The organism is Nitrospira sp. (assembly GCA_016715825.1).
In the GTDB taxonomy this organism is placed as follows: Bacteria; Nitrospirota; Nitrospiria; order Nitrospirales; family Nitrospiraceae; genus Nitrospira_D.
This window is the reverse complement of the sequence record JADJXO010000005.1, coordinates 1-57,671: the sequence shown is the minus strand read 5'-3', so window position 1 is coordinate 57,671 and position 57,671 is coordinate 1. Positions and strand designations below refer to the sequence as shown.

The window sequence follows — 57,671 nt, the reverse complement described above, 5'->3', positions numbered from 1 at the left end:
CCGCAGCATGTCAGGCTTGAGCGATGGCACAGTGCATGTGGACATGATACGCCAGATTTGTTCTCATTAACAACAAACTTCTCTCCCCAGATGCTTAGTTCTTGCTCACTATGATGCGGAACATAAGTTAAATATAATATTATTTATACTACATTAGTATAACTATACTAAGTCTCTCCCCACTTGTGTACAGCCTCTCCTACCTCAAGGGAATAGTTTTAAGAGCTGACCTTCCTCATAACTACCACCGCGCCACTCGCTTCCTGCGTCTCCTGTCTGGGCAACCACATGGAGCATAGGGCCGCTCATGTGGCTTGAGGACTTTCAAATTAACACGGACCAGATGAAAGGAAGGACGGACCACTATGCAAAAGGATCGATTGGCGACGCTCACAATGGACATTGTTGTAAACCATCCGGCGAAATACACAGCACTCGACGCCGTCTGTTCAAGACTGAGTCCCTGGGCACGCTCCGAGTGGGACCAAGCACGCAAAGGTGTGTCCATAACAAAACGAGCGGCACGGCTCGGTCACTCAATTCGCGAGCAACGTCGCTGCGACGAAAGTCTCATCGAACACATCTTCGCTGCTCTTGATGGACGGTCCGGTGTAGTGCTCGATGCAACCTATTGCTTCATGACACAGCGGATGCTTGATCGGAAGACGGGACGCCGCCTCCCTTCTGATGAAGTGCGGCGGTTTGCGTCACAACCCATCGCAAGTCTGTTGCTCAGCACTCGCGCGCAGCAGGATCTGAAACAGCGAGGAGTCGACACGATCGGCGACCTTCTCCCCCATGCCTATGAATGGTTATCACCAAAGCGGTTAGCACCAGGCAAACCGGTGATGAACGTGCGGCGTTCTGTCCGACGTTGCCTACGAATCCTTGGCTTGGAGATCGTCTTTCCTGAGATCAGACATGGGGAGATCTATTGCCCCTGCTGTGCGCACACTGAAACGGATGTCATGAAGATTGTGGCGTTGGTGGGTGTGTGATCTAGAAGAAAGGCTATGATCCAAGGAATCATGGCCCTTGAACGAAAAAACGAATTAGAGTCATACCATGCGTTGCATCCGGGTGGGCCGGAAGGCGCGCCCGGCTGGAGAAAGTTCGAACCCAGCGACGCCTTTAGATACCGAAAATTTATTTAAAACGCTAGAGGAATGGAACCACCATCTTAATGCCCAGGCCTCCCTTTCCCAGACACCCTATGCATGAGCGGTATAAAGGACTTACAGGCGGGTCCGCCGCTGTCCGGGGTGTTCCAGATGGGTGCAAGACCAGGCCGATCACAGCCCAATTCAGACAAACGACCCCCGCCATTCTCCCTCCGTCTCACCTTCGAGGAGCGGGCAAGGCTGGAACGAGACGCCGGAGACATGCCGCTTGGAGCCTATATCCGATCCAGGCTGTTCGATGAACCTGCCCCTCACCGGGCTGCAAGGAGAGCCAAGCGCCCTGTTAAGGATCATCAGGCACTCGCCAGCGTCCTAGCAGAACTCGGTAAAAGCCGGATCGCCAATAACCTGAACCAACTCGCCAAGGCCGCGAACAGCGGCTCCCTCCCTCTCACGCTGGAGACCGAGAAATCGTTGCAGGAAGCCTGTGCCGGGGTTCAATGGCTGCGGATGGCCCTCATGCAAGCGCTCGGCTTACATCCATGATCCTAAAAGGCAACCAACGCGGTGGTGGAAAGCAGCCCGCGGCTCACCTGATGAAGGTAGAGGATAACGAGCATGTCCATATCCATGAGCTGCGTGGTTTCATGTCCGACAATTTACATTCTGCGTTGCATGAAGCCTATGCGGTCAGCCGTGGTACACGCGCGACGCAATTCCTGTTTTCGTTGAGCCTGAATCCGCCGCCAAACGAGAAAGTCTCGGTCGATGAGTTTGAGGCGGCTATAACAACCATCGAACAGAAACTTGGCCTCGATAACCAACCCCGAGCCATCGTGTTCCATGAAAAGTAAGGCCGACGACACGCGCATGTCGTGTGGTCCAGGATCGATTGCGAGGAGATGAAGGCCATCAATCTCCCCTTCTACAAAATAAAGCTGCGCGATGTGTCGCGCGAGTTGTTCTACGAACATGGCTGGAAGATGCCGCAAGGTCTGCTGGATGGTAATAACCGGGACCCGCTGAATTATTCCCTGCGCGAATGGCAGCAAGCGAAACGCCAGGGCGAAGACCCCAAAGCACTTCAATCGATGTTTCACAACTGCTGGGCGGTATCGGATAACCGGTCATCGTTCGAGCAAGCCTTGCAGCATTATGGCCTGCATCTGGCCAAAGGGGATCGGCGCGGTTATGTGGCCATCGATTATCGCGGAGAAGTGTATTCCTTATCCCGTTGGCTAAAAGTCAAAACCAAAGCGCTACAAGAACGCCTAGGCCCTGCGGAAGTCCTTCCCGGCACTCATGAGATCAAAGCGAGGATTGCCGAGCGCATGACCGACAGATTGAAGACCTATATCCAGGAGAATCAAATCTGTCTAAAAAAACAGATTCAACCCTTCATCCAAAAGAAGCGTAGCCTGCAGCATCAGCATCAAAACGAGCGAAGCCAGTTACAGCAGAAGCAGGAAAATCGTTGGCAACAAGAATCCCTTGAACGTTCGCAAAAATTACCGAAGGGCTTCAAGGGGATTTGGTTTCGGATAACCGGGAAGTACTCAAAAATCCGGGAACATAATGAACGCGAAACGGAAAACTGCCGTGTTCGAGACAAAGGCGAAATGCAATCGCTTATTGATCAACAGCTTACTCATCGTCAAAGGCTGCAACAGCAAATTCAGCCAGTGATAGAAGATCATAAACAGAAAGTTCATGAGCTCAGGAAAGAGATCGCCAAGTACGTAGAGATGGGTGGAACACCTCCCAAATCGCCTCATGAAACATTTACGCCACGTCAAAAGCATCGCGATATCGATTACACACCAGAACTCTAGCGTGCAACTTCTAGATGTAACAGTAATCGGTGCCGGCCCGGCAGGTTTATCAACTGCCTATGAGCTGAAAAAAGCAGGGCTAATACCATTAGTATTGGAACGTACGCCTGCTGTTGGGGATGTCTGGCGTAATCATTACGATGGTTTGCGCCTGAACACGGGTCGTTTCTTTTCAGCTCTGCCAGGCAGTGTATTTCCACGATCTGCTGGGGCATGGCCTGCGCGTGATGAGGTCGTGCGTCTGCTTGAAACCTTTCCTGCTCAAGGTGATTTCATTGTGCAAACCGGGATCGATATCGAGAAAGTCAACTATGACCATGATCGTGATATCTGGTTGGCTACAAGCAGCAACGGGAATCAATTTAAATCCCGTGCTGTTGTCATGGCAATCGGAACTTGCCGTATTCCGAAGATTCCTGAATGGGAAGGAAGAGAAACTTTTCCAGGGAAAATAATTCATTCTTCAACATTCAAACGTGCACAAGATTACGTGGGAAAACGCGTGCTCGTGATCGGTAGCGGTAATTCTGCAGCTGAAATCGCCTGCAGACTGACTGAATATGCAAACTCAGTAACGATGTCGATTAGAACACCACCGTACATTTTGCCCAAAAGCATTTGTGGTATCCCGTTTGTAGGCTGGGGAATATGGCTGAAACATTTACCCAATAATTTGATAGATATGTTGCTGAGCCTTGTGCAACGCAGAATGATAGGCGATTTGACAGCATATGGTCTTCCATTTCCATCCATGCCTCTCACCGAACAATATGCAACCAATAATGTAGTACCGATTTTGTATGGTCCTTTCGCTGGTAATGTTCGCAGTGCCCGAATCAAGATCGTTGGTCCGATACAGAAAATATCGGGTCGGGCCGTACATGTGTTACGTGCTGTCGGAGTCACGCGGAACGATGATAATGCAATGATAACCTTGGAACCTGAAGTCATCGTTGCTGGAACCGGTTTCCGTACCGGGATTCCTGAGCTGGTTCAGATACCAAACATTACTGACGAGAAAGGCAGACCGGAAATTTCTGGGGATCAGGGATTTGATGGAGCACCTCGTCTTTATTTTATTGGACAAATCAATCCACTCAGTGGCCAGTTACGGGAAATTCGTATTGAAGCTGGCAAAATCGCCAAAAGAATCAGGAGACAACTTGGAACGAAATAGAGTACATGTATTTTTATTTCAATAGCCTAGCTGAAGACCAAGGATCATCTAAATATGAAGACCAATATCGGTATGTCGGATTAGCTTAACGATAATGCCCAGGAAAATATCAGTAGAGCAAAAACTACTGCGGACGGCCCGTCGTTTGTTCTGCCAGGTAGGTATTCATGCAACAGGGATTGCTAGGATTATTGAAGAATCCGGTGTATCCCGGCGCAGTCTCTATACCCACTATGGTTCGAAAGAGAACTTACTCAAGGCTGTATTTGAGGAGGAAGCAGGTATATGGTATCGCTGGTTCAACTCCGATCTGCCGGCTATGGAATGCTCATCGGTCGACCGTGTTCTGGCACTGTTTGATTTGATGCGAGTCTGGTTCGATAGTGATGGTTTTTATGGCTGTGTGTTTATTAATGCTGTGGCAGAACATGAAAAGAGCAATAGCTGGATACAGGAAGTCGCCAACCATCACAGAGAGAAAATTAGCGCCAAGCTTCAGGCAATGGTGGCGGAAAGTGGTGTAAGGGACCCGGGGATGGTAACGAAGAAACTGAATCTGCTGATCGACGGGGCTATCGTGACGGCAATGATTACCGGTAGTAGCAAAATAGCACGTATAGGCCAGCTAGCTGCTCAGGATATTTTACAAAAAACACAATAAATCTGTATTGCCGAGGTGCTCTGGTAATAGTGTAAATCGTCTTGAGCTGGACGCCATGCTACTACGCCTATTAATAGCGCCTACTGATGAATTCCAAGCCTTAATCGATTCCAGACATCCAGAATCGATTCTGACAGCAACCGTTTAAGTTGGACATTCTCTGATTCCAGTTTTTTCAAGCGCTTCATCGAGCATTCCCATCCCGCTAGACTTCGCTCAAGATGATGGAAAAAGGTGGTCGGCCCCCGGATTTTTGAACCACATTAACGGAGAGTTTCCGGCATAATTCAGCCCCTTGAGGGGGGGCAGGTCACTCATCCACCGAGTACTTGCTAGGAACGTGGACTATGCCGTTTTTCGAATGCGTTTGAGATGCCATCGCTCTCCCCCTCCACGCCAATGATCCGTAGCTGGCTAGCGCACATCGGGTCTCGGGTCACGAATAAAACCGTTCCGGTTCGGCATCTGCACCTTTGGGAGCGTTTGTGCGTCGATCACCGCCTCTTCCGCGATGATCTGATTCTGAAACAGAAGCCAGGCAATCACCGAGTAGACTTCATCCGGCGTGAGAGACTGTGGTGCGGGAAAGGGCATAGCCCTATAGATGTAGTCATATAAGGTCGTCGCATAGGGCCAGTAACTGCCGATGGTCTTGATCGGCTGGGGAGTCGCAAGCGTGTTCTGACCGCCGACCAGCTTATCTTTCGGCCCCTCCACTCCGGTCGGACCATGACAGGCTGCGCATTTAGCGGCGAACACCTGAGATCCCTGCTTCACCGTTCCTTTTCCCGGAGGCAATCCTTCCCCTGTGGGAGACACATCAATATTCCACGCTCGGATGTCTTCTTCGGTCGCCAAACGGCCGATCCCCTGCGTGCCCACATCCTCAGCGGACCAACCGGGAATCATGTAACCGAGAACAAGGGCCACGAGGCCCAGGCTAAGCCCGAGGCGCTTATGCATAGATATTCCGAACCAATCCATCGCGCTCTACCTTCCAGCTTTGAATCGCGTTGTAGTGATAGAACGAATTGGTTCCGCGCACCTTCACGAGATCCTGTCGTGATGGTTGGACATACCCCGTCTCATCGACACACCGACTTTGCAAGATCGCCTCTTGGCCGGTCCATCGCCAGGGAAAACGGAATCGGGTGTGACATTTCGGGAGCACCGGCTCCTGGAGCTGAGCAGTTTGCCAAGCTCGTCCGCCATCCACGCTGATCTCGACTTTCGCCACGTGTCCCCGCCCGCTCCAGGCCAGACCGCTGATTTCATGAAAACCGGGATGAATGTGTTGTCGGCCTGACGGATAGGTGATGACCGACTTGGCATCCATCACCAGCGTAAATTGATAGGCCTTCCCATCCGGCATTAGCTCAGTATACTTAGCCGTTTCCCAGCGCGTCATGAACGGCGCGGTTCCCAGTTTCAGCCGGCGGAGCCACTTCACGTTGATGTTGCCTTCGAACCCCGGCAGGAAAAGCCGCAGCGGATATCCCTGCTCAGGCCGTAATGCCTCGCCATTCTGGCCGTAGCAAATCATCGCCTCCTGCAGGACTTCCTCTGTGAGAGGAACGCTGCGATCTAGACCGGCTGCATCGCTGCCTTCCGCCAGCATCCACTGGGCATTACGACGCATGCCGGCCGCCTCGAGGAGGGTCGAGAGTTTGACGCCGGTCCATTCGCTGGTGCTGGTCATTCCGTGAGTGTCCTGGACCGTCACGTCCTGCGCCTCCCGCCATCCACGCCAGGTATTCCCGGAACATTCCAGGAATGCGATCCGTGAGACGGCAGGCAAACGGTGCAGGTCCTCGAGGGTGAAGTTCAACGGCTTGTCCACCAGCCCATGAATCAACAAACGATGGCGGGTTGGATCGATGGCAGGGACGCCGTTATGGTGCCGTTCGAAATGTAGCGAGGACGGTGTCATGATCCCATGGAGGTCTTGAAGCGGTGTCATTGAGTAGAAGTTGTTCGGGGCATTGGCGCCCCATCCGTGAGGTACTCCCAGCCCGGCTCCGCCCAAACGCTGCTGTTTCTCAAAGGGCGATCGTTCACCATAGGGGCGAGGTAATGCCCCAGGTACCCGCATGGGGTCATCCGATGGCATGGGCTCTTCGGCATGCACGGAAGGCATGACAAGACCGGCTGCTGCCAATCCCATGAAACCCGCGCTTTGCCGCAAGAACCTTCGTCGGTTTATTTTCTTTAGACCTTCATTCATAAAAGCTTCCTTTCGGACATCCTTCTTGAAGGGCGCTAGATTTTGGGATCATCCGGTCACAACCGTTGCCTTAGGTCTTTACGCTTTCAGAGCTCGAATTGTGCATCGAGTGATCTACGTACAAAGAGCAACTTTCATGAATAATCGAGCACTATGTAAACCCAGTTACCGCGCTTACTTTATAGCCCTCTTAGTCAGCCGCGGACCACTTGCAGCGCCAGTAGTTATTTTGCCGGACAGCGATGTAACTAGCTTTAGACAACGCGCGTCTGACTGTGATGGAAATGGCAGCATAATTCCCCGATCAGACACAAACAGACAAGCCTGATGAAATTTGCGAAAATTGTTAAAGTTTCAGCTACTTTGTAGCTACGGCTGGCTGGAATCCTCCTGCAACTGTCGGTATTGCTGCTCATAATAACGAGCTTTAACCTGATTGCCTGCTTCTTTGGCTGCCTGGATCGCTTGCAAAATTGCATTGCGGCGATTGGGCGTGAGTTTCAGCGATGCTTCCAGTTCTTCCAATGCGGCTTCTGGTTGTTTCAGCATCAGCAACATTTCGCCGAGCAGTTCCCGTGCCGGAATGATGACACCGGGAGTGACGTTGTCTTTCTCGGTCGCGTTTTCCAGATCAGCTGATGCACGCATCAGTTGCAATGCCTCATCGATCCGATTCTTGGCTGCTGCGATCCAGGCGGCAACGGCCAGGCGCTGGATTTCAATTTGTTCGGCGTAGTAGTCCTGATGCGCTGTCCGATCAAGATCACGTAGTACCTCAAGTCGTTTCAGGTGTTTGTCTGCTTTCGCAATATTACCGGTTCTCGCAGCGCCGATACCTTTGGCAAAATGAGTCAACGCTTCACACCAGCCAAATTGCTGCCATGGAAAATCTGTCGGATAAATCTGGAGGTTTGCAGCTTCCTGCCAGTTACTGCGCTCGACAGCATAGCGTGCCGGAATGGCAGCATAGGCATAGGCTGTAACAGTATTTTGCGGCTGTATGTTATCGGTAGCTAATACCTGTTGCACAATGGCGTGAGCTTTTTCTGTTTCACCCAGCTGCAGGTAAGCGTAAAGCAGATAGTCCACAAAGTGGATACGCTCATTCCAGTAGTCGGCGGATGTGCCATGCTGTCGGTCATGATCCAGCGCAATCTGATAGGCTGCCAGATCGGATTTGATCGCTTCCTGCCACAAACCCAGCCGAATGAAAATGTGGGATGGCATGTGCAGTGCATGCGGTACGGCGGGAGCGATTCTGGCATAAGTTCGTGCGGCATCCAGCCCAAGATGCGCGAGTCCTGGGTAATCAGTATTGTGAATGATGTAGTGAATTACACCGGGATGTTGTGGCTCATTTTTCATGACCTGTTGCAGTAACCGCAGGGCTTGCTTCTGTTTGGTAAAGCTTTTGTCATTGTAGGAAACACCGGAAAGCAGTGATAGTGCATAAAAAACAGTGGCTTCATTATCCGGATACTGTTGGTAGATTCGCTCCATAGCCTGCCGATAGGCTTGTCTCCGGGTGTGGTAGCTATTGTCGTTGTTACTAGCTGGATATAAGGTGGCGATTGCATCCAGGTAAGCCTGTTCCCGGGCGGATTTGATCGTCAGACTTCGTGCCTTTTCGACAGCAGCGCGTCCTCTTTGTGCTTCATCTGGTGTTGGTGTGGTTGCCCATATCTGTTGGTAAAGACTCATTGCAATACCCCAATAACCCATGGCGCAGTCGGGATCGGTAACTGTAACCTGATGAAAAGCTTTTTCCGCTTCGCTATACCAGAATGAATGCAGCATTGCGACTGCCTGATCGAATTGTGCTTGCGCAGCAGGGGTGCAGGAGATCGGGAAATGGACAGATCCCAATTGTTTCTGATCATGTGTCCTCATGTGATGAGAATTGCTATCTGCAAGTGCCAAACTGGTAGGCAGAGAGAAAAGCAGTGCGCAGATATAAATGCGTATTGATCTCATTACCATGTGCCTCCTGGTTATGTCGTTTGATTTCTGAACTGTTTCAGATGATCCATGCGGGACTAAGCCAGAGCGGTCTTCCCTGATTTTTTAATACTTGGCTAGAAAATACAGATTTACTGAGGACACCCGGCTGGCTGTAGTTGAAATTAATCAGGCTGTCAGAAACGATGATCGGACAATGCGCTTCCGCAATCGGGGTATTGATACTGGGAAGTTCCGGAACATCGTTCCACTTTTTGGCCGACTGCCATCCACCTTTCACTTTCTGAACGACATAAAGATCACCTGGCAGCAGATTACCCGGTTCATATCGTGTGAAATAGATGACATTACCATCATCTGAAAAACTGGGTTCCAGCTCCCAGGCTGCTGTATTGATATTGGGTCTTACGGTCGGATCCATATCAGAACCGAGATGAGCCGGTTCCTGCCATACACCATCCACCTTGTGCGCCATCCAGATATCGAAATTGAAGGGAGTGCCGGATGATTCGATACTGCCCTTGCCGGTTGACACGAAAATGGCTGTGTTGCCATCTGCGCTGTAGGTGATTTCTATTTCTGAGCCGGGCAAATTGATCGGTGCTCCCATATCTTTCGATGCAGCCGGTGGCTCAGTCGCTTTACGGCCTTCGGTTCCGTGCATACTCGGCATGGCGTGAGACAGATCACTTGTCAACAATAAAACTGGTAATAATGTGGAACACAATTTCATAACAGAGCTGGCTTTCATTCTGTTTCTCCACTTTCTTAGATAAAAGTAGACCGATCGTTCTCTTTTATATAATGGGAAGGTACACGATGAATTACCAGCATGTCAAGCTGAAACAATTGAGAGGTGATGTAAAACCTTACAGGACTCTCTCCGTAATCCCTTAAGGGAGCTAAGCTGACGAGGTTATAAAACTAATTGAGAAGGCCGGGATGCGGGTTTTCTGTGAGGTGGCATTTCTTATCGCGAGCGTGATGCGAATCTATAACTTGCCGTGATTGCCACTGTTCGTGGCTACCGTTTACTGCCAACAAGCTTATCAATGCTGAGTACCATGCTGACCTGCCCCCTGTGGTTGTACTATTCCCTATGTGGCTAGGCGCACCGTTGGTCGGCCCTCGATTTCTGTACCAAAGTTAAGGAGAGTCTCCAGCGGTGATGACAGGGTCACGGAGCAGATTCTCCGCGGCCCGCTTGGCAAATTCGGCTGGGGTCTGATCCTGGAGTGCCCGGTGTGGGCGACTCTCATTGTATTCCCACCGCCAGGCTTCAATCCGTGCTTGGGCTTCATCAAGCGACTCGAACCAGTGTACGTTGAGACATTCCCGTCGAAACGTCGCATTGAAGGATTCTACATGGGCGTTGTCCGTGGGCTGTCCGGGTCGTGAGCAATCGATGTGCATGTGGTGCTGATAGGCCCAAAGATCGACCAGTTGACTGCAAAATTCGCTGCCATGATCGCAGAAGAGCCGCCTGGGCTTCTCCGGCTAATCGTCAGCGGGAAGGCGCTCAGTTTTAGGGTTTTTCCGAGTATTGGCCAAGTTCTGTATCCGATAGGGTATGAATCGAACGGGGCAGTGGAAATATTTTGAACGGGTGGCGGAAACGCTATCAGGAACAGAATATAAAAACTGCGGTGTTCAACTAAGCTCCGCCCTCGGAAGAGGACGGGGCTTTCTTTTTGTCGCTGACCAAAGGAGGGGCCGATGGCTAAGAATGATCGCTTCGTCGTCAAGCATCATGAGGGCTGAGCGGTGAAAAAAACTAAGGCGGGACGATCAAGCTCCTTTCACTCTACGCAGAAAGAAGCTGAGAAGCGGGCCAAGGAGATTGTTGATAATCTAGGAGGAGGCGAAGTCCGTATTCAAGGTAGAGGTGGCTCTTTCAGGGATTCCGACACGATGGGCCGGGGCAATGATCCCAACCCACCGCGTGATCGTAAACACTGATCGAGGAAAGAAGAACATCCTGCCATTGCCACTATCGCCATGCTGTGCGAATTTCCTCCTGTTTCATATTGGTCATTTGCTATTGGCGGCCTTCTCTTTGCCGGAGGCTAGCAGATTTGGTGGTGGTCCAATCGGCTCGAAATTCCTCAGCAGAGGCACATCATCTTTGCGAACTGACATAATATCGTGATTAAAGGAACCGTAGGGTCCATGACTGCCGACAAATGTTTTCCCATCAGGCGTAAAGGTCCAACACATGTCCTCACCGGCTGTGTTAAGGGTATCACCAAGATTCAACGGCTCCTGCCATGTGCCTTGTGAATTCTGATAAGAAATCCACATATCATGCCCTCCCCGCGAACCCATGTCAGTGCGCGTACTGGTCACGATGAGGCTCTTCCCATCTTTTGACAAACCGGTCCAGTGCATGTGGTCACGGTAAGGGGAATTAATTCGTGGTCCAAGGCTCTCTGGCTTCTGCCATACACCATTCTTCTTTTCGACTTTCCAGATATCACTGTCTTGCGTGACTCCCGGTTGCTGATAGTTGAAGTAAATTAGACTGTCGGAGGCAATAATCGGGCAGTGCTCCTCCCCGGTTGGAGTATTGAGGTGGGGAAGTTCCGGGACATCATTCCAGTTCTTCGCCGGTTGCCAGACACCATTGAGTTTCTGAGTTACATAGAGGTCGCCGGTCGAGAGGTTGCCCGGTTCATATCTCGTGAAATAAATAACATTCCCGTCCTCCGAGAGACTTGGTTCCAACTCCCACGCAGACGTATTGATGTTTGGCCCAACGGTGGGATCAATATTCGATCCCAAATGAACCGGGGCCTGCCAGATCCCGTCCATCTTGTGAGACATCCAAATGTCGAAGCTATAAGGACTTCCTGGTGAGGGAATACTTCCCTGACGCCCAGAGACAAAGATGACGGTATTCCCATCGGCGCTATAAGTCATCTCAACTTCAGCTTCCGATGAGTTGATTGGCTCCCCTACACTTTTTTGAAGTGAGGAGGACATTTGCCCACTTTCTCCATGGGACATCTCCATGCCTGACATCGCATGGGTAAGGCTAGGAGAAAGCAGCACTGTGAGCGCTACCAAACCTAAATAAAAAAGATGTACATTCGTTTTCATGTGACTCCCCATTGTGATATCGCAACTTAAAATGTGGAACACAATTTCATAACAGAGCTGGCTTTCATTCTGTTTCTCCACTTTCTTAGATAAAAGTAGACCGATCGTTCTCTTTTATATAATGGGAAGGTACACGATGAATTACCAGCATGTCAAGCTGAAACAATTGAGAGGTGATGTAAAACCTTACAGGACTCTCTCCGTAATCCCTTAAGGGAGCTAAGCTGACGAGGTTATAAAACTAATTGAGAAGGCCGGGATGCGGGTTTTCTGTGAGGTGGCATTTCTTATCGCGAGCGTGATGCGAATCTATAACTTGCCGTGATTGCCACTGTTCGTGGCTACCGTTTACTGCCAACAAGCTTATCAATGCTGAGTACCATGCTGACCTGTGACGTCCTCCCGAAAAACTGGACCAGCGACAACTGGAAAACTTGGCTACTCTGCAGCCCTTTCACCAAGGAGGGCGCGCGATGAAAAAGAGTCGATTTTCGGAAGAGCAGATTGCCACGACCTTGCGGCAAGTGGATGCGGGGGTCCCGGTTGCGGAGGTGACCCGCGCCTTGGGGGTCAGTGAGCAAACGTACTATCTCTGGCGAAAAAAGTATGGGCAGATGGCGATGGCCGAAATTCGGCGGCTGCGGCAGCTGGAGGAAGAGAATCGGAAATTGAAACAATTGGTGGCCGATTTGACGCTTGATAAAGTCATGCTGCAGGAGGTGCTCATAAAAAAGCTGTAACGCCTGCACGCCAACGGGAACGGGTGCGGCACTTGATTGGCACCTTCCCGATCAGTGAGCGAGCCGCGTGCAGGCTCGTGCGATGCAATCGATCGACCTGGCTCTACCGGGCCCATCGGCGCGAGGATACCGCCCTTCGCCAGCGGTTGCGAGAGTTGGCCCAAGCTCGTCCACGCTTTGGGTATGCCCGGCTCCATGTGTTGCTCCGACGGGAGGGTTGGATAGTGAATAAAAAACGGGTACATCGCATCTATCGCGAAGAAGGGCTGGCCGTACGATTGACTCGGCGGCGGAAGCGAGCCAGCCACTTGCGGGTGGTCCCGCCATCCCCCAGTCAGAAGAATGAGCGGTGGAGTATGGATTTTGTCGCCGACACATTGCTCGATGGGCGGCGGTTTCGTGCCTTGACCGTCGTGGATAACTGGAGTCGCCATAGTCAATTAATTGAGGTGGATTTCACCCTCACGGGAACCAAGGTCGTGATGGCCTTGGAGCGCATCACCAAACGGAGCGGGTACCCTCACATGATCACCGTCGACAACGGCAGTGAATTCGCCTCGAAGGCGCTCGATGCCTGGGCCTATGCCCACGGTGTGAAGCTGGATTTCATTCGGCCCGGCAAACCCGTGGAGAACGCGGTGATTGAGAGTTTCAACGGGCGCTTCCGCGACGAGTGTTTGAACACTCATGTGTTTGTCTCACTGCATGATGCCCGACAGAAGATTGAAGCATGGCGGATCGACTACAATGAGCATCGGCCGCATGGCTCTCTGGGGGATCTCACGCCCCGAGAATTTGCTGAGCAAGCGGTCAAGACCGGGTTGCAGGAGGTACCGAATTTCCAGCTCCCCGCGGTCTAGTTTTTGGGGAGGGGTCAAGCGCCAGCCAGCCTAACGCTCTCCCTGGCCTACTTTTCGGGTTTTGGGTCACCTAGTCACATAGGGAATGGCACAACCACAGGGGGCAGGTCACATTCGCCACTGACAGTGGAGTCATTGGCTGAAAGAAGAGTCATTAACATTCGCGGTCTACGAACATCCTTAGATGTAATACTTAAAAGGCAGGGGCGGGAGCTCTCCCAATGGACCAGCCGTCAGTATCTCGCCGACTGAATCAGCAAATTTGAGGGTGACCGGCTCACCATCTGCAAAGATGCAGGCATTGTAATTTAGTTTCGTCAGCGCCATGATGTCATTAAGTACGGTTTCAATTGCGACTTTCCCGCGACAGACATCGACCAGAAGTGGCTTGGGAACCTCTCTCCCCGGGTAAGTCTGTAGCCTTGGCGTGAAGCCTTTTGTCCAAACGAAAGCTGTTCGATCATCTCGGACAAAGGCCACGCCACGCAAAACAGGATGCTTGCCCTTTCTGAACAGTTTGATGTCACCGGTGTCGCGGATTCTCACTCCAACTAAATTGGTTGCTGATCCAACCCCGCTTTCAAAACCCTCCCACTCTTCATCGTTAAATCGCACCTTGCCGTGCAGAAAGAGTTCTTTGGGAGGGGCTCCTTGTTTCTGAGCATATGAGTTGACAGCGAGTTGTATTAGCTCACGTGCTGCTTCTTTCTTAAGATGAAAGCCCCCTTTGCCTGGACGGTGCCAAGGTCCAACAGCCCCTTTAAAAACCACGCCATCTCCAGAATCCAAAAACATCTGCGCGGCACAGCACGATGAGCCAGGCTCTGCGTTCTTGTCATCCTGCTTAAAGACTAGACCGACGTAGCAAACACCATCCCGAATACTTCCAATCTTCCACGGACGCCCTCCAGCTTTGTAAAAAGCGGTGGTCGCAATATTCCATGCAATGGCTGACTCGAGTTCTTCTAGGTTGCGATTGGGAACACCAAACTTATTAAGGAATTCCCGATGCGCAATCGTGCTTTCTTGCAGAATTTGAATTGGTGCATCATATTCAAGCAATCTGGCTTTCAATTGATTATGAAAGTTAACCTCGTATGCATACGGCACGGCAGCAATGTTGTGTTCCTCAAACAAAGAAGGGAATGACTGGAGTGACTTGGCATATGCTACCGGCAGTTTTGATTGGGCCACAATTTGAAGCCCAGTTTCCACAGACGACATGGGACGACAATACCGTTTAACTTCATCCGGAATCACAACAAACCAAAGATCAACCTTGGTATCCTCCTGCCGAATCGCTTCGATAATTCGTCGGGCATAGACATCCACCGTTTTAAAAACCCGCTGATACTTATCGTCAAGATAAAGAGACGCTTTCAGCTCCACCTCAGAAATTTCGATAGCTATCTGGGGTTCAGGCACCCAGGGGATCCGAAATGCTGCTTCGATCCCGGGGAAAGGAGGACGTGCAGTTCGTCCTTTGGACGAGGCGATGGGTCCCTGGATCTTCCGGACCCAATTCTTGTATCGCTTAATCCCATCTTTTGTTCCAATTACTCCGGCGCGAATCCCATAGGGCTTACCTTCGTCAAGAGGTCCAAATAGACTCAGACCATCTCTTGGATCCTCCATTGATTGCCCATACTTGAAGAGAAGCCCAGGCTCATTGATTTTAATAAGATCCATTAATTCGATTCCTGATCTGAATTCTTTGGCTGATCCTCGGTTAAAAGAGAATCGTTATCAGCATCCTCTTCCTCGTCGGCCATCTCATCAAGCGCTTCAAGTTCAGTATCAGGATCCTGATAAGACACAGGACTATTGAACCCTATTGGTTCCGTCGCAATTGCCATAAATGAGTCAGATCCTACAGAAATACTAATTTCTGAATTACCAGAACTAAGCCAAGCCATAGCTGCAAGCATTCTGTCCCGCCAGTCGTCATTCCACCAGTCCTTGCATTGGCTCCGTCGAGCGCTATGAAGCACCCGCTTGTTCTCCAGAACTAAGGATCCATCCTTGGTGAACACCACGTGTGCTTTTATTGCGAACGCTGGAGTAGGATGAACAAGAGGAGCAGCTGACAGTCCAAAATGCCATAGCCTTCTGTATTCATCCTCACTGGCAGTAGCCTTAACCGTTTTATAGCCTATGAGATTTCTCGACGCCTTTTTCCCCGACATGCCTGTAAACGACACAACTCCGTCACCAAGTTGCACTTTAGTTGGATAGATACACTTCGACCCATTTGCAAGGAGGTAAAAGGATAGTCCATTATCTCTAATGCATTTCTCCCACGATTGGGACAGTAGTCGTGACACAAAGCTTTTTATGTCCCTGGTGCTACAAAACCCCAGGGATTCCCGACCGCTCAGTACGCCTTCAATTGAATAAGACTTGCTCTCCGTAATGACAATAGAGTCTCCCAGCCGCCCGATGAAATCCTTAGCTGGAGCAAACGACATCAGGATATGCTCGTGCTGAAATCCTGGATAAGGAAGTTCTGATTGAATTTCAATCTTTCCCATTTGAGTTCGAGATAGGTAATGGCAAAAGAGAATTGAGGGACGAATCTGTATGGGGAACCAATTTGAAAGGTACTGCTCGCACTCATTTTGCACACTTTGCGATGCACCAAAATGCTCGCGCCACCAAGTGGCAACAGCAGAGGGAGAGAAGTTTGAACTATGCGCCACCCCATCACGATCCAGTTTTCCTAGAAGGTCTTTGAGCCCACCTGCCCATCCTTTATTGAAGGGGATAGCATTAAGCCGAGCTAACTGAATGCTGAATTCTCGAGGAGGCAACTCATCAATAAGAACTGGAATGATGAAATCCTGAAACTTTTTATCCCGTGAAACATTGGCCGCGACCTGCAGCTCTTGAAGAGGACCATCTTTTGCATTCGATGTCTTAGAGAGCACGTACACAAACTTTACCGTTCTTTCTCGTATCGCCTGTTCAATGTCCTTCCAAAAGTCCTCCCCACCTAGCAGTTTGGTAAGATCGCACCAGACAGGAAATCCGGCCTTTGCTACTTGCAGTGCAAGCCAAAGCGTGAAGTCATTGTCCTCAGCATTTGCATGGCTGATAAACACCATGTCACGCATACACTTTAACTCCGGCTCCGACGCTCGCTAATCCAAGGCCTATAAAAATTCCAGAATGAGTTCGCCAAAACGGGATCGCTGACCATTATCCGGTAGGTGCAATTGGTCCGTTCCTCCACTAGGCGAAGACTCCCGCTGTTATCCCTTTCGATTCTAAGTGCCAACCTGTTTGTCACAATCTGCCTCATGATATGAGCACATTCTGTCAAAGTGCGAACAACCAACACCCCATTTGCCACTCCTGTATCGAGGTTGACCTGTATACCAAGTGGATGCTTTTCTTTGAGGAGACCTGCTTTCCGTTCAAATTGTTCCCCATCGAGCCTAACCAACTCATCTTGCAGACGACTACGATCCCATTCTTTCATGGCTTCACCTTCGCCAATCAGGCTCTTCGCATGACGTTCCACCAGCTTGGATCTGTAATAATCTTCCTCGGAACAGGCATGAATTACGCTGTGGATTCGGGCCACATCCTGACACAATTCATGATAACGCGATTCGTTATCCTTTATTTGCGGCACATAGACGATTACTGGTTTACCTTGAGCCAGTGTGACCGCAAGCTCAGAGTCCTTCCCCAGGGTTTCTGTAGTTTGGGCACAATAGACCGTGCATTTGGCTCGACGAAGCATCAGACTTTCGACCAGCCCTTTTTCTATGCGATCCTCACAAAACGACTGGGTAGGGTCAAAATATCTAAGTTTCAAATCAGCCAACTCTGGCTTTTCGAAAAGCCGTTTGGTGACGGTGCCGACAAAATAGAAGTCTTCGATGTCCCTCATGGAAGTCGCAACATACACGTCCATTTCATCGCTACAGAGGTAGACGTGAAGATTATCCCGCCCTACCTCCCGCACCTGCTTCATGCGAGTTTTTCTGTCTTCGTCATGCCCCTTTTCGATGGCGTCTCCAGTTACATGCCCAAGAAAATAGGTTTCTTTCGGATCAATCGAGGCTACTGAACGCAACGGCTGTGGCCGTTGATTGAAAAGGGTTTCATCAATTGGACTCAGGTCTTTCAACTCTTGTTCAAGCTCGCTTGTTCTCATCTGGCACAAGGCTTTGAAGCCAAACTTGATATTTCCGTATTTAAGTAATGCCACTTTTTGAAAACTTTCAATGCCAAGCTCAAACTCTTCCCGCGTCACTCCCTTTGCAGCAGCCCCTGCAGAAAAGAATCGATCAAAGAAATCGCTCGTCACAGTCTCATATGCGAAAGCAAGAAGGATTTCATTTAGTTGGCTTACTCCGATCTTGTGTCTTGCCCAAAAATCATTTTGATCGAGATCGTCAAGAAAGCATCTGGGGGCGGAGCTGTCGTGCCCGGTGAGCTTTGCAATGAGCGTCCTCATATGTATGCCCCTCCACTTATCCTTCGCTTATGTTTTCTACCAATCGAACAAAATTGATATTGGTCATCAGAATACTTCCACTCCCAAACGAAGTCACCTTCTGTTTAATTACCAGAGTTTATCTAGAAGACGCATCCAGAATCTCCGCTTTTTCACCGCCTCCGGTGTATGTGGGATATGTTGCCTCGCCCATTTGATAGAAAGTTCACAAGGAGAATAAGCTGTCTTCTTGCAAGACAGGTATTGGAGAGGCTAGCCCTTCAGATTCCAGCTGAGCAGCGGGCGAAGGCGAGATGACCGGCTTTTGTTTATATGACGTTGAGCTCGAGAACGATCCAGATAGCAGTCCGCTTTCGGAATGTTAAGGTACACGAGGCATGGATGTAGTGCTGGAGTCCCCAGCACCTTATGATGACCGGTCTCGCTCTGGCGAACGATCCTTCGAGACACCCCGCAACCGCTCACTCAAGTAGCGGACCAAATCTGCAGCCAGTTGCCGATCCTCTCCACGCTCTGACCGAGCTAAAGCTCTCATCACTTGCTCATAATTCCGCATAACTTCCTGAGCTTGTCCATTTCGACGCGTGGCGCGTTTCATCCGCTCCAGCACGCTCTCTCTCGTAGGTCCATCATACAAATGGCGCACTGTCCACCTTTCATGCGCGGTGCGATGAATACGGCTTGTGGTCGTGGCTTCAATCCCATGGTCGCGTAAAGCCTCCGCAAACCCCTCCCGCCATCGTTGCAAATCAGCCTTTCGCGGATTCAAGCGGACTCCATTGAGGCCCGCAGCTTTGACCGTCAAGTGGACGTGCGGGTGCGGAGATGGGGTCGGATCTGGGTCGGTCTCAAACGTATGGAGTACCATGGCGTATTGAAACCCTGAGAACTCCCGCTTCGCGAAGTCGCGGGCCGCCCGTTGCACCGACAACGGATCGGTCCGTGTCGGCATGGAGAGGACGAGATGAAAGGCATCGCGCATAGTGGAATTCATCGCGATCGGTATCCCGCCATCGCGCCATTCGGCTTTCAGATCGGCTACGGCGTCCTTCCCGAGAATTACCTGGCCGTCTTGATCCTCGATCTGGAGTTGACCATCACGCGAAATGTACGTGAGGTTGTTTGAGATACCCTTCATACCCTTCGGTGCCTTGACGAGTTTTACCACCACTTGTGGGGCACGGCGAACCATGGCCTGCAGTTTCTGCCTCACATAGGTCGCGCGTGCCTGCGGCGTGCTGAGCGGCCCGCCGGTCCTTACGGGTGTGAGAGAGCCAAGAGCATTGCGCTTACTTCTATGAGGCCGCGGTAGGGACTCCGTTGAGACATTGAAGAGCCGACTTCCCCACTCATCGAGCTTCTCGTCGATCTCGTTAGTTGGAGGGATCATTGAATGTGCCATCGCTCCACGGTCCCGCGTAAGACATCCGACACCTTCTTCGCATGGGCCTGGATCACTCGAGAAAGTTCGGTGACGATTTCACCCCGAAAGGCTGTTTTATTTTCAGGCGTAGTATTCAGGACTTTCGCAATCTGGTTCAGATTTCTTCCCAAGGCGAGGAGTTGTTGATTCGACCGGGCCAATGTTTCCAATTCTGGCTGGCCGACCTGCGGCTGCCCCGTTAACTTAGCGCGTACCATCGCCACCACCCATTTCGTCGGCACGTAGCCTTCGTGCTCGGCCATCCGTTTCAGCGCGGCAAGCTCTGAGGTCGTCAGGTTCAGTTCCATGCGAGCGGTGGCTCGTTCCCGCTTGGGCCTCATCCCCAGGCGAGGCGCAGGAGTCCACTTTGCTCTCCGATCCATTGCCTGCCGTAGCGCATTCCGCAACGCATGGCTCGGCGTGACGCCATGGACCTGACACCAGGCCTGCCAGGGTGCTTTGAGCTCACCCAAATCCACTGTAATTGTGGTGATCCGTTTGACCGTCTGTTTCATCAGCTCACCTGCACAGATACATAATCGAGGTGCCTGTCACCGTTCACCGAGCTGTGCCTGATTCCGGTCATCAGAAAAGAGTCTGAGCGCGGTGATCGACGGGTCAAAGAACATCGGGAAAGGAATAGAAGAGATGTAAGACAACTACGGGCTAAAGCCATATCCTGCAACCTCCTAAAACCGCCCTCTTTCACCCTTCTAAAAACGCCACCACCGAACCTGAATCAATGGTCAATCAAGCCTCTTTCAAGGCGGCCATACCGACATCGTCTCGCACCGCGTTGACCGGTTTCTTTACCCCAATGGAGGGGGAGTACCCTCTTGTTATACTGAAAAAGCTGCACACTCTTTGCTCTCGGAACAAGGCCTCAACCATGCGCACGACTTGGCCTAACACGATGAGATGCCTTCTGGCACTGTGTTTGGTGACTGGACTCATTGCTTGTGGCAGTTTGACCAACTGCTTCGATAGCGGGTTCGTGTCTGTCGCCTGTGGGGGCGGAGGCGAGTATGGCGAAAGTCACCCGTCTTCGATGCCGCAGCCCACGGGCTCATCAGCGGAAGGACGATGGACTGGCACGACTCACACCAGACGTATGGTCCGCGGACTGGTCCTCGATGATGGTTCATATTGGGTCTTCTATACGGCAAGGGACCAATCCACCATCCTGGCTGAACTGGTTCAGGGCACTGGAACCTCTCACTCCGGCTCCTTCGGTTCCTCGAACACTAGGGATTTCAATTTTGAAGGTGCGGGCATTCGCACTGCGACGATGAATGGCACCTATGTGCTGGCAAAGAGTTTTCGTGGAACAATCACTTACTTCAATGGCGACACAGAGAATTTTACGACTGCGTACGATGCGGAGTCTGAGTCGGCTCCCAAACTGAATCTAGTGGTCGGGAACTATGCTGGACTCCGGGCTGACCACCATACGGTCTCGGTTACCGTAGAGTCAGCCGGTACGGTTTCGGGTCACTTATCAGATGGATGCACCTTTGCTGGAACATTGTCTCCTCGTACAATGGGCAAGGTCTTTCATCACACCGTGACATTCGGTGGTGGCGCCTGTCCCTATGACACCGAGACGGTCGCCGGAGTGGCCTTTTACGATGCAGCCACACATCGGCTGTACAGTGCAGCCCTTAACAGTTCCAGGACCAGCAGCCTGGTTTTTATCGGAACCAAGCAGTAAGCCTCACTGGTTGAATATTCCGTTACGGCACATGATCTCATCACATTATGCCTCCTGAAATGCGTTGACGAGATCACAGCGACACAATTTCGCGAATTACGGTGTCCCGAAAGAATCCCTGATCTCTGTGCGTGGCAAACCAGATCTTGGTAAACTTCTTCAATTCCTGTTTTACTGTGGGAAACACGTGAGTGCGCCTACCCGCTTCGTTATACCGATAAACTTCTTGCGAGAGTCCCAGATAATCGTTCCTGAACGAAATGGGGTCGGCAGCCATATCATCTTGACAATTGTGAAACAAGAACCCCATAGCGGGATCGCGCATCAGATCGCCGTTCTGTTTACCATAATGACAGAGAGACACTAGTCGGTATCCCTCCTCACTGTATCCAATCTCCTCGACCGAGAGGGGCATGTAGTGAAACACCGTGATGCGGACGGCTTGGAGGCCGCCGCGCAACTGATCGAGACGCGTCGCAAATTCCTGATAACTGGTCATCGTCCTGTTTCCTTTCTTTGGGTACAGGAAGCCCCCGGCGCGAGGGCCGGAGGCTTCCCGCGACGATCAGCGATCCGACCGCTCAATGACCCAGAGTTTCGCCTGCTGGGCAACAGCCACGAGCGCGTCTAGATCCGCCAGGCCGAAGGATTCCGAATTCTTCCAGACTCCATCCTGGCTCTTGTACGAGCGGGCGACGGTCACGTTATAGAACGGGCCGTTCATGCCCTCGTTCTTCCAGATGGTCGCCTTGATGCGGCTGCATCGAAGGGTGGTGACCGGCTTGGATTTTTTGTCATGAGTTGCCATGTGTTGTCTCCTTTGGTTTGAGTTGATGTGTTGGCCTCTCACTAGGCGTGGAGGCCACACAGCGACGACAAAGGAGACAGAGAGGCTGCGGCATCTTGGCGAGCCGGCGGGCGCAATGCGGAGGAATGCCCGCGTAAGAGAGCTGCCTCAGAGGCGGCCCGCGGGCATGATCGACGCAGCCCGCTGGAGGAAAGCCAGAGCGAAGGCCGGATGCACACAGGCAACAATCCCCAAGCCGGTTCACACATACGGAGAGCACAGCACGATCAAAACATGGACTCGAGGCATATAGGTCCCTGTGTTCACCTAATGACCCACGCTCGCTCGCTTGTCGATGTGAATGGCGCATAACGGATCGGCCTCGAGTTTGACGCGGCTGTCGTCCAGCAGGCAACGCAACTAGGCGTCTTATGTTTGCTGAATCAAGCGGCAGGCTGAACGACTCTCGCGAGCTTGCCGGGGAAGCACGAACATTCCGATGCAAGAGAGGGGCAGATCAAAGACGAACGGCATAGGGACGAAGGGCCGCCACGAATTGTGTCAAGAACTGGCGTTCAAGCGTCTCGATGTATTCGACCGTGGTCTTGGGAGGATTTTTGAGCCTTGCCCGATGCGTTCTTGCAGCAGCGCAGACGATACTCGGTGCCAGATTGAAAAGGTGCAGTAGAAATTCATCGGGATGTTGGGGCGTGATGCCGTATTTCTGGAGTTCCTTATCGGGAAAGTCCGTGAGATTATAAGTGACGATGACGTCGGCCCTCCCGCGAATGGCTGCTGCCAGGACATGCCGATCATTCGAGTCTGGTAGGGTGAGGGACGGAATCAACTCCTCAAAATCCACGACGAGGCAGTCGCGAGCATGCTCGTCCATAAGGTCTCTCGTGCGCCGGAGCTGCGCGACGGTGAGATCTGATCGATGCTCAAGTACCGCCCGCATCCACTCGTCATGAATCTGCGAGGACCATTTGGCGCGAAACAGATCCGTTACAGCTAGTTCAAGGAGTAGATCTCGAAGAGGAGCTGGATACAGGACGCACGCATCGTAGAGCGCAGTGAAGGTGGCCACATTCAATAGCCCATCTTCAGCGCTTGCGAATCTTGAGTCAGTTGATCGAGGACACCACGACGGTCCGCATCGATCTGATGTTTGTAGCGCATGAGATCCGCGAAGAGAATGCGCCGGTGGGTGCCAACCTTGCGGTAGGGGATTTTCTGCTCGTCTAACAGATGCACGAGGAACGGACGCGACACATTTAACACATCAGCGGCCTCTTGCGTCGTGAGTTCGGCATGAACCGGAATCAGTGTGACAGCATTACCCGCCGACATTTCGTCAAGGATGGTGAATAGGAGTTGCACAGCCGAAGGAGGCAACAATAGACGCTCAGGCGTCTTCCGCTTCTGAATAATCTGAAAGTGGAGATCTATGAATGGGTCTGGATGCGATGCGAGCGCTTGTAGCGCTTTTTTCGCGAGCGCTGCATCCTCAGCGGTCGGCACAATTGGTTCTCTGGTCAAAGTTGTCATGGCTTCACTCCTCTCTCTTGCTAGGAAGTATAGCAGTCAATCGAAATAAACGCAATAAACGAAATATATGAAATGCTTAGGGGTCTCTGTTCACGCGGGCGTATCAGACATTGCAGTTCCTTCCTTTGAGCCGCCTCCCCTACCTTGTCGGTATGGTCAAAACTTCCGAACTCTCTCATAAGTGCCACTTCTAAAATTTGTATGAAGGTGTGTGTCGGCTCACTCGACCTCACTTGGTAGAGCATAAAGGAAAGGTCAGTCTAGAGCTCCATGAACCATCTTTTGACAATGGATGAAGCCGCGAAGTATTTAGGTATCTCAAAATTGACTCTGTACGGATGGGTCTCTACGAGAAAACTGGGTTACGTCAAAATTGGGCGCCTTGTGAAGTTTAAACAGACTCAGCTGGACGCATGGATCGATCAGCACACGATCACACCACGGAGAGAAAGCCATGGGACTAACCAAGCGGCGCGATAGTTACTATGTAGAGTTCCGTGTGATCGAAAGTGAGGACGGCAAATCGTGGAGCCTGGCAAGTGGCGTACCCGGTGCTAAAAAGAAGCGATGGAAAGTAGGGTGTCTGAATAAGACGGCCGCTCGCGAGATGGAAGCCGCGATCAAAACACGATTACTCCTGGGCCGCGAGAAAACCGAACAGGCCAAGCCCATCCTCTTCAAGGAATGGGCAACCGCTTACCTGGAGCTCGAATCAGTCAAGACGCTCCGCAGCTATCAAGATCGACTCGAAATCATGGAACGGCAGCTGATCCCTTACTTCGGTGGAAAGGTCTTAACGGAGATTAGGCCTCATGATGTCGAAGCCTTCCGAGCACAACGTACGAAGAAGGATGGAACAAAGCCCACCGTCCAGACTGTTAACAATGACCATGTTGTACTCAAACATTGTTTGAACGTGGCAATCAGAAGAGGACTCTTACAGGTCAACTCCGCTAGCAGAGTTCCACTTCCCGATCCACAGAATACCAGAGACAGGGTCTTGACTGAAGAAGAATGGAGCAAACTCTACGGTGTCGCAAAGGGACATCTAAAGCCTATCTTATTACTCGCCTATCAGTTGGGCCAGCGATTTGGTGAGATTATCGGACTGACATGGGACCGTGTTGATCTCAAGCGGGGTTTTATTAAACTCCGTAGTCAGGATACAAAGACTAAGAAGCCTCGCCAAGTCCCAATGACTCCGGACGTACGAGTGGCTCTTCAACGCCTATCGAAAATCCGTTCACTTTCCACACGTCATGTTTTCACGTTCAGAGGCAAACCCATCCAACGCATCAGCCGATCTTTTCGCACAACCTTGAAAGCTGCTGGAATTACAGACTTTAGGTTTCATGATCTTCGACATTGTGCATCTACCAATTTGCGACGAGCTGGAGTAGACACAGCAACCGCGATGAAAATCGTGGGTCATAAGTCTGAGAAGATGTGGAAGCGCTATAATGCGATTGAGGAACGCGATTTAGTTCAGGCAGCGCTGAAAGTCCAAAAATACCTTCAAGAGAACACGCCGGGAACACTTGACCCGAAGACCGAGAGTCTGTAGAAGTGTAAGTCATTGAAATTTGGCCTTGCCCCCGTAGCTCAGTTGGATAGAGCAGCGGTTTCCTAAACCGCGGGTCGTACGTTCAATTCGTATCGGGGGCACCAAACCAAGCTCGCTTGTCCCGCGCGCTTTTCATCGTCGAATCTTAACTGGGCGCGCGGATAAAACCCTTCAGTGTCTTTGTTATTTTTATACCGCACGTCGTGTGACCCGACGCCTCATCCGTCAAAACCGCTCTTCATTGCGGTGGTAGGTCAACCTCACCTGTCACCCTCGTCGTCCAACGCAACTTGCTCCGGCGGTTTCATCTACCCTACCCCATTCTTTGCTCGGTTCACGTTGTTGGCGATCCTCTATTCCATACCGTCCCATGTGTAGAGAGCTCTCGATGGAGTAGGCCCCTCTAGCCATTTCCCTTGGCGATTGCCTACAATCCCTACTCACCCACACAAGCACTATCAACCAAAGGGGGCCATGCATGAGGATGCGTTGGTTCAATTGGCTTGGATTACTCATGTTGATCGTCGGCGCCGCGATTTCGGAGGTGGTTTTTTTTGCCGCGTCGGTTGAGTTCGAGTCCTTATGGTATATCTCGATAGCCTACGTGGTCGTCGCGGCCATCCTATTTCTCTGGCCCAGTTCAGCACCTGAGAAGCCTACGTGACCGAACTCACCTGACGGAGCTTCATGCACCTCCCGGGGCCCAAAACGATGGGGATGACGGCATTGGCCGCGGGAATGTGCCTCCTCGGCTATATGGCAAGGAGCAGCTCCGACACCCCGCCGCCGATGACAGACGAGTTGCTCGCCGAGGTCATCCGGGACTGGCACAACCCATAACTCTTCTTCACAACCGTTCGCAGTACTGGCCGCGTTCCACTACGACACAGTCTTGGATAAGACCAGCCGGGCTGGTGTGGGAGAAGGATCCTCAAACAGAGACCATGACCGGCTTGTGCTTCGAGTTGACCATGCGATGGGAGTCTGACTCCGCTTCGTGACTCTAGCTCGAGGACCGGCTGACGCTGTCCCAAAGTCCCGCGCAATGAGGAACCTGAATCGCGTGTTCTTAAAAAAAGGACCGCTGCTTCAACAAGCCAGTACTTCGCGCCCATTACGATCACGCTTCCACTCACGAGTCGAGGCATGATGCCATCGCGCTCCTCGTCAAAACCCGTTGTTTTCTTGCCAGGTCCCTGACCCTCAGTTAGACTTTTTTCACATACCCATGGCTCGAGCGCGCGCGGCGGAACAACAACGATCCCGACCGAAAACATCTCCACTCGAAGAGATCACGCTTGGAATCACAAAATTCCAAGAGGTTGTCGCCACGATTCACGACATCAGCCAAGAGGGATTCCCCTATCGCGATGCCGCCCAAAGTAAAGCTGAGCTGCAATTTCGTGAGTGCCTGCGACAGACCTTCGGCGAACGTTCCCAAGAATTTCAAACACACCGGAATTTCAAAATTCGGACGGCGGACAAGGCCGACGTCGCTCGAAGCCTCGCAGTCATAACGGGTCTGATCCACACCCTTGAGGACCGGAAACTTGAGCTCCAAGGACTGAAGCCGGCACCCAAGCCTGACCTACCGCCTGAGGCGCCTCTCAACAACACCGCACGGATGGCGCTGGTCCCACCTACGCCACCTGTTCCCACGCAGGCCGCTCCGCCGGCCACATTCGCAACAGCCCTGCTCAAAGATGCAGGACCATCAAGTGCACCAGCCGCCCCGATATCTCATTCGCAACCAGCCGACCCAAACGCGTTTACGCCAACTCCGATACCGAATCACACCGCACCGATAGAGCCGGTATCGGCACCACCCCCCACGCCGACACCAGTCCCTCCGTCGACACCAACAACAATGCCGATTGCCCCTGTTGCCTCTTCGAGTATTACACCAACGTCCTCTCCGTTACCCGCACCGGCACCACCTCCGGCTGCCCAACCGACGCTCTCGATGCCCACCCCACCAGTGGAGGTGGCGTCGGCACCACCTGATCCCATACCGACACAACCAGTCTCAACGATGTCGTCCCAGCCGACTGTCACGGTACCAGCACCAAGTCCTCCGACACGCGCCGAGACCCATTTTTCTCTCGCGTCCACGCCTCAGGACCCATCGCCTGACAGAAGCTCGACTGGCCCAACCGGCCCACCCCCCCGTTCGATGGAACCCGAGGTGGACCAAGATCCGCTCCAGCTCGTGCGGAAAGTCTGTTTGCGCCTCCATTCCGTCGCCCGCCAACTACGCCTTCGCCGCGACTATCGGCCGACGCTTGAGATTGAGGACGATCATGACGTGCAGGACCTCTTGTGCGCATTGCTGAAGATGGAGTTCGACGAGGTGGCCACCGAGGAGTGGACCCCACCATATACCGAGGGTACGCCACGGACGATGCTCCTCATCAATAGGGATCAAATCGCGGTCGTCGCCAAGAAAACTCGATCTGGATTGAGCGCGAAGGAACTGGCCGATCAGGTCACAGCGGACTCTGCCTATTACCGAGCCCAGGGGCGAGGCTCAACCTTGTTTTGTTTCATGTACGACCCAGAAGGTCGCATCGGGAGCCCGAAGCGACTGGAGACCACCCTAACCAGCGTCAGCGAGCACTGCCGGGTCGAAGTGCTTGTTGCGCCAAAGTGAAGATCATGGCAAAATCAAACTTAAAAGCGGTCCCGCCTTCCACATTCCCTTCAAAACCCGGCAAAGCTAAACCTGTATTGACAGGCCAGACTGACTTTGCTATAAAGCAGCCCACTTCCGGGGCGATCCCGTATACGATTCACGGTCCGGCTCCCGGAGATTGTTCTATGTCGGATCGGGCTTATGTGCTGATTAATGTGCAGCCTGGGCAGACATCGGCAGTTGTTAATGCTCTCAAGGACATTAAAGAGATCAAAACGATCGATCCTTGTTGGGGTAAGCCTGATATTATCGCTATCGTAGACATTCCCGACCAGGACGCCCTGACCCAATTGGTTTTGAGCCGTATCCATCGTATAGATGGAGTGACGCAAACTGATACCCATCTCGTCTACCGTCTGAAGGAGGCCAGAACAAAATGATCCGAAAGGACTGTCTCGCCATTGTCGCCCTCACCGTATTTGCCTTTGGATGTAGCAGTGTTCAGCGCCCTGTCGAACCAGATGTCGTCGATGTGACGTTACCAGCCCCGGCGGATCAGGTCAGAGCTGCGGTCTCAAAAGTCCTCAAAGACGACAACTATGATGTAGAGTGGAAGGACGGTGCTCAGCTTGACACCGGCTACCGTGGCGAGCAGCCCAGCATTTGGGATTGGCTCGTGAGAGGTCGGTTTGGGGTTGTCAGGAGCCGTGCAGAAGCCTCCGTGACTCCAGAAACAGACCAGACCACCAGACTGCACCTCCAAGTGTCGTCGGAGGGTAAACAAACCATGTTCGACGGTTGGGGACCTACAGAACCACAGGTTCCTCAAAGCGCAGAAAACAAGCTTCGTCTCATCAAGAACGAGTTGAAAATCGTTCCGAGCACCTACACGACGGAGACGTTTTACGGGGCAAAGAACTAACTAGGTCGGTTCTTTCTCCTCTGTTCCTTCAGCCTCCTCTCCTAGATCGAGGCCAAAGCGTTCGGCCATTCGATAGAGGGTGCGTCTGTCTATTCCAAGTACTTTTGCCGCCTTCACCTTATTTTTATTTGTTTCTTTGAGTACGCGAATGAGGTGCCTCTTCTCTACTTCCTCCAGGGTCAGGGAGGCCTCATCGTGAGAACTGGTGGGAAGCCGCGTCTTGCTTTCTGTCAACGCTCCTTGCCGAATCCCTTTCGGCAAGTCTTCCGGCGTCAGGACGGGGCCATGACTCAACGACACAGCCCGCTCAATCACATTTTCAAGCTCTCGCACGTTGCCCGGCCACCGATAGTCGATCAAGAGTGCCATCGTTTCCGGTAGAACCCCACACACCGCATGTTCCATCCCCGCAGAACACTTCTGCAAAAAATGATGGACCAGCATTGGGATATCTTCCCGCCGTTCAACCAATGACGGCAGCGTAATGGGAACGACTTCCAACCGATAGAAGAGGTCATTCCTAAACTTTCCTTCTTTCACGAGCTGTTCAAGATCCCGGTTGGTTGCGGCAATGATGCGAACATCGACTCTGGTGGAGGTGGTGCCTCCGACTCGGCGAACTTCCTGGTCTTGCATCACCCGTAACAGCTTCACTTGCAACCCCTGGCCTAGCTCACCGATCTCGTCGAGAAAGAGCGTTCCTTCATTGGCCGACTCAAAGAGCCCAATCTTGGTTCCCACCGCCCCAGTGAAGGCACCTTTTTCATATCCGAACATCTCGGACTCCAAGAGTGTATCGGGCAATGCACCGCAATTGACGGGGATGAACGGCTTATCACGACGCGGGCCGTTCGTATGAATGGCCCGGGCGATGAGCTCTTTTCCGGTTCCGCTCTCTCCCTGCAAGAGAACTGTGCTCTTGCCGTTGGCCACACGCGCCACCAGCGTATAGACCTCTAACATCGCCGGACTGCTTCCCACTAACGAGGACCATTCCTCCTTGCTCTTCAACTCCTGTCGAAACCGCGCATTCTCTCGAAGAAGTCGACAGTGATCCAGTCCTCGTTTGACGACGAGCGTGATGTCCTCTTTTTTGAATGGTTTAGCCAGATAGTCATAGGCACCCTGCCTAATCGCCTCAATCGCACCTTCCAGTGAACCGAAGGCCGTCAACACCACAACCACGGTATTGGGGTTCGTGCGTTTGAATTCTCGTAGGACCGTCAGCCCATCCACGGCTCCCATACGAATATCGGTCAACACCAAATCAACCAGGCCTTGACGTCCACGCGCAATAACGGCCTCTCCACTGGAAAAAGCTTCCACGTGATGGCCTTCTTTCCTCAACGCCTCCGCCAAGAGCTCACGTGCAACCGCGTCGTCATCGGCTACCAGGATCGTCGCTGGTTGCATCATGCTCCCTCCGTCGAATGAGCCGGATCAGTTCGCTTCGCGGGTAACGTCATCGTCACAGTGGTCCCACAACCAACCTCGCTGGCCAGCTCCAGGCTCCCACCGTGAGCCACCACCGTCTCGCGGCTCAAGAATAGCCCCAAGCCGGTCCCCTTTCCAACTGCTTTGGTTGTAAAAAACGGCTCAAAGGCTTTTTCTGCGTCAACCTCCCGCATCCCGCATCCAGTATCCTGAACCGCAAGGACCAGCACCCATGGAGAGGCTTGATCGGCCACTCGTGCCCCACACTCTTGCTCCGCCGCAGTAGCCTCGCGATCGAAAGCGGAGATGATCACCGTTCCTCCTAGAGGGGTAGCGACTAATGCGTTCGTGAGGAGGTTCACTAAGACCTGGTGAATCTTTTCCTGATCGGCCCAGACCAGCGGCAAATCTTCAGGAATTGAAATGGTTAGTGTGATCTCCTTTGCATGAAACGCCGGATCCAGTAAGGCCGCCGCTGGGTTGACGACGTCCTCGACAGTGCACCACTGAGGGTCCGGTTGACGCTGCCGAGTGGACGACAGCAAGTCCTGGATGATCCTCACGACCCGCCCAAGTTGCTCGTCGATGATGGCGATCCGCCTCCTCATCTCCGGGGTCACTCCTGGCTCCTCTCCCAGTCCCTGGACATGCCACGCGATTGAGTGGAGCGGTGTGCCCACCTCATGAGCGACGGATGCGACCAGCTGTCCTACAGCGGCTAACCGCTCCGCCCTATTCAATTGATCTTTTGCCTGCACCAGCTGGGTATTAGCCTTGAGTAAGTTTTCGGTTTCCTTGGCTAAGGCCACGCGTGCCGCCTCCTCCCGTGCCTTCCGCTCTTCCCAGCTCATACCGAGATAGGCCACCAAGAGCAAGACGCCGACAACAACACTCCGATTGATCACCGCCGCTTGAAATCGTCCTGGCTTCGTCGGCTGCAGCAGCCCCGAATAGGTTCCAGCCACACAGGCCAACACGGTCACCAGCATGACGGTCCGACTGCGAAGGGTCGTGACTAACAAGATCGGGAACACATACCCATACGCGACGACGACATTGGCGGGGGAAAACTGTTCGATGACCAGGATAAGGAGAAAGGACGCAGCGGCAATCCCAAGTGCGATACGGTCACGATGCATCATGGTGATCATGACGTGACGCCGTTCCGCCGTCCGTCACAACGCCTCAGCCAGGAAAAGGAATCACGTGCAGAGTCGCCCACGGACATTCTCACACAGAAGGACGGGCTACATGCAATCGGGTCGCAACTTGCGTGAATCGAGAGTCTTGGATCAGCCTTTCAACGGACACGTCCAACTTCCGACACCAATTTGGATGCTGATCCAACGTGCCAGGAAGATTGGCTTGGGCACGGGCTCCGATAATGTCCTCAATGTTCGCCAACACGATCCAAGCGGGACTACGGGCCAAGTAGTGATGAACGGCCTCCATCAACTCGGTCGTCATCGTCGGAACGTGGCCTGGATCGTCTGAAACGCCGGGAGGCAGCAGTCCTTCTGACTTCAATGCTGCCAGGATACCGGCTTTCTCCCATTGCCGCCCAGACAGCATCGCGGTCCGAGCTTGCTCCGTAGGAAAGAGCCCGAGAGCGGATCGAGTCTCGATATCGACTCCTTCCCAATAACCACTGAGCGTCGCAAGATCATGGGTCGTGACGACGGCGAGGGCTTGAGCCGGATAATGAGACGGTGGCTTCCATGCTCCTGAATGGGTCCGTTCAAAGTACAAGACTCGATAGGACAGGACACCTGTCTTATCCAGACGCTCGCGCACCCAATCCGGAACCGTCCCTAGATCCTCACCGATCACCAGCGCCTTGGCCCGTACACTCTCCAACGCCAAGATCGCCAGAAGTTCTTCGTCCCGGTAATGCACATAGGTCCCCATCGAAGCAGGAAGACCACGCGGGATCCAAAACAGCCGAAAGAGTGCCATGACATGATCGAGCCGAATGGCGCCACCGTAGCGGAGGTTCTTACGGAGCAATTGGATGACGTATTGATACCCACTCGCACGAAGTTGAAGCGGATCGAGCGGGGGAAATCCCCAATTCTGTCCTTCCGGAGCGAATGCATCAGGGGGAGCTCCACAGTCGGCGTTCACTGCCAGCACATCCTGAAACCGCCATCCGTCGGCGCCGTAGCGATCGCTCCCCAAAGCCAGGTCGTGGTAGAACCCGATCGACATCCCCGCCTCGTGCGCCTGCCTCGCCAACGTCAGTAACTGCTCGGCTGCCAACCATTGAAGATACTGAAAAAATCGGACTCGCGGCATGTGTGTCCGTCGAAACTCCCGTACCGCTTCCGACGTCGGGATTCGGTAGGGCTCCGGCCAGTCCGCCCACGTCGCTGAAACGCCTTGCTCAGCTTGCCGCGACTCTTCCAATGCTTGAAACAACGCATAGGCAGTCAGCGATTCTCCCTCGCGCTCGGCAAATCGAGAGAAGGTCCACCCTCGCTCTGTCTTCGGTTGAAGCTCCGGCTCATCCCCCTCAAAATGTTCTTCGAGAAACGCGCCATAGCATCGTTCAAGGACTTCTCGCTTAATCGCACCCACCGCATCATACTCCACCAATGGGTTTCGCTTGGCCGCTTCAAGTCGAGCGCTGAACGACGGATCTGCCAGGCGAGCCTTGACCTCCGACGCGGTGTGATACTCCGCCACTTGCTCGACGTCGATATAGAGATCGTTCAAAAATAGCCGGCTTGATGGCGAATAGGGGCTGATGTGATACGGCGTGGTATTCTTCAGCGCATGGAGCGGGTTGAGCCCGATGACTGCCGCGCCCAACTGACGCCCAGCCCATTCCACGATAGTGGTAAGATCTCCAAAATCGCCGACCCCCCAATTGCGATCACTCCGTAGCGAATACAACTGCAGGGCAAGGCCCCACCACCGAGCGCCCTGCTCAAGCTCGGCAGGCACGTAACAGCGCTCGGGCGCTACGATGAAACGGCACGTTGCCTCAACCGTCGCGGCGCCTGCCTTGGCCCATGCCTTCACAGTGTGATACCCGATCGGCAGATCCGGTGGAACCCTCAGAGCCACGCGGACAAACCGACGGCCGTGGATCGCACGGGTCTCTTCAATATGAATTCCAGGCCCCTCTATTTCATCACGTAGCGTTGTTTCGGACTCGAGTTGGAGAGACCAGCGCACTTGCAGCCCCGCATCATCGTGATCCTCGCATGGGAGATGAAATGACCATGTCCCAGCCTTACATCCCACCCGAATCACATGGACCGGTTCACACCCTCGTACCCAGGGACCGTTGTCCCAGGCCGTCAGTTCCTCGATCAGCTCCTCCCGGGTCCCCACTCGAAGATCCATGGCGGTCAGAATCGCTCGGCGCGTGTCGTCCGTCGTCACATGGCAGGTGCCGGCAATGTCATAATACTCGCCGACAATCCCCGCCCGATCGGCCAACATGCGTAAGAGATCTGGTTCAGATTGATCGTACATGACGGGGAGTGTGAGTGAAGGACTAGGTGAAGTCAAGGTGTTGTCATGTTCTTCGTCCCGCCTGACCAACTTAGTGCACAGTCTGTAGACTTCCCGTCGAACGGGCGAGATGAATTCGGGCGGCGTTGAGTTGAAAGAGCGCATTCACGAGGTGTTCCCGGGCACGCGCCACAGCCGAGAGTCCGTTGGTCAATTCAAAGTGACTGGCGGACGTGATGACGGCATAGCGTTCACGGGCAAGAGCAAGCTCCTTCATCGCCATCTCAAGACCGGCCTCTGCGATGCCGACCTGTTCTTTGGCAGCGGCGAGAGAAGCTAGTGCATCATGCACCTCCATCTGAACTTGATTGAGCACCGATTTCATCCGGAGTGTCTCTTGCTGCAACTGGCTGCGGGCTTGCGCGATGCGGCCTTCGCGCTGGGTACCATCGAAGATGGGAATCTGGAGAGTCAACGCCAGGTTGTACGTATCCAGTGAGTTGTTCCAGCGATTCCCGATGAGGCCATACTCTCCCTGTGCGACTAACGACGGGACTCGCTCGCCAGTGATGGACGAGTAGGTCAACTCCGATGCCTTCACGCGAATGAGCTGGGCCTGAACCTCCGGTCTCCGGCTCAGAGCACTCTCCACCGCCTCCCCCGGCGTCGGCACATCCGGAATGTCTCTCTGCCACTCATCGATCAGCGTGACCGAGCTGTCCATGGGGAGTGCCAACAGATTGATCAGCCTCAACTTGGCATGCTCGAGTGCGTAGCGCGCCGATACACGCTGTTGCCGCTCCGCAGCCAGTTGCGCCTCGAGTCTGGCAAGATCGAGTCTCGTGGCCACCCCTCCACGTTGTCGCTGCTGGACGGTGCCGAGTAACTCGTTCATCACCTGCTGATTGGCCTCATGCATCGCGACCATCGCCATCGCTCGCAATCCTTCCATATAGACCAGGCCCACGCTGGCCATCGTGTCCAATGCGCGCACGTCCGACTCCCGTTCGGTCACGTGCAATGATTCCCGGGAAGCTTTCCAGCGTTGAATGAGGCTGAGGCTGAACACATTTTGCGTGGCACTGATCCGCGTATCAACAATACTGAATGGGTCGGTCCGGACCGGTGACAGCCCGATCGTCCCGAGGAATTGCGTTTGCCTGGTCTGCCGAACGTTGGCGGACACATTCGGGAGCATCGCGCCCAACTGCGTCTGCACCTGGCCCTGCGCTTCCAGAATCCGTTCCTTATAGAGAAGGACATCTGGGTTGTTCTGAACTGCTGCAGACAACGCGTCGTTCAGTGTGAGCTGAAGAGAATGGATAGGAGGCGCCGATAGAGAAGGAATCGACTCGTTGCTCGTGGAATCAGCCGAGCCAGTATCGGAAACCAATATCCCAGTTACACACACACACGCACAAAGAGAGCGTCGCCATGCAGTCATATGGTTATCTCTCTCTCAGGCTTTCACTCATGGACTTCAGTAACGGACTTAACACATACTCGATGATCCGTCGCTGACCCGTCTTGATCTCGACCGTCACCGCCATCCCAGGCGACAGGTTGACCTGCTTCCCTTCAACCAGCATCGATCCTCGATCCAGACTGACTCTGGTGGGATAGACCAGACCAACTTTTTCGATAGAGGCCGCGTCATCCGAAACTGTGACCACGTGACCCGGAATGGTGCCGTAGAGCGTGAATTGAAAGGTTTCGACCTTCACCTCAACCGGCTGCCCTTCCCGAATAAACCCGATGTCCTTGTTTTCGACCTGAGCCTCCACTTCGACCGGATGATCCTTGGGTACAACGATCAATAACTGCTGCGCCGGCGTCACGACTCCCCCAACCGTGTGGACGGCTAACTGCTGCACCACCCCGTCGATCGGCGTCACCAACTTCTGCAACCCGGCCTTTTGATCAGCCTTCGCGACCTCCTGCGCCAATGAGGCGGCTTTGGTTTCGAGTGTGGACAGCTCCGTCTGCTTCGTCTGTTGAAACTCTGAGCGCATGGCTCGATACTGGGTTTCAGCCTCCGCAAGCGCCGCTCGATCCTGTTGAAGTTTCTTCTTTTGGCCGGCTAATTCCTGTGCCTTGTCGATTCGCTGGCCTTCCGCCTGGAGGAAATCCATCTTGGTCACGGCCCCATGATCAAGCAGCTGTTTGTAGGCTTCGGCTCGTTCGGTCTCCATCGGCACCGTCGCTTCTAAACGACGAAGATTCTCCTTAGTCTGGCCGACGACGGCCCGACGTTGATCAACGAGATGCTGAGCCGCGGCGACCTTGGCGTGGTACTCAGCCAGTTGGTCTCGCAACAACTGCTGCTGCAACAGGATAGATGCTTCTTCTGCGTCGGCAGGCGCCTCAAACGTGGCTTGGTCTTGAATGAGGGCTCGCAGACGAGCGGCTTCGACTTTGGCCGCACGATACTCATTGACCGCTTGTGCTCGGTCGGCGACATTCAGCGTCGAATCAAGTTCGATCAGGACATCGCCCTGCTTCACCGGCTGTCCGTCCTGGACACGAATGGCAGCAATGACCCCGGCTTCGTAGGGTTGAATGACTTTGGAATAGCCGCTGGGAATGATCTTGCCCTTCGCCGTCGCGACGATGTCGATTCTTCCAAGCGTCGCCCAGAGGGCACCGGCTGTGAAGGCCGCTAAGATCGTCCAGAGCAAGGCGCGCCCGATCGGTGAGGGAGGCGCCTGTTGGATCTCCAGCACGGCCGGAAGAAACTCGGTGGCACGCACACCAAACGTGGCATTTCCTAATGGCCGGCCTGATTCAGCCTGCCAGGCCGCTTTCCATGCCGCCCAATGTCGAGCCATGGTTCCGAATGCCATCCGTCTCCCTCTCTGCGACTGTGCGCCCTTTCCCTAGGCCGCTTGATGCGCATGCAGCCTTGCATAGAACCCACTGGTTCGCAGCAGCTCGTCATGCGTTCCTCGCTCGATGATTTCGCCTTTGTCGATGACATAGATGCAGTGGGCCTGCCGCACCGTACTCAACCGATGGGCAATCATGAACACCGTCCGTCCCTGGCTGATGTGGGCCAAGTTCTGCTGAATCACTGCCTCGGACTCATAGTCCAGCGCACTGGTCGCCTCATCGAAGATCAGAATACGCGGGTTCGCGACCAATGCCCTGGCAATGGCGATCCGCTGGCGCTGGCCACCCGACAAGGTGCATCCATGTTCTCCGATCACAGTATCGTACCCATCGGCCAATTCCAGGATGAACTCGTGGGCTCCGGCGAGTTGTGCCGCTTGCATCACCTGCTCCATCGCCAACCCAGGATCGGTCAAGGCAATGTTGTCACGCACGGAGGCGTTGAACAGAAAGTTTTCTTGCAGCACGACTCCGACTTGTCGGCGCAGCCAAGCCGGATCAACCTGCATCAAATCCACTCCATCGATCACAATCCGCCCTCGCTCAGGCACATACAAACGCTGCATCAGTTTCGCGACTGTGCTCTTACCCGACCCCGACCGTCCGACGATACCGACGATCTGGCCTGGTTCCACCGCGAACGACACCTTTCTGAGGATCTCCAAGCCATCTGGTCGATAGCGAAAGACGACGTCCTCAAAACGGACCTCTCCGTTCACGTGTGGAAGGGTTGTCCGATTAGGATGATACGAAGGCTCCGGTTGTGTATTGAGCACATCACCCAGTCGTTGGACCGAAATCCCGACCTGTTGAAATTCTTGCCAGAGGTTCACCAAACGGAGAAGCGGCCCGGTCACCTGTGCAGACAACATATTGAACGCGATCAACTGCCCAACGCTGAGATCGCCTTCGATCACCCGATACGCCCCCACCCACAAGACAGCCACCGTGGTGACCTTTTGAACACAGGTGGCTGCATGTCCGGCAATCGTGATCAGGCTGGTTGCCCGAAAGCTCGCCCGCACATACCCGGCCAGCTGTTCCTCCCATTTCCGCAACAACGGCGGCTCCACCGCCAGAGCCTTGACGGTCTGAACCCCGCTGACGGCCTCGACCAAGAACGCTTGGTTCTCCGCGCCTCGATTGAATTTGTCATGCAACCGAGTCCGGATTGCCGGCGTGATGGCCACGGATAACAGCGCATAGATCGGCAATGACGCCAGCACAATGAGCGTGAGCGTAGAGCTGTAGAACCACATCACCGTCAAGAAGACGGCGGTAAAGACAACGTCCAACAGCACGGTGACTGAATGGCTGGTTAAGAACTGACGAATCTGCTCCAGTTCACGCACCCGTGCGACCGTGTCGCCGACTCGCCTGGCTTCAAAATAGGACAGCGGGAGCGTCAAGATATGGCGAAAGAGCTGGGCCCCGAGGGTGACATCGATGCGATTGGTCGTATGAGACAGCAGGTAGGTCCGAAGCCCCCCAAGCATCGCCTCGAAGACTGCGAGCACAATCATGCCGATGGCCACGACATGCAGCGTCGTAAACCCTTTGTGGACTAATACCTTATCGATGACCACTTGCGTAAACAACGGGGTCAAGAGCGCGAAGAGCTGGAGAAAGAAGGAGGCCATCAAGACTTCGCCGAAAAACTTTCGGTACTTGACGAGGGCCGGAATAAACCACGTGAAATCAAACTTGAGGTCTTGTAGCCGAACATGAACCCGTTTGGTGAAGAGCAGCAGATCCCCGGTCCAGATCATTTCGAACCGCTCACGTGACAGCACGAGCGGACGGGTCTCATCGCCATGCTGGACCAACACCTTTTCACCCTGAACTTTTGCCACCACGAGATACCGCCCATCCACCAACTTCGCCATCGCCGGCAAAGGCATCCCAACCAGCTTATCCCACTTAGTTTGGACGACACCGGCCTTGAGCCCAACATGCTTGGCGGCACGAAGGAGATCGGTCTCGGAGAGCGCTTGTCCCGACTGCGCAAACAGGTGCTGGAGCTGCGAACCATTGGCAGGAAGATCATGAAACCGGGCGAGAATCAGGAGGCAGATCAGTCCCGTGTCTGTGAGATCTGGTGGAGTCTCTTCCGTGACGGAATCGGACTCAGGAGGACCCTGAGCGGCCTGCGCTGACATGCCGCCATCTTAGGATATGGATGACGGATGACCAAATGAATTGACGATTATACGCAGTAGCCCTTACCGGTTAGCTATCAACCGAACCGTGGCTGATGTGACCGAGCATGGAGAGAGCGCGAGGTTATCCAAGATAGCGCCCATACAGAAACGCCACAAACTGTTTGGCACCCCGCATGCGGTTCTTGACGTTTTCGTCAGAGACACCGCCCTGTCGCAGTTGCTGTTCAAACCTGACCAGAGCATCCCTGAGCTCCTTTCGCAATTCTCTCTCGATCACCTTATCCAGTACGCTCGGCATGATTGTCCTCCCCAATTAGTTGGAAACGCTCTGGCTTGCATGGGTTTTGATACCTGCACTAGAACTCGGATTCTACAGAAATTGCTGAAGAAAGGCAGTCTTAAATTGGTTCACCACCTTGACGGTCATGACAAGACGCGCCTGGCATAAAACAACGTGAGGCCTGATTTCACTCTGGCCTTCGGGAGAATCGTCTTGTGCATGAGAAAGGTTGGAAGCGACGCGACCGGTTGATCCCAGCAAAGCTCCCACCCTTCTCCGCTCAACAACCGACGTAAATCGGCAGGTCCGACGACAAAGGCATGACCACGTGGTCGTATCTTGTGCCTCCATCGGGCGATTATGGGCAATATATGGGCGGGGGAACCAAACAAATCGTACGGGAGCCAGCAATAGGCCAGATCAAATACGTCTCGAACTACGCTCGCTTCTTCAGCGGTATCCGCCATCTTCATTCGAATTCGATGCAACCAATCCCACCTCTTCACCGCGGCACACTGCATCCAGATCTGCTGAGCCTGACGTTGTGCGTAGGCCACGTGTCGGATAGCAACCGTATAGTCACGGGGCCGATCGAAGAGGATGCAGGTTGCAATCGCGGCATCCCCATTGTCGATGAAGACGCGCTCAGCCTGTGATCGCAACCGACCAATTTCTCGATCCTGCTCTCCCAGATCGTCCAGATAATCCGCAACCAACGGCTGGGCAGCCAACTCGCTGATCTCGCTGTCATCTTCCGGATACAGCGGTACTGCACCAAACGCCTCGATAGGATCAATCTCAGGAACCCCCTGCACGAAGACGGTTCGCCAATCCACAGGGCTGAGTTGCTGGCCGACAGAAGCCATCGGTACGACCTGAAGTCCCGTCGCCAACGAGACTCTCGTTTCCCTCTCACGGTCCTTCAAGATCAACTGTGCTCCCTGGACATGGACGCAGCGATCGAGTGGACACACCTGACGCGCTCTTGCACTCATGTATGACAAGCCCGTAGGGTCGTCCTGGAGCGTGACTTTTTGAACCACCCCGTCCTTGACCGTCAGGCAGACCCTCTGCTTATCATCAATATACCGCATGGGGTAGAGCTGAGCCGGCACCCACGCCATGGCGCAGGATTTCGAGGGATTCATAAACTCTGTGAAGGGGTCACCGCCTGTCGACGGCTTGGGATCAAAAAAACTGCTGAACAGACGAAAGGCCGCCTCGGATGGATAGGTGGGAATTCCTCGATAGTGTAAGGATCTTGGAACCGCCCGATCCTTGTTCTGGTCGTCGTAGAGTCCTCGTATGAGTTCGAATACTGCTGAACCAGTCCCTGGCAAGAGCGACTTGAATAACTCGACCACCGGAAGAAAATCAATCTGGTCCCAATGCATCGCCCCCATGCACGACATGAACCGCGCGTGTTCGAATCCGCCGTCATCAAGCACATACAGCGCGTCTTTACGCTGCCGAATCGTCGCCCCTCCGTGAGAATCGATGCTGAAGTCTTCATCCCGATAGAACCACCGCACGTCTTCGAGGGGGACTCGGAGCGCCCCCGCTGCCATGGCGCGAAGATCATCGGGAGCGATCCACTGCCAATTGGGCTTCGCCGCAAGATTCACCCTCGTCTCATGCACCAATCCGCTTGGTTTGATACCAACCCACCGGCCCCAATCCAGTCGAACTCGTGCACGCGTCAGCGAAACTCCGCTGGTTCTATTCACTTCCCATTCGCACTCCTGCAACGGATGACCCGCAGGATCGGTCGCGAGGAATCGTCGTCCGTCAGGCCGATAAAAGACGAGGTGCCCGGTGGGAAGCGTGTCGACACGACCGCCGTTCCGGTCGAAATGTTCAGCGAGTGTGCGCGTCGAGTGAAACCGAAGGTGGCCAGGCGTGTTCAGAGCAATTGCGAGAGCATCCGAGGGCATTTAATCGCGCAGTTGACCGTTTCCCAAAACAATGAATTTTGAGCATGTGAGCTCTTCCAATCCCATGGGGCCTCTGGCATGAATCCGCGAAGTACTGATACCGATCTCGGCTCCAAGACCGAACTGATAGCCATCGTTCAGTCGAGTGGAGGCGTTCACCAGCACGGCACCGGCATCGATTTCTTTAAGAAATCGCATCGCGCGTCCATAGTCCGTCGTCACAATCGCCTCTGTATGCCGCGATCCATACTGTGCGATGTGCTCCATCGCTTCATCCATGTTCTTCACAATCTTCACGGCAAGGATGAGATCGAGAAACTCTCTCCCGTAATCCTGTTCGCTCGCCGGCTTGGCGTCGGCGATCAACTGGCAGGTTTTGGGGCAACCGCGCAGTTCGACGTTTCCAGCCTTGAGACGTACCGCAAGTTTTGGTAACAGCGTTCTCGCCATCGACTGGTGAACCAACAAGGTTTCCATCGCGTTGCAGGTGGAAGGCCGCTGCACTTTGGCATTGACGCAGATCGCTTCAGCCATCGCCGGATCGGCTTCGGCATCGACATAGACATGGCACACGCCCGCGTCGTGCTTGACCACTGGAATCGTTGAATGTTCCGCGATGAGTTTCATCAACGACTCTCCGCCTCGCGGAATGATTAGGTCGATGAAACGGTCCTGCTTCAGCAGCACAGGGACCAGCTCTCGATCGGCGCGCTCGATGAAGGTGATGGCACCGGAGGGAACACCCGCTTTCTCTGACGCCTCAGAGAGAATCCTGGCAATCATGGTATTCGAGTGAATCGCCTCGCTCCCTCCACGCAAGACACAGACGTTGCCGGATTTCAAACAGAGCGCTGCCGAATCAGCCGTCACGTTCGGACGGGACTCATAAATAATCCCGATCACGCCGATGGGCACCCGGACACGCCCAACTTGCATCCCATTGGGCCTCGTCCACATGGTTCCCATTATCCCCACAGGATCGGGCAGCTTCTCCACTTCGCGAATGCCGGCCGCCATCTCTCCAATCCGTTTCTCGGTCAGCCGTAACCGGTCTGCCATGGCTTTTTTCTCAGGCGCCGTGCCGAACGCAGCGAGGTCCCGTTCATTGGCGCTGAGCAATTCGCCGGACTTCGCTTCCAGTGCCTCCGCCATCGCGAGCAACGCATGATTCTTGGTCGATGTGGAGAGTGACGCCAACCGCCTCGTTGCCCGTTGGGCCTTGGAAACTAGCTCCAGCACATACTCCGGTATGGGAAGCGCCTGAGATGCGTCGCTCTTCTGATCCAGAATGGTACCCTCTAGCGATTCCACGCCTCTCCTCAAGGATGTGTTTGCTTGGGAACGATGTTGACAATACCGTGCAGGTAAGAGACGGGTCAAGGGCCCCACGAGCACTGCTGGACAGGTGATCGCTTGCCCGGTGGAAGACGGCCACCAGCCTACGGCGCAGTCTCTGGCGGCACATCGATGTCCGGCATTGGAGGCGAGTCGATGGAATGCATACCTTCCTCTTGCCCATCCACCGATTCCTCCACAGGGACAGAATCGGAAGCCACTCCCTCTCCTTGGCCCATCGGTGGAGTCGCTATGCCTGGTTGTCCTGGCACCGACGTCACGCTTGGAACAGTTCCCGCTGCCATGGATGGGTTGGGATATTGGAACGCCCAATCAAAGTAGGTAGGTGTTCCCTGGAAGTGACGAACGGCGGGTGGAAAGTTGCTCTGCTTGATCGGCCTCTCCCGGCTTTTACTCCGCACTCCCATGATACCTCCGGTCGGGGCACGAATGAGTTGCCACTCACCCCGCCCTACCGGATCAATATAGACCTTCCTGAGAAACGGTTTAGGTGGCCTCGTCAATTCGGCAAGCGTTTGAGGATACACCTCGCCCGGCATGACTCTCCCTGATTTTTTATGAGCCGAGAACAGCGCCAACGCCGTTTGGATTTCAATCCCCTTGGCCAATAACTCAGCTTCCAACTCCCGCTGAACAATGACCTTCCACTGTCGAGCCGTCATCGTCATGGTCAGACCTATGACGGTGATGGCGAGCATGACCATAAGGTAGGAGAAACCGGCTTCTCGCCGTCTCAGAGAGGACAAGATCCCCTGCATCACCTCTCACTCCTGCCCCACGGGGTCATCCGACAACTGCACAGTCTTTTCCGTCCGGGATTCGGTATCTCGCACGGTCACGCTCTCGGCCGTGATTGATCGGAGAATCAAATGATCGTCAACGCGGTCCCCTACCCTGAGCATCATCACCTCATCATCTTTACTCAGCACAGCCATATCTTTGCGTTTCTGCTGCCCCTCACCTACGTGTAAGAATCCAAGATATTTGTACTGTGTCGGTTCCTCTGCCTCTACCTGTTCAGCAACGGTCTCCTCCGACACCGAATCTTGCCGTTCCTCCGACACCCTGTCTTCGCTGAGAGGAAGCACGCCATCAGGACGAGGTATCACAAACATATTCCGAGGTGCCGTGAACGTTGCCTCACGATGAACGCTCGCCGAAGCAAGAAGCTCCAACTGTACACGCCTGCTGGTTCCGGCAGCCGTGACCTGTTCTCCTGAACCAGGAAGACCCGTGATATTCGTGAGCGGCACATGCAGCGGTTCTTCCATGAAATGCCATTGCCACGCTGCCAATCCTACCCAGAGAAGAATCAATGCGGATGCCACAAGCACTCTCTTTCTAGGCTTCATGGCTATCGCCCTACGTCCGGCAAGATAGGCTTCTCCGAATCGGCACGAAGATACGTCGCAATCGTGATATTGAAGGTCAAGACATCATCTTGTGCGTTTCCAGATCGACTGAGTTCCAAATCTTCTATGAACAACAACTCATCCGCGGTCTCCAGGTTATGGATGAACCGTCGGAGATCCTCATAGCGTCCGCTCATTGGTCCCTGAAGCAACCCTTTACTCGTATTGGCAACGACCGTCGGTTCTGTCCGATATGATAAGGTCGGCATGGTCACTCGATTACGCTTCGCTTCTTCAGAAATCCCCAGAGCCAAGGGAGCAAAATCCTGTTCGTCTGGCAACAAGGCCCACACTTCCGTCAGGTCTTTTTGTGCTTTTCTAGCCTCTCGGTGCTGTAGCAGCAACTGCCGTGTTGCGACCCAATCCTTCTCTAAGCGATCTCGTGCCGACAGAAGACCGGCTAACCCGACATCTCGTACCACGAACACCATGATCAGAAGGCTCACGACGACGCTCGTCCAAGGAAGCAATGGTGCGAAAGGATGCCGCAGCACGACAATCAGGCGCTCTTTCATCCCTTACACTCCATCCTGGCGATACTGTACGGTGACATCAAATTCCACCAACCCATTTTGGCCGGCACGGTGTTGCGCGAGTATTGGATCTTTAAACATCGCATGATCCTGAAGCCCTACGGTGAATGCCGTGACGTCCTCCAACGTCATCGCGGCCCCGGTTACTCGAACCATGGTCCCCGCTTGATCAAGACGCACACTGTTCAGTGCCAGACGTGAAGGGACGGTCTGCTCTAATTCTGTCAGAAACTTTGTCCACGAAAATGTTCTCTTTTGAAGAAGTTGGTTGGCCAATTCGATCTCGAAAGACAGACGACTTACTGCCTGATCCGATAAATCGACTCGTTCATGCGTCGCCTCCGCAATAAAGTCAAGGTCCTGCTGCCGGACTCGCTGCAATTGATCTTCAATCATTCGACACTCTTGATAGGTCGCCACGGCTTGCGCGAGATTCCAGAGCATGTCAGACACAAGAAGGACACAGCTCCCTATCAACAGAAGACGCAGGGGAGCCACAGCGGAGCGGTATCGGCTGCATAGATTGACCTGAAACTGTTCGTCACCACCGCCTTTCAGCCAGTTGAACTTCAATGATTTAAGAAATGTGCTCATTCCAATACGCATCCCTCGCCATTAGGGCAATCCTGCCAACGCCGCCAACGATGTCATCCCACGATGGTTTTCTTTTGCCACCCAGCCGAGCCTCTCGATCGACTTCCAATGCAGTTGCTCGACCGAGAGTTGAAGTTCGCCCTCAATCTGTTCCTGAAAGGGTGAAACCTCCCCTGCTGCACAGATCACGGCTTGATCGACGGTCAGAGAAGGATGCCGCTGATGACAGACTTCCAGCGACACACTGCACTCCTCTAGCACCCTCTGTAGCAATTCGGGCTTATTCAGGACATCGGATACGTCCTCCCCCAAGAGTTTGCATCGGTAAAATAGCGGGCCCCCTCGTCGGCACACAATTATAGTCAGCGCTCGATCGGACAAATTGATCCACAGAATGGTACGCTGAAACCACTTCGACCTGTCTGACACACGCCTCCAAAGATTGAACAACCTGAGGCTTGTCATCCCGATATCGTACGGGATCAATCCAACAGATTCACAGAGCGATTCATACTGTTGGAGCACCGATTCCTGGATCGATGCCGTCAAAACCGTGTAGCCTCCGGATGGGCCCATTTCTTGATCGCGAAAGACTTGGAACACTATCTTGGCCGCGTTGAGCGGGAATAGCTGCTCCTGCGACAATCGCCACCGAATGAGGTGTTCTCGCTCCTCGCGCTGAGTGGGAAGCTGCTCAAAGTGAAGCACCGCCGCTCTCGCTGCAGAATCTGGAAGGAGGGCAGTGATTCGTCGAGGAACAACCAAACGAGTAGCCCAGCCCGCTCCTCGGTAAGTTCCTTCGGAATTCGTTAGATTCTGGATGCGGTCGGCTAGCGCCGAAAGGTTAGACAAATTGAGGTTCATCGGGGAGGGGCTGATCAGGTCGTTCGGAAGCACGGACATGGAACACCTGCGCCGACGCTGTCCACGCCAGCCTCGTTCACTCTCGGCCCACGCGAGTGAGTCGGTTCCGAATTTCAGACAATACTGGGGCTTACTGCTCCACCAGTCCCACATCATGTCATCCCTCTTCACTGAAGGTTACACGATTGACCTCGCGAAGCGATGTCTCCCCATTCAACATCTTCTTGAGTGCCGATTGCCGAAGCGTAATCATCCCGTCCGTCACCGCTCGATACCGAATCTCCGACAACGGCCGTTCCGCATGAATCATTTCCTTGATCTCATCCGTCAAATCGAGAAATTCCGTGATGCATTTTCTGCCTCGATATCCGGTGCCGTGGCATTGTGGGCATCCCTTCCCCTCATAGAACGGCGTATCTTTGTACTGCTCGTAATCCAATCCAGATTCTTCAATGAGGACTTGTTGCGCTTCTACGGCTGTCCGACAGGACGGACATAAGATTCGGACCAACCTCTGCGCCAACACGCAGTTGAGCGCGGCCAAGAAATTATAGGTATCGATCCCCATCGACGCGAATCGCCCAATGACATCAAACACATTGTTCGCATGAACGGTCGTCAAAACGAGATGGCCTGTCAAAGCTGATTGAATGGCGATCTGGGCGGTCTCAGGATCTCGAATTTCGCCGACCATGATCTTGTCCGGGTCATGGCGAAGGATGGACCGCAGGCCTCGTGCAAACGTCAGCCCCTTTTTTTCATTGACAGGAATCTGCACCACACCTGGAAATTGGTATTCAACCGGATCTTCGATTGTGATGAGTTTGTCTTCGAGCGTGTTCATTTCAGAGATGGCCGCATACAAGGTCGTTGTCTTTCCGCTTCCGGTCGGCCCGGTCACCAATACCATGCCGTATGGTCGAGTGATGGCTCGACGAAACCGCTTCAGATCTTCCGAATTAAAACCGAGCCGTTCCAGCTTCAAGGCTGATACTCCGGTCGCGATGGAGTCTCGATCAAGTATTCTGATGACGACCGACTCACCAAACACGCTTGGCAGGATCGACACGCGGAAATCCACTGTCTTCCGATCCAGTCTCATACGAAAACTTCCGTCTTGAGGTACTCGACGCTCAGCAATGTCAAGCTCCGACATAACCTTCAGGCGTGAGACCAAGGGAGCGTGCAATCGAATATCCAGCGGTTCCATGGCTGGAATCAGGATACCGTCGACACGAAGCTTCACTTTCGTTGAACGGTCGGCCGCCTCAATGTGAATATCGCTGGCGCGACGTTGCATCGCACTGAGCAAGATCGAGTCCAGTAATTTGACGGCAGGACTTTGATCTTCGCTGGCCTGATCAAGCGCAGAGATTTCTTCTCCTCGATCATCTTCTTTCACGAGAACTGATCGATATTCCGCTTCGAGCTCACGCAGCGCGTGACTCGATCCTTCACTCCGTTCCAGTGCGGCCAGAATGGCGCTCTTGGAGCTGACAACTCGATCCAGCGGCTTCTGAATCAGGAGTTCCAACTCATCAAGCGCTAACAGATTTTGAGGATCTGCAATGGCGATCGTCACCATGCCTGAATGCTCAGCGATAGGCACAAAGGGAACGCGCTGCATGAGTTTGACGGACATGGTCTCGAAATATCGAGGATCGACACGAAAATCGACGAGTGCGTCGTACGGAAGATCGTATCGTGTGGCCAAGGCCTGGGCCAACTGGTCTTCTGAGAGAAGCCCTTCAGCTACTAGCGTTGGCCCCAATGTGGCAGGCACTTGGTTCAATCGATGGAGGACCTCGTCAACAGTGTGCTTATCGAGCAGGCCCTGCCTTACCACCACGTCTGCCAGGGAAGGACGCACAAGGCTACCCGGCATGAGAAACCTCCCTCACTATCGGCCCTTGGGGTTCACCGTCTGACGCACGCATCTCTAACCCCCAACCGCTCCAGCCATCTGAAAGACCGGTAAATACATCACAATGACGATCCCACCGACCATTACTCCCATGATGAGTAGGAGTGCCGGTTCAATCCATGTGGTGAGCGTAGCAAGCCTAGTATCAAGGTCCCCCTCATAGAACTCTGCGATATCTCTCAGCATCGCATCCAGAGAACCAGTCTCCTCCCCCACCGCGAGCATCTCGATCGCAAGTCGAGGAAGGACCTTCGGTCGGTCCAACGCCTTCGCGAGGGTCGCACCTTCACGAATCTCATCGACAGCCGGCGCCAGCTGTTGCGAAACAAACTGGTTTGAAACCGCCGTTCTCGCGCTGTGCAGCGCATCCACAAGCGGAGTACCACCGCCGAGAATCGTTCCCAACGTTCTCGCAAGTTGGATGGTATTGTGTTGGACGATAATTTGACCCACCAGGGGAAGTTTCAGAAAAAGGCGATCGATCGACACACGCCCGACCGACGTCCTGTAGTACGCTCGTATGCCCACCAAGACGGCGCCTACGGCAGCCACTGCCGGAATAGCCCATGCCTCAGCATGGGTCACGGCCTTGAGTAGTAATTGGGTTGCCCATGGTAAGGTCCTCGCCGATTCTCCGTACACTGATACAAAGGTCGGCATCACATAGGTCAACAGAAAACCAATCACTGCGATGCCAATGAGGACAAGAACAATCGGATAGGAGATAGCCTTGGTCACCTTTTGACGAAGGGCGACCATCAGTTTCAGATACGTCACGTACCGTTGGAGCACATCCGGAAGGTTGCCGGATTGTTCTCCTGCTCGTATGGTCGCAACATAGAGATCTGAAAAATATGCGGCGTGTTTTCCTAGCGCATCCGAGGCGGAGGCACCACCTCGAATATCCCCCTTCACCTCGCGGAGGGTCTGTTGAAATCCAGGATGTCCAGCTCGTTCGATGAGCAAGTCCCAGACTCGTAAGATCGGCAATCCCGATCTGATGAGCGCCAAGAGCTCTTGGTTGAAGATCAAGAACTGTCCAACCGGAAGCCGTCCACGAAACCAAGGCTTCGCCACTTGGACTGTGGATATTCCACGCCGATGCAGATGAAACACCAAGAGCCCCTGCGCTTCCAGCCTGGCACGAACGAGCGCCTCCTCTTCTCCTTCAACATGGCCGTTCAACATGGAGCCATCGGGACGCGCTACTCGGTACGCAAATACTGCCATACCCTAAGCCTTTCGAACATGCGAACGACTCATCGTGTTCTCCTACATCCCTTCATCTTCGAAGGCATCGGCAGATCGCATCGGCACACTGAGGAGTTGACCCACGTGAATGCGATCATCGATAAGCTCATTGATGACCATGAGGTATGCCACTGTTGTCTGATGTCGCCTCGCGAGGCTCCAAAGCGTATCTCCAGGCCTAATCGCCACACTCACATGACGTGAGGCAGTTGGAGAATGCGTAAAAACCGAGGCTGCTCTGGCCGAAGAGATCCTGTCCAGCGATTCCTGAACCTCGTCCCGCTGAGCCTCTTGGGCAAAACCCTCTTTAGTCGCATCCACTCGCTCATCCTGCTGCGCAGTGACCGAGGCCGGCGACACTGCTCCCTGCGTCTGTTTTCCGGGGTGTGACAACTGTTTGCGGAGGTGCCGCAGCTGACTCTGTAATGCGGTTGTCGTTCGCCCCATCCGCTCTCGCTCAGAGCGCGCTCTGGCCAACTCTTCCCGTTGGAGATCAACCACGCGGCGAGCTTCGGCCAGCCGACGTTCCACTTCCCGACCAGTCCCCTCGAGTTGAGCTCGGAGAATCTGTAGATCCGCGTATGATTGGCGCCGCCGATCAACTTCTGTCTGGAGTTCGGTAATCGTTCGTTGGGCGTTTCGTAATGAACTGTTGAGGGTATCGACAGTGAGTTGGAGATCCGACCTCTCAGGATCCAAGAGAGGTTCAAGTGGACTACATGCCACCATCCCCATCAGAACAACTCCGCTCATCATGCTCCGCTGCGTCCATTTTGAAACCATGCGCAGTGGACACAGTTCCTGCCAACGTACCCTCACGACACGATCACCATTTGTTATAGGGAGTGTCATTTGTCCCCACCAAGTCGGATCCCGAATACACATCAAAGATGCCGCCCTCTGTCGGCTCGGTAATTTCTTGCCAGGAAGTCGACGAATTCGTAAATGGGTCTTTCGGGATAGCCCTAAGATATCCCGCGGACACCAAGCCTTCTAAGGATGGGGGATACTTGCCCTGGTCGGCACGGTGATGATCGAGCAACTCGCGAAGAGTAAAAAGATCCTGTCTCAAGACCGTTTCCTTCGCTCTAATCAGGGATGATTGATACGATGGAGCGGCGATCGTGGCTAAAATCCCAACAATGGATACCACGATCATCAGCTCGACGAGTGTGAATCCTCTTTCATCTTCCATTCCATGCCTCTACCAATCCTGATACTTGCTGCCATCCAACGCAGTGGCTTCGCTCTGTGTCATTACATCGTAGACATCCTCGCCACACCAGCTCGTCGGCTTTGGATGGTCTTTGTAACAACGCAACAGCCAATCAGATTTTCCCGTCAGAGGATCTACCGGCATGACCCGTAAATAACGCCTAACCGTCGTGCCTCGAACAGTTGCCTCTTCTCCGGTGAGCTTCACCCCCAATAACATATTCAGTGACTTTGGATATCCGTAGGGGCCGGAGACTTCCTTGCAGACCAACTTATTCTTCAGACACACAGGTCCCAGCAGGACATTCCCGTCACGATTCCACTCCATCTTGAACAGATCAATAGCACCGCGAACGATTCGAAGTTGTTGGCGCAGCTGAATTTCATGCGTTCGTTTGGTCGATACCTTACTGAGCGGCATGGCTATCGAGGCCAACAGAACGACAATTGTCATGGTAACAAGGACTTCGACTAATGTTAGCCCACCCTCCTTCACCGAACTCTCACGACGCCCGACCCGGTGACCCTAGAGGATGCTTCAGCCTCAGCAACGACATCGGAGCTACTCAACTCCACGCGAATAGTCGATACCCCTGGTGCCCTTCCCACAAAGGTGAGGTTCATGGCCCGAGGCGATTGCTGATCCGGATGATCCTGTTGAAACATGAGAGTTCCGACTCGGTTTCCATCTGGCGTCTCACCATGTGGGAGGAGCTTCGCCTCGCCAAGCTCCTTGAATTCCAGAATCTCAGGGTCGTATTCCAATCTAAAGGTGTCCGCACCAGATGCTCGGATTCGAGCATCTACAATGACCATCCTCACCTCCCTACCGGTTTGGACAACCGCGTCATCAGGCTGCACCTCCAAAACAGGACCTGGCGTCGCTCGTTCGGTCAATGCCTGGACCGGCTTCACCTGCGTTGTACCTTTGGACGTCATCCCGAGTTGACTTCCTGGCCTTCCGTGCTCACCACGCAACGATGTTGATATCCGTCTTGTCGATCCGGAGAACACTGGACTTGTCGAATAGTTGAATTCTGTCCCAGACCAAAACGCCTGATTCGTAGAGCCCGGAGGGAGTGGCGGCTGGGCAATACGGGGGGTAATAGTCAAGATAACTTCCGTCGTCACGCGCTCGGTTTTGAACGAACTCAACAACTTTCCAATGAGCGGCAAATCCCCAATCCATGGCATGGTGACACGTGTTCGGCGATCTTCCTCTTGGAGAAGGCCCCCAAGGACAACTGTTTCACCATCTCGCATGCTCAGGGTCGTTTCAGCAGAGCGATTACCAAACTTGAATTGCTGGATGAGCGGAGAAGCCTGCAGGGTGACTTGATCACCAACCCGAATAACCTCCACCTTTATCTTCAGGGATAACTCATTGCCCAATCGGACAGAAGGCTCGACCGTCAGTTTCACACCCGTATCTCGAAACTCGATTGACGTGACGGTCGATGTGGTCGGAACAGCTCCGGTGGTGGCTTGCCCAGGCAATACATTGGTTGTGGACAGAAGGATCGGTTGTTTGTCCCCGATATTGATCTCCGCTTTCTTGTTATTGATGACACGAATTTTTGGCGAAGCCAGTGTCTTGGCATCGGATTGCTGCTTAAAAAAATCCAACAGCACGGTTGTCGGCAGCTTGAACAGGTAACTGTCTTGCCCTAGATTGGTAAGTTGCCGGTAGGTCATCTGGACGGCCTCTGCGGCCAGCGTTCCCGTGAATCCAGAGGCAATCAATCCAGCTCCAGCTTGCTTCGGATAATTCAGCCCATACGTCTGACTCTTCGTACGATTGACCTCCAGTACTTCGAGATCGAAGAGAACCTCTGATTCCTGTCGGTCATTGGCCAGAATGATCTTTTCTGCAAGCTCTAACTTTTCCGGCTGATCACGAATAACAATCGCATTCAGTTGCTCATTGGCATGCATTCGTTTTGAATCCAACATGCTCTTGAGTAAGAGCACCATATCTTTAGCCTTCGCCGTTGAGAGATAGAAGGTCCGGATCATCAAGTCTTGGTATTGCTCCTGTTTTTGCTTGGTATCCGGGCTCACGACTAAAACGGTCGGAGATATGTGACGCGCGAACAGGCTGTTGCTTGTGAGAATCAACCGAAAGGCTTCTTCAAATGGCGTGTCCTGAATAGAAATTGATATGGGATCATTTCTGACGTCTTTGTCAAACACGAGGGTCAGGCCACTCGCTTTTGCCACAGCCTCCAGGATTTCCTTGATACCAGCACTCTTGAATTTCAGGGTCACGGGCTCCTTCATCCCCTCCGCTCTGCTAAGCGCTTGTTGCTCTTCGGTGAGCCGAGCGATGCCATTTAGTGGCGCTTCGTATGTCGGATCAAGTTCCACGGCCCGCGCGTAGCTACCTAATGCCTCCTCCATTCTCCCCAGTTGTGCCAGACGTTCTGCCTCACGAAAATGAGATCGTGACTCCTTCAAGCGAGTGGCTTCCTGAAAGCTGGATTGGTACTCGACACTGGAAGGTTCGATGGTGAGTGCGCGCTTGAATTCTTCAAGCGCGAGATCATCTTGGCCATCTCTGATGAAAGCACGGCCACGTTCAGCATGCATTGCAGCTGTACGTCCACGAGCCAACGCATATTTACTCTGAAGAGTGGGATTAAATGGATCTTCTTTTAACGCCTGCTTGTACGCAAGACTGGCCGCTTCCCATTGCTCCCCCGCCAAATAGTGATCCCCTCGCTTGGCTTCTGAAGACACAAACAGAGAACACCCTGTTAGCAAGAGGATGACGAGTGCGAGCGCATGTAGACATGCCCGTCGACAGCAAGCCACGATCTGATCTCCTTAGGATGCGTACCAGGCAGCATGGCCCGATCGCCCCTCACAGACATCAATTTCTTATACTACGGATCAAGAAACGCTCAAAGGAAAAGCCTAGAAGATGAAAGAACGTTTCGTGGTTTCAAGTTACCGGTGCATAATTTCTCTCACGGCGTGATAGCGAAACTGTGGTAGGCTCGCAAAAGTGGACTCCTTCAATCTACAATGGAGAGGTCCGTAGGGGGCGTATAACATTAAGGACGGTCTGATTAATTCACGGTTCCATTCAGAAATCTTTTTCTCGAGTAACTTTCAGGTCAAATTCGGTGGGCGTCCGATAATCCGCAGGCCTGTTCATGGGGGAGGCCACCGTCTGATGACCTCTGGCTGGCCTCTGGCCCCATGTTCCCTACGCCCCTGCCATGAGCCGCCTCCGCGCGACATAGAGATTCGCTAACCCGCAGCTGATATACAGCCAGTGCGCATTCTTTGCCAGCCTGCGGTACCGGACTGTGGCCCACCCGAAGATCCGCTTGATGACCAAGAAGGCATGTTCGACGTTCGCCCGCACTTTTGATTTCGTGCGGTTCCGAGCCCGCGCCTCCTCACTCAGTGGCCGATGCCGATACGCTTTGGTCTGGCGGTTCATTTCGCTGAGAAACTGAGCTAGGTTCGAAAAAGTGGACGCCTTCAACCTATGATCTGAGGTCTGGAGGTGTCGGATGGAACGGTTACCGCGACAGCAGTATACGAAGGAGTTCCGAGAGCAAGCCGTGCAGCTGGTCTTGGAGCAGAAGTTGACAATTCCGGAGGCCGCAAGGCGCCTGACCATGTCGGGCAAAACGCTCAAGAACTGGGTGGGGCAAGCCTGGCGAGGCCAACTCGCGACGCTGGGAGAGAGCCGACGGCCCGTGACGGAGCTGGAGGCCGAGGTATCTCGGCTCAAGCGCGATCTCGCTGAAGCACGCATGGAGCGGGACATCCTAAAAAAAGCCACGCTAGGTTCAAGTGATCAATGCAACACCCTCTGGGGTACAGTGGAATGGGAGGGTGATTGCGATGGGACAGATGGGACGCCCGGGCTTGTCTGCGGCCCAGAAAGCGGACCTATGGCAACGGTGGAAACAGGGGCAGTCGTTAAGCGAGATCAGTCGGGCCCTCGGCAAACACGCGGGATCAATTCATGGGGTGATATCCTCGAACGGGGGATGCATTCCTTCTATTCGGCGGCGACCCCCGATGGGCCCCTGACCTTAGCAGAACGAGAAGAAATTTCGGGGCCTAGCACTGGGGGACTCGATCCGACAGATTGCAGCGATGCTCAGGCAAGCGCCGTCGACCATCAGCCGGGAAATCCATCGGCATGGTGGGGCCCACCGCTATCGGGCGTCTGAAGCTGATACGCGGGCGTGGGATCGCGCTCGACGGCCCAAGCGCTGTCGGCTCGCGACACAGCCGTCGCTCCAGCGACTCGTCGCGAACAAATTGACACTGGATTGGTCGCCCGAACAAATCGCGGGCTGGCTCAAGCGGGAATTTCCAGCGCAGGGCACCATGCAGGTCTCCCACGAAACGATCTACCGCAGTCTGTTCATTCAGGCCAGAGGCGTGCTCAAAAAAGAGCTCCTGGGACATCTCTGATCCCGGCGCATGATGCGGCGGGCACAAGCCGCAAGCACAGCGGGCCAGCCGCGCGGGCAAATCGTTGAGGGAGTCTCCATCCGCGACCGTCCGGCTCACGTAGAAGATCGGGCGATTCCCGGTCATTGGGAAGGGGATCTGATCACCGGAGCACAACACACGCGCATCGCCACTCTGGTGGAACGGCAATCGCGCTTTACGATGCTGGTGAAGGTACCCGGGAAAGATACAGCGAGCATGGTGACGGCAATGACCACGCAGGTCCGGCAACTACCCTCAGCCTTGCGGCGCTCACTCACCTGGGATCGTGGGATGGAATTAGTGCAGCATAAACAATTGACGATCGATACCAAGATGCAGGTCTATTACTGTGACCTGCAAAGCCCCTGGCAGCGGGGCATCAACGAAAATACGAACCGTTTGCTGCGGCAGTATTTCCCGAAAGGCACAGACCTGTCACGCTACTCTCAGGCAGATTTGGACAGGATCGCATTACGGTTGAATCAACGTCCGCGGAAGACGTTGGGATTTCGGACGCCAGCGGCTATACTGGAGGCAGGTGTTACTCTCACCGGTTGAACCGACCACCGCGCACGTTGCGAAGGCGCAGCTGCCCGGTACGCGCTCATGAGGACGCTGCGGCTCCAGTATCCGTTGACGCTGTTGTGTCGGGTACTTAACGTGTCCCGAATCGGCTACTATCCCTGGTGTACCCGCCGTCCCTCGAAACGCGCCCGGGAGAACCCGTGGCTGGAAGTGGCGATCCAGGCTGCGTATGTGCGGACCCGCCAGACATATGGTCCAGAACGACTGCAAGCCGAACTACGTGCGGACGGCTTTCCAGCGGGGATCGACCGCATCAAGCGGCTGCGGAAGAAACTGGGCCTGCGCTGTACACAGGTGCGTCGATTCGCGACGACCACGGATTCGACGCATGCGCTGCCGGTCGGGGAAACGTGCTGGCTCAGACCTTACCACCAGGCGACCGAATGAGACGTGGGTCACCGATATTACGTACGGTACGCCCAACCAACGAAGCCTGCCTGTTTGGGGCTGAGTTGCTTGAGCATGTCTGGAATGCATGACTCGATGGTAGCAGTCACAAGCATGTCCTCTTTCTGTTACGAGAAGGAGTGAGCCGAAGCGGCGGTGACTTGCCGGACACTGGCAAGGTGACGAAGTCCGCAGGAAACGGGGCGTGCGGCGAAGGGGTTACGCCAAGATGCACCTCTAGGCTGAGCACGGGTGGTTGAGGAACACGCACCTATTGACACGCATCTGAGGGTTGAAATGTCACCCCTGCCTACACCGCTCGCCAGGCAGGACGCGGATCCGTGCCCGCATACGTATGGACGGGAACGGCGAATGCGGGCGAGACATGTACGCTGGCCAGCAGGGAGTCATGGGGAGCGCGTAGCTAGGGCCTGTTCATACTATCGTACGCCATCCACGATCAAGGCGAAGGTGATGAACGCGATGAACATGACATCAAGTTTGTCAAACTGGCGAGAAGAGGCGCCGAAATCCTTTGAGCCGGCGGAACAACCGCTCGATCTCATTGCGGCGTGCATACAGGGCGCGATCGTAGTCCCATGGCCTGCGGCGATTGTTTTTAGGGGGCACCACCGGGACATATCCGAGTTCCACGGCCAGCTGTCGTGTCTCATCGCCTTCATACGCTCGATCCATGAGCGAGGAGATCGGGCACGGCCGTTTCCCGAAACGATGCAGCAGCTTGCGCCCCTCAGGGGCATCGTGGGCCTGGCCTGGAGACAGGGTAAATGTCAGGGCCGTTCGAGCATTTGCGGCAACCAGATGAATCTTGGTGGTCCACCCGCCGCGGGATTGGCCAAGGGCTTGCGGACCGTTTTTTTTAAGGCCCCCGTCCCATCTGGATGGACCTTGACGATGGTACTGTCCAACGCCACGGCCTCGATCTTCACACGAATGATCTGCGCCTGTTGCAACTGGGTAAAGACCCGATCCGGCACGCCGCTCTTTGCCCACCGGTTCATGCGTGTATAGATCGTGTGCCAGTTCCCAAACTGCTTGGGGAGGCCACGCCATTTGCAGCCTTGCTCAGCAACGTACAAGATCGCGTTGAGCACCTGTAGATTGTTGAGCGACGTTGCCGTGTTGAGTCGGCAAGCATCGTTCGATGTGACGATACTGTGCCTCGGTAAGTTCCATATGCGCAGTATCGCATAAACAGGGTCAGTAGTGTTAACAGGCCCTAGATCATGACGTCCGCGACGACTTGCGGAACGCAAGGAGAAAGACTGCGATAGGCAACCTCGCCCGTGTGTGAAGGCCAGCATGTGAACTGGGGAAGGCGTGTACCGATAACCGATGACAAGGGAGTGTGTCCCCCGACGCGGTACACGTTGACGGAGCCCTCGTAGTAGTCCGAGGTCGGGAAAGCCGGCCACATGGCGAAGGGGGCAGTTTGAGCGGCATGTGTGGTGGATTACCTGACCACAATGAGGAAGACCTTTGATAATCAGGGAAATGCAACGCAAGCTGGCAACGTGGTCAACGGAGAACCCCTGAACGTAAGTTTGATCGACTCCCTGAGACTGATTGCCGATCGAACATGGCTGGCAGAAGCCGCGCGCATCACGCCTGCATCCAGTGGTGGGCGAACGCCGGGCGTCGATGGGGTCGATAAGACCATGATGACGAAACCTTCACCAGGAACTGGCGACGATCCGTGCTGAATTCTAGCGGGCTCCTGTACGCCGCCCTGCACGGCGCGTGTACATCCCCGAAGGCGAACGGCACGTTGAGGCTCTTTGGGATCCCCAATCTGCGGGATCGAGTGGTCCAGAGAGCGATGCTGATGGCCATGGAGCCGATCTGGGAGAGTGATTTCCATCGGGCGTCCTGTGGCTTCGCCAGGCCGGCTCGAAGTGTGCACCATGCGATACGAACGGTCAAATTGTAGCCGCAGGAAAGTGACGGCAAAGAACGGCGGGGGTCGTTGGGTGATCGAGGTGACTCGCCAGCTATTTTGAGACGGTCCATCACCGCCTGTTGCAGAAAGCCGTCTGCAAACGTATTGATCAGCGCTTCTTGGCCCTGCTGTGGACGTGCATCAAAGCAGGGGTGTGTTGATCGGGGTCTCTTTTGCGCCGCGAGCGAAGGCGTTCCACAAGGGGGAGTCATCTCTCTCCGTTGCTATCCAACATCA

General features: G+C 53.9%; 54 protein-coding genes, 1 tRNA gene and 5 pseudogenes. 21 read left to right on the top strand and 39 right to left on the bottom strand.

What is annotated here, in order from left to right:
* Positions 1-365: 365 nt before the first annotated feature.
* The 6 genes from IPM58_12585 to IPM58_12560 all read left to right on the top strand — a co-directional run bounded on the left by IPM58_12585 (position 366) and on the right by IPM58_12560 (position 4,791).
* Positions 366-998, top strand: coding sequence for a hypothetical protein (locus IPM58_12585; protein ID MBK9307888.1), 633 nt, complete (start codon positions 366-368; stop codon positions 996-998).
* Positions 999-1,271: 273 nt separating this feature from the next.
* Entirely contained in the window at positions 1,272-1,667 is a 396-nt protein-coding gene (gene mobC, locus IPM58_12580) for a plasmid mobilization relaxosome protein MobC (GenBank protein MBK9307887.1), read from the top strand.
* Positions 1,668-1,768: 101 nt separating this feature from the next.
* Entirely contained in the window at positions 1,769-1,975 is a 207-nt protein-coding gene (locus IPM58_12575; protein MBK9307886.1) for a hypothetical protein, read from the top strand.
* A gap of 48 nt (positions 1,976-2,023) precedes the next feature.
* Positions 2,024-2,953: a relaxase gene (locus IPM58_12570; GenBank protein ID MBK9307885.1), complete on the top strand. Its 930-nt coding sequence runs from the start codon at positions 2,024-2,026 to the stop codon at positions 2,951-2,953.
* On the top strand, positions 2,895-4,130 hold the full coding sequence (locus IPM58_12565; protein MBK9307884.1) for an NAD(P)/FAD-dependent oxidoreductase: 1,236 nt from the start codon (positions 2,895-2,897) through the stop codon (positions 4,128-4,130). Before IPM58_12570 ends, IPM58_12565 begins: the two co-directional genes overlap by 59 nt.
* A 94-nt stretch (positions 4,131-4,224) precedes the next feature.
* Positions 4,225-4,791, top strand: a complete 567-nt coding sequence (locus IPM58_12560) for a TetR/AcrR family transcriptional regulator (GenBank protein ID MBK9307883.1) — start codon at positions 4,225-4,227, stop codon at positions 4,789-4,791.
* A gap of 414 nt (positions 4,792-5,205) precedes the next feature.
* Here the strand turns inward: IPM58_12560 and IPM58_12555 are convergent, their stop codons facing one another.
* From IPM58_12555 to IPM58_12535, 5 genes and pseudogenes are all read right to left on the bottom strand, one after another.
* Positions 5,206-5,700 (bottom strand): cytochrome c, encoded by a 495-nt coding sequence (locus tag IPM58_12555; GenBank protein ID MBK9307882.1) that lies wholly within the window; start codon positions 5,698-5,700, stop codon positions 5,206-5,208.
* A 46-nt stretch (positions 5,701-5,746) separates the two neighbouring features.
* A complete protein-coding gene (gene soxC / locus IPM58_12550; protein ID MBK9307881.1) occupies positions 5,747-7,015 on the bottom strand; it encodes a sulfite dehydrogenase in 1,269 nt (422 codons plus the stop codon).
* A gap of 369 nt (positions 7,016-7,384) precedes the next feature.
* Positions 7,385-8,980 (bottom strand): hypothetical protein, encoded by a 1,596-nt coding sequence (locus IPM58_12545; GenBank protein ID MBK9307880.1) that lies wholly within the window; start codon positions 8,978-8,980, stop codon positions 7,385-7,387.
* A 121-nt stretch (positions 8,981-9,101) separates the two neighbouring features.
* Positions 9,102-9,725 (bottom strand): annotated as a pseudogene (locus tag IPM58_12540) (PD40 domain-containing protein).
* A gap of 395 nt (positions 9,726-10,120) precedes the next feature.
* A complete protein-coding gene (locus tag IPM58_12535; GenBank protein ID MBK9307879.1) occupies positions 10,121-10,387 on the bottom strand; it encodes a transposase in 267 nt (88 codons plus the stop codon).
* Between the two features lie 303 nt (positions 10,388-10,690).
* Between IPM58_12535 and IPM58_12530 the strand changes: the two are divergent.
* Positions 10,691-10,933: pseudogene (locus IPM58_12530) on the top strand (DUF2188 domain-containing protein).
* Positions 10,934-11,005: 72 nt separating this feature from the next.
* Here IPM58_12530 and IPM58_12525 read toward each other — a convergent pair.
* Complete coding sequence (locus IPM58_12525; protein ID MBK9307878.1) at positions 11,006-12,073, bottom strand: PD40 domain-containing protein; 1,068 nt, start codon at positions 12,071-12,073, stop codon at positions 11,006-11,008.
* A 473-nt stretch (positions 12,074-12,546) separates the two neighbouring features.
* Here IPM58_12525 and IPM58_12520 point away from each other — a divergent pair.
* Positions 12,547-13,673, top strand: a protein-coding gene (locus IPM58_12520) for an IS3 family transposase (protein MBK9307877.1) whose coding sequence is annotated in 2 segments (ribosomal slippage) — positions 12,547-12,799 and positions 12,799-13,673 — 1,128 coding nt in all. Because the reading frame shifts where the segments join, the coding sequence is not laid out codon by codon here.
* A gap of 180 nt (positions 13,674-13,853) precedes the next feature.
* Here the strand turns inward: IPM58_12520 and IPM58_12515 are convergent.
* From IPM58_12515 to IPM58_12495, 5 genes are all read right to left on the bottom strand, one after another.
* Positions 13,854-15,245: a hypothetical protein gene (locus tag IPM58_12515; GenBank protein ID MBK9307876.1), complete on the bottom strand. Its 1,392-nt coding sequence runs from the start codon at positions 15,243-15,245 to the stop codon at positions 13,854-13,856.
* Positions 15,246-15,361: 116 nt separating this feature from the next.
* A complete protein-coding gene (locus IPM58_12510; protein ID MBK9307875.1) occupies positions 15,362-16,786 on the bottom strand; it encodes a toll/interleukin-1 receptor domain-containing protein in 1,425 nt (474 codons plus the stop codon).
* A 5-nt stretch (positions 16,787-16,791) separates the two neighbouring features.
* Positions 16,792-18,141 (bottom strand): hypothetical protein, encoded by a 1,350-nt coding sequence (locus tag IPM58_12505; protein MBK9307874.1) that lies wholly within the window; start codon positions 18,139-18,141, stop codon positions 16,792-16,794.
* A 406-nt stretch (positions 18,142-18,547) separates the two neighbouring features.
* Positions 18,548-19,531 (bottom strand): relaxase/mobilization nuclease domain-containing protein, encoded by a 984-nt coding sequence (locus tag IPM58_12500; GenBank protein MBK9307873.1) that lies wholly within the window; start codon positions 19,529-19,531, stop codon positions 18,548-18,550.
* On the bottom strand, positions 19,528-20,079 hold the full coding sequence (locus IPM58_12495; protein MBK9307872.1) for a plasmid mobilization relaxosome protein MobC: 552 nt from the start codon (positions 20,077-20,079) through the stop codon (positions 19,528-19,530). The genes IPM58_12500 and IPM58_12495 overlap by 4 nt, the downstream gene beginning before the upstream one ends.
* A 596-nt stretch (positions 20,080-20,675) precedes the next feature.
* Here IPM58_12495 and IPM58_12490 point away from each other — a divergent pair.
* Positions 20,676-21,275 (top strand): hypothetical protein, encoded by a 600-nt coding sequence (locus IPM58_12490; GenBank protein ID MBK9307871.1) that lies wholly within the window; start codon positions 20,676-20,678, stop codon positions 21,273-21,275.
* Positions 21,276-21,348: 73 nt separating this feature from the next.
* Here IPM58_12490 and IPM58_12485 read toward each other — a convergent pair whose 3' ends face one another.
* The 4 genes from IPM58_12485 to IPM58_12470 form a co-directional block, all read right to left on the bottom strand.
* The gene (locus IPM58_12485; GenBank protein ID MBK9307870.1) at positions 21,349-21,774 is read right to left on the bottom strand and encodes a hypothetical protein; all 426 of its coding nucleotides are present in this window, start codon (positions 21,772-21,774) and stop codon (positions 21,349-21,351) included.
* Positions 21,775-21,840: 66 nt separating this feature from the next.
* Complete coding sequence (locus tag IPM58_12480) at positions 21,841-22,083, bottom strand: hypothetical protein (GenBank protein MBK9307869.1); 243 nt, start codon at positions 22,081-22,083, stop codon at positions 21,841-21,843.
* 496 nt (positions 22,084-22,579) lie between these two features.
* A complete protein-coding gene (locus tag IPM58_12475) occupies positions 22,580-23,149 on the bottom strand; it encodes a PIN domain-containing protein (GenBank protein ID MBK9307868.1) in 570 nt (189 codons plus the stop codon).
* Between the two features lie 2 nt (positions 23,150-23,151).
* A complete protein-coding gene (locus IPM58_12470) occupies positions 23,152-23,610 on the bottom strand; it encodes a helix-turn-helix domain-containing protein (protein MBK9307867.1) in 459 nt (152 codons plus the stop codon).
* A 270-nt stretch (positions 23,611-23,880) separates the two neighbouring features.
* Here IPM58_12470 and IPM58_12465 point away from each other — a divergent pair, with 270 nt between their 5' ends.
* The 4 genes from IPM58_12465 to IPM58_12450 all read left to right on the top strand — a co-directional run bounded on the left by IPM58_12465 (position 23,881) and on the right by IPM58_12450 (position 25,838).
* Entirely contained in the window at positions 23,881-24,090 is a 210-nt protein-coding gene (locus tag IPM58_12465; GenBank protein MBK9307866.1) for a helix-turn-helix domain-containing protein, read from the top strand.
* A complete protein-coding gene (locus IPM58_12460; protein MBK9307865.1) occupies positions 24,065-25,174 on the top strand; it encodes a tyrosine-type recombinase/integrase in 1,110 nt (369 codons plus the stop codon). Before IPM58_12465 ends, IPM58_12460 begins: the two co-directional genes overlap by 26 nt.
* A gap of 27 nt (positions 25,175-25,201) precedes the next feature.
* Positions 25,202-25,278: transfer RNA gene (locus tag IPM58_12455), tRNA-Arg, on the top strand.
* A gap of 374 nt (positions 25,279-25,652) precedes the next feature.
* Complete coding sequence (locus IPM58_12450) at positions 25,653-25,838, top strand: hypothetical protein (GenBank protein ID MBK9307864.1); 186 nt, start codon at positions 25,653-25,655, stop codon at positions 25,836-25,838.
* A gap of 543 nt (positions 25,839-26,381) precedes the next feature.
* Here the strand turns inward: IPM58_12450 and IPM58_12445 are convergent.
* Positions 26,382-26,735, bottom strand: a complete 354-nt coding sequence (locus tag IPM58_12445) for a hypothetical protein (protein MBK9307863.1) — start codon at positions 26,733-26,735, stop codon at positions 26,382-26,384.
* A 230-nt stretch (positions 26,736-26,965) separates the two neighbouring features.
* A complete protein-coding gene (locus IPM58_12440; GenBank protein MBK9307862.1) occupies positions 26,966-27,286 on the bottom strand; it encodes a hypothetical protein in 321 nt (106 codons plus the stop codon).
* 73 nt (positions 27,287-27,359) lie between these two features.
* On the opposite strand from IPM58_12440, the gene IPM58_12435 reads away from it, so the two are divergent.
* The 3 genes from IPM58_12435 to IPM58_12425 all read left to right on the top strand — a co-directional run bounded on the left by IPM58_12435 (position 27,360) and on the right by IPM58_12425 (position 28,728).
* A complete protein-coding gene (locus tag IPM58_12435; protein MBK9307861.1) occupies positions 27,360-27,824 on the top strand; it encodes a hypothetical protein in 465 nt (154 codons plus the stop codon).
* Positions 27,825-27,991: 167 nt separating this feature from the next.
* Positions 27,992-28,246, top strand: a complete 255-nt coding sequence (locus tag IPM58_12430; protein ID MBK9307860.1) for an Lrp/AsnC ligand binding domain-containing protein — start codon at positions 27,992-27,994, stop codon at positions 28,244-28,246.
* On the top strand, positions 28,243-28,728 hold the full coding sequence (locus tag IPM58_12425; protein MBK9307859.1) for a hypothetical protein: 486 nt from the start codon (positions 28,243-28,245) through the stop codon (positions 28,726-28,728). The genes IPM58_12430 and IPM58_12425 overlap by 4 nt, the downstream gene beginning before the upstream one ends.
* Here IPM58_12425 and IPM58_12420 read toward each other — a convergent pair whose 3' ends face one another.
* The 21 genes from IPM58_12420 to IPM58_12320 form a co-directional block, all read right to left on the bottom strand.
* Positions 28,729-30,141 (bottom strand): sigma-54-dependent Fis family transcriptional regulator, encoded by a 1,413-nt coding sequence (locus IPM58_12420; protein MBK9307858.1) that lies wholly within the window; start codon positions 30,139-30,141, stop codon positions 28,729-28,731.
* The gene (locus IPM58_12415; protein ID MBK9307857.1) at positions 30,141-31,313 is read right to left on the bottom strand and encodes a hypothetical protein; all 1,173 of its coding nucleotides are present in this window, start codon (positions 31,311-31,313) and stop codon (positions 30,141-30,143) included. Before IPM58_12415 ends, IPM58_12420 begins: the two co-directional genes overlap by 1 nt.
* Before the next feature lie 79 nt (positions 31,314-31,392).
* Positions 31,393-33,681, bottom strand: a complete 2,289-nt coding sequence (gene malQ / locus IPM58_12410) for a 4-alpha-glucanotransferase (protein ID MBK9307856.1) — start codon at positions 33,679-33,681, stop codon at positions 31,393-31,395.
* A gap of 34 nt (positions 33,682-33,715) precedes the next feature.
* Complete coding sequence (locus IPM58_12405; protein ID MBK9307855.1) at positions 33,716-35,017, bottom strand: TolC family protein; 1,302 nt, start codon at positions 35,015-35,017, stop codon at positions 33,716-33,718.
* Positions 35,018-35,072: 55 nt separating this feature from the next.
* Positions 35,073-36,452, bottom strand: a complete 1,380-nt coding sequence (locus IPM58_12400) for an HlyD family type I secretion periplasmic adaptor subunit (GenBank protein ID MBK9307854.1) — start codon at positions 36,450-36,452, stop codon at positions 35,073-35,075.
* 48 nt (positions 36,453-36,500) lie between these two features.
* On the bottom strand, positions 36,501-38,672 hold the full coding sequence (locus IPM58_12395) for a type I secretion system permease/ATPase (protein ID MBK9307853.1): 2,172 nt from the start codon (positions 38,670-38,672) through the stop codon (positions 36,501-36,503).
* A 124-nt stretch (positions 38,673-38,796) separates the two neighbouring features.
* Positions 38,797-38,973, bottom strand: a complete 177-nt coding sequence (locus IPM58_12390) for a hypothetical protein (GenBank protein MBK9307852.1) — start codon at positions 38,971-38,973, stop codon at positions 38,797-38,799.
* 125 nt (positions 38,974-39,098) lie between these two features.
* Positions 39,099-40,889 (bottom strand): hypothetical protein, encoded by a 1,791-nt coding sequence (locus tag IPM58_12385; protein MBK9307851.1) that lies wholly within the window; start codon positions 40,887-40,889, stop codon positions 39,099-39,101.
* Positions 40,890-42,140, bottom strand: coding sequence for a glutamate-5-semialdehyde dehydrogenase (locus tag IPM58_12380; protein MBK9307850.1), 1,251 nt, complete (start codon positions 42,138-42,140; stop codon positions 40,890-40,892).
* 188 nt (positions 42,141-42,328) lie between these two features.
* On the bottom strand, positions 42,329-43,006 hold the full coding sequence (locus IPM58_12375; GenBank protein ID MBK9307849.1) for a hypothetical protein: 678 nt from the start codon (positions 43,004-43,006) through the stop codon (positions 42,329-42,331).
* 3 nt (positions 43,007-43,009) lie between these two features.
* Positions 43,010-43,597 (bottom strand): hypothetical protein, encoded by a 588-nt coding sequence (locus IPM58_12370; GenBank protein ID MBK9307848.1) that lies wholly within the window; start codon positions 43,595-43,597, stop codon positions 43,010-43,012.
* A 2-nt stretch (positions 43,598-43,599) separates the two neighbouring features.
* Positions 43,600-44,172 (bottom strand): type 4a pilus biogenesis protein PilO, encoded by a 573-nt coding sequence (gene pilO, locus IPM58_12365; GenBank protein ID MBK9307847.1) that lies wholly within the window; start codon positions 44,170-44,172, stop codon positions 43,600-43,602.
* A gap of 3 nt (positions 44,173-44,175) precedes the next feature.
* Entirely contained in the window at positions 44,176-44,784 is a 609-nt protein-coding gene (locus IPM58_12360) for a PilN domain-containing protein (GenBank protein ID MBK9307846.1), read from the bottom strand.
* 21 nt (positions 44,785-44,805) lie between these two features.
* Positions 44,806-45,804, bottom strand: coding sequence for a hypothetical protein (locus IPM58_12355; protein MBK9307845.1), 999 nt, complete (start codon positions 45,802-45,804; stop codon positions 44,806-44,808).
* Position 45,805: 1 nt separating this feature from the next.
* Positions 45,806-47,533: a Flp pilus assembly complex ATPase component TadA gene (gene tadA, locus IPM58_12350; protein ID MBK9307844.1), complete on the bottom strand. Its 1,728-nt coding sequence runs from the start codon at positions 47,531-47,533 to the stop codon at positions 45,806-45,808.
* 54 nt (positions 47,534-47,587) lie between these two features.
* Complete coding sequence (locus IPM58_12345; GenBank protein MBK9307843.1) at positions 47,588-48,802, bottom strand: type II secretion system F family protein; 1,215 nt, start codon at positions 48,800-48,802, stop codon at positions 47,588-47,590.
* 42 nt (positions 48,803-48,844) lie between these two features.
* A complete protein-coding gene (locus tag IPM58_12340; protein MBK9307842.1) occupies positions 48,845-49,579 on the bottom strand; it encodes a LysM peptidoglycan-binding domain-containing protein in 735 nt (244 codons plus the stop codon).
* Positions 49,580-49,649: 70 nt separating this feature from the next.
* Positions 49,650-50,018: a prepilin-type N-terminal cleavage/methylation domain-containing protein gene (locus IPM58_12335; protein MBK9307841.1), complete on the bottom strand. Its 369-nt coding sequence runs from the start codon at positions 50,016-50,018 to the stop codon at positions 49,650-49,652.
* Positions 50,019-50,027: 9 nt separating this feature from the next.
* A complete protein-coding gene (locus IPM58_12330) occupies positions 50,028-50,534 on the bottom strand; it encodes a prepilin-type N-terminal cleavage/methylation domain-containing protein (GenBank protein ID MBK9307840.1) in 507 nt (168 codons plus the stop codon).
* Positions 50,531-52,852, bottom strand: a complete 2,322-nt coding sequence (locus tag IPM58_12325) for a hypothetical protein (GenBank protein ID MBK9307839.1) — start codon at positions 52,850-52,852, stop codon at positions 50,531-50,533. Before IPM58_12325 ends, IPM58_12330 begins: the two co-directional genes overlap by 4 nt.
* A gap of 397 nt (positions 52,853-53,249) precedes the next feature.
* Positions 53,250-53,489, bottom strand: coding sequence for a transposase (locus tag IPM58_12320; protein MBK9307838.1), 240 nt, complete (start codon positions 53,487-53,489; stop codon positions 53,250-53,252).
* 73 nt (positions 53,490-53,562) lie between these two features.
* Between IPM58_12320 and IPM58_12315 the strand changes: the two are divergent.
* The 3 genes and pseudogenes from IPM58_12315 (at position 53,563) to IPM58_12305 (ending at position 55,474) form a co-directional block, all read left to right on the top strand.
* Positions 53,563-53,799, top strand: a pseudogene (locus IPM58_12315) (transposase).
* A 100-nt stretch (positions 53,800-53,899) separates the two neighbouring features.
* Positions 53,900-55,060: pseudogene (locus IPM58_12310) on the top strand (IS30 family transposase).
* A gap of 48 nt (positions 55,061-55,108) precedes the next feature.
* Positions 55,109-55,474, top strand: coding sequence for an IS3 family transposase (locus IPM58_12305; protein MBK9307837.1), 366 nt, complete (start codon positions 55,109-55,111; stop codon positions 55,472-55,474).
* A gap of 440 nt (positions 55,475-55,914) precedes the next feature.
* Here IPM58_12305 and IPM58_12300 read toward each other — a convergent pair.
* Positions 55,915-56,671, bottom strand: a pseudogene (locus IPM58_12300) (IS5 family transposase).
* A 290-nt stretch (positions 56,672-56,961) separates the two neighbouring features.
* On the opposite strand from IPM58_12300, the gene IPM58_12295 reads away from it, so the two are divergent.
* Together IPM58_12295 and IPM58_12290 are read left to right on the top strand one after the other, a co-directional pair.
* The gene (locus IPM58_12295; GenBank protein MBK9307836.1) at positions 56,962-57,198 is read left to right on the top strand and encodes a hypothetical protein; all 237 of its coding nucleotides are present in this window, start codon (positions 56,962-56,964) and stop codon (positions 57,196-57,198) included.
* Positions 57,192-57,425 carry a hypothetical protein gene (locus IPM58_12290; GenBank protein MBK9307835.1) on the top strand — a complete coding sequence of 78 codons (234 nt, stop codon included), beginning with the start codon at positions 57,192-57,194 and terminating at the stop codon, positions 57,423-57,425. The genes IPM58_12295 and IPM58_12290 overlap by 7 nt, the downstream gene beginning before the upstream one ends.
* Positions 57,426-57,671: the final 246 nt, after the last annotated feature.

Excerpts from the sequence above, each read along its gene's own strand:
- IPM58_12390 (MBK9307852.1), bottom strand. The coding sequence starts at position 38,973 with ATGCCGAGCGTACTGGATAAGGTGATCGAGAGAGAATTGCGAAAGGAG.
- IPM58_12510 (MBK9307875.1), bottom strand. The coding sequence starts at position 16,786 with ATGCGTGACATGGTGTTTATCAGCCATGCAAATGCTGAGGACAATGAC.
- IPM58_12415 (MBK9307857.1), bottom strand. The coding sequence starts at position 31,313 with ATGATCACCATGATGCATCGTGACCGTATCGCACTTGGGATTGCCGCT.
- IPM58_12385 (MBK9307851.1), bottom strand. The coding sequence starts at position 40,889 with ATGCCCTCGGATGCTCTCGCAATTGCTCTGAACACGCCTGGCCACCTT.
- IPM58_12320 (MBK9307838.1), bottom strand. The coding sequence starts at position 53,489 with ATGAACCGCCAGACCAAAGCGTATCGGCATCGGCCACTGAGTGAGGAG.
- IPM58_12360 (MBK9307846.1), bottom strand. The coding sequence starts at position 44,784 with ATGAGCACATTTCTTAAATCATTGAAGTTCAACTGGCTGAAAGGCGGT.
- IPM58_12430 (MBK9307860.1), top strand. The coding sequence starts at position 27,992 with ATGTCGGATCGGGCTTATGTGCTGATTAATGTGCAGCCTGGGCAGACA.
- IPM58_12495 (MBK9307872.1), bottom strand. The coding sequence starts at position 20,079 with ATGAAACAGACGGTCAAACGGATCACCACAATTACAGTGGATTTGGGT.
- IPM58_12560 (MBK9307883.1), top strand. The coding sequence starts at position 4,225 with ATGCCCAGGAAAATATCAGTAGAGCAAAAACTACTGCGGACGGCCCGT.
- IPM58_12295 (MBK9307836.1), top strand. The coding sequence starts at position 56,962 with ATGAGGAAGACCTTTGATAATCAGGGAAATGCAACGCAAGCTGGCAAC.
- IPM58_12425 (MBK9307859.1), top strand. The coding sequence starts at position 28,243 with ATGATCCGAAAGGACTGTCTCGCCATTGTCGCCCTCACCGTATTTGCC.
- IPM58_12395 (MBK9307853.1), bottom strand. The coding sequence starts at position 38,672 with ATGTCAGCGCAGGCCGCTCAGGGTCCTCCTGAGTCCGATTCCGTCACG.
- IPM58_12355 (MBK9307845.1), bottom strand. The coding sequence starts at position 45,804 with ATGATGTGGGACTGGTGGAGCAGTAAGCCCCAGTATTGTCTGAAATTC.
- IPM58_12505 (MBK9307874.1), bottom strand. The coding sequence starts at position 18,141 with ATGAGGACGCTCATTGCAAAGCTCACCGGGCACGACAGCTCCGCCCCC.
- IPM58_12480 (MBK9307869.1), bottom strand. The coding sequence starts at position 22,083 with ATGGCAACTCATGACAAAAAATCCAAGCCGGTCACCACCCTTCGATGC.
- IPM58_12340 (MBK9307842.1), bottom strand. The coding sequence starts at position 49,579 with ATGATGAGCGGAGTTGTTCTGATGGGGATGGTGGCATGTAGTCCACTT.
- IPM58_12500 (MBK9307873.1), bottom strand. The coding sequence starts at position 19,531 with ATGATCCCTCCAACTAACGAGATCGACGAGAAGCTCGATGAGTGGGGA.
- IPM58_12370 (MBK9307848.1), bottom strand. The coding sequence starts at position 43,597 with ATGAAGCCTAGAAAGAGAGTGCTTGTGGCATCCGCATTGATTCTTCTC.
- IPM58_12535 (MBK9307879.1), bottom strand. The coding sequence starts at position 10,387 with ATGCACATCGATTGCTCACGACCCGGACAGCCCACGGACAACGCCCAT.
- IPM58_12335 (MBK9307841.1), bottom strand. The coding sequence starts at position 50,018 with ATGGAAGATGAAAGAGGATTCACACTCGTCGAGCTGATGATCGTGGTA.
- IPM58_12420 (MBK9307858.1), bottom strand. The coding sequence starts at position 30,141 with ATGCAACCAGCGACGATCCTGGTAGCCGATGACGACGCGGTTGCACGT.
- IPM58_12450 (MBK9307864.1), top strand. The coding sequence starts at position 25,653 with ATGAGGATGCGTTGGTTCAATTGGCTTGGATTACTCATGTTGATCGTC.
- soxC (MBK9307881.1), bottom strand. The coding sequence starts at position 7,015 with ATGAATGAAGGTCTAAAGAAAATAAACCGACGAAGGTTCTTGCGGCAA.
- IPM58_12555 (MBK9307882.1), bottom strand. The coding sequence starts at position 5,700 with ATGATTCCCGGTTGGTCCGCTGAGGATGTGGGCACGCAGGGGATCGGC.
- IPM58_12490 (MBK9307871.1), top strand. The coding sequence starts at position 20,676 with ATGGTCCGCGGACTGGTCCTCGATGATGGTTCATATTGGGTCTTCTAT.
- IPM58_12525 (MBK9307878.1), bottom strand. The coding sequence starts at position 12,073 with ATGAAAACGAATGTACATCTTTTTTATTTAGGTTTGGTAGCGCTCACA.
- IPM58_12485 (MBK9307870.1), bottom strand. The coding sequence starts at position 21,774 with ATGACCAGTTATCAGGAATTTGCGACGCGTCTCGATCAGTTGCGCGGC.
- IPM58_12400 (MBK9307854.1), bottom strand. The coding sequence starts at position 36,452 with ATGGCTCGACATTGGGCGGCATGGAAAGCGGCCTGGCAGGCTGAATCA.
- pilO (MBK9307847.1), bottom strand. The coding sequence starts at position 44,172 with ATGAAAGAGCGCCTGATTGTCGTGCTGCGGCATCCTTTCGCACCATTG.
- IPM58_12460 (MBK9307865.1), top strand. The coding sequence starts at position 24,065 with ATGGGACTAACCAAGCGGCGCGATAGTTACTATGTAGAGTTCCGTGTG.
- IPM58_12570 (MBK9307885.1), top strand. The coding sequence starts at position 2,024 with ATGAAGGCCATCAATCTCCCCTTCTACAAAATAAAGCTGCGCGATGTG.
- IPM58_12345 (MBK9307843.1), bottom strand. The coding sequence starts at position 48,802 with ATGGCAGTATTTGCGTACCGAGTAGCGCGTCCCGATGGCTCCATGTTG.
- mobC (MBK9307887.1), top strand. The coding sequence starts at position 1,272 with ATGGGTGCAAGACCAGGCCGATCACAGCCCAATTCAGACAAACGACCC.
- IPM58_12465 (MBK9307866.1), top strand. The coding sequence starts at position 23,881 with ATGAACCATCTTTTGACAATGGATGAAGCCGCGAAGTATTTAGGTATC.
- tadA (MBK9307844.1), bottom strand. The coding sequence starts at position 47,533 with ATGCCGGGTAGCCTTGTGCGTCCTTCCCTGGCAGACGTGGTGGTAAGG.
- IPM58_12575 (MBK9307886.1), top strand. The coding sequence starts at position 1,769 with ATGTCCGACAATTTACATTCTGCGTTGCATGAAGCCTATGCGGTCAGC.
- IPM58_12305 (MBK9307837.1), top strand. The coding sequence starts at position 55,109 with ATGAGGACGCTGCGGCTCCAGTATCCGTTGACGCTGTTGTGTCGGGTA.
- IPM58_12470 (MBK9307867.1), bottom strand. The coding sequence starts at position 23,610 with ATGACAACTTTGACCAGAGAACCAATTGTGCCGACCGCTGAGGATGCA.
- IPM58_12565 (MBK9307884.1), top strand. The coding sequence starts at position 2,895 with ATGAAACATTTACGCCACGTCAAAAGCATCGCGATATCGATTACACAC.
- IPM58_12585 (MBK9307888.1), top strand. The coding sequence starts at position 366 with ATGCAAAAGGATCGATTGGCGACGCTCACAATGGACATTGTTGTAAAC.